The sequence below is a fragment of the Nocardioides sp. URHA0032 genome, assembly GCF_000620645.1.
Taxonomy (GTDB): Bacteria; Actinomycetota; Actinomycetes; order Propionibacteriales; family Nocardioidaceae; genus Nocardioides.
Genome location: NZ_KK211159.1, coordinates 56,049 through 111,502 on the forward strand (window position 1 = coordinate 56,049; position 55,454 = coordinate 111,502).

56 protein-coding genes (2 of these 56 cut by a window edge) are annotated in these 55,454 nt (G+C 72.1%); 21 read left to right on the forward strand and 35 right to left on the reverse strand.

Annotation, left to right across the window (positions count from 1 at the left end; genetic code table 11):
* A protein-coding gene (locus N538_RS0113955; protein ID WP_028637796.1) for a DUF2332 domain-containing protein crosses the window boundary here: on the reverse strand, positions 1–750 show its 5' portion. It extends 213 nt beyond the left edge of the window; the window shows 750 of its 963 coding nt (coding positions 1–750); the start codon lies at positions 748–750; the stop codon falls past the left edge of the window.
* A gap of 56 nt (positions 751–806) precedes the next feature.
* On the opposite strand from N538_RS0113955, the gene N538_RS0113960 reads away from it, so the two are divergent.
* Positions 807–1,799, forward strand: coding sequence for a hypothetical protein (locus N538_RS0113960; RefSeq protein ID WP_155992106.1), 993 nt, complete (start codon positions 807–809; stop codon positions 1,797–1,799).
* Here the strand turns inward: N538_RS0113960 and N538_RS0113965 are convergent.
* On the reverse strand, positions 1,775–3,232 hold the full coding sequence (locus N538_RS0113965; RefSeq protein ID WP_028637798.1) for an NAD-dependent succinate-semialdehyde dehydrogenase: 1,458 nt from the start codon (positions 3,230–3,232) through the stop codon (positions 1,775–1,777). The two genes, N538_RS0113960 and N538_RS0113965, sit on opposite strands and share 25 nt — an antisense overlap.
* Before the next feature lie 305 nt (positions 3,233–3,537).
* Between N538_RS0113965 and N538_RS0113970 the strand changes: the two genes are divergently transcribed.
* A complete protein-coding gene (locus N538_RS0113970) occupies positions 3,538–5,649 on the forward strand; it encodes an elongation factor G-like protein EF-G2 (protein ID WP_028637799.1) in 2,112 nt (703 codons plus the stop codon).
* Here the strand turns inward: N538_RS0113970 and N538_RS0113975 are convergent.
* The 4 genes from N538_RS0113975 to N538_RS0113990 are packed head-to-tail and all read right to left on the reverse strand — an operon-like array spanning position 5,646 to position 11,446.
* Positions 5,646–7,520, reverse strand: coding sequence for a penicillin-binding transpeptidase domain-containing protein (locus N538_RS0113975; RefSeq protein ID WP_028637800.1), 1,875 nt, complete (start codon positions 7,518–7,520; stop codon positions 5,646–5,648). The two genes, N538_RS0113970 and N538_RS0113975, sit on opposite strands and share 4 nt — an antisense overlap.
* A 47-nt stretch (positions 7,521–7,567) precedes the next feature.
* Complete coding sequence (locus N538_RS0113980; RefSeq protein ID WP_028637801.1) at positions 7,568–9,283, reverse strand: DEAD/DEAH box helicase; 1,716 nt, start codon at positions 9,281–9,283, stop codon at positions 7,568–7,570.
* A gap of 58 nt (positions 9,284–9,341) precedes the next feature.
* Entirely contained in the window at positions 9,342–11,162 is a 1,821-nt protein-coding gene (gene glmS, locus N538_RS0113985; RefSeq protein ID WP_028637802.1) for a glutamine--fructose-6-phosphate transaminase (isomerizing), read from the reverse strand.
* A 14-nt stretch (positions 11,163–11,176) separates the two neighbouring features.
* Positions 11,177–11,446: a hypothetical protein gene (locus tag N538_RS0113990; RefSeq protein WP_036570620.1), complete on the reverse strand. Its 270-nt coding sequence runs from the start codon at positions 11,444–11,446 to the stop codon at positions 11,177–11,179.
* Between the two features lie 255 nt (positions 11,447–11,701).
* On the opposite strand from N538_RS0113990, the gene N538_RS29525 reads away from it, so the two are divergent.
* The 5 genes from N538_RS29525 (at position 11,702) to N538_RS0114015 (ending at position 14,809) form a co-directional block, all read left to right on the forward strand.
* Entirely contained in the window at positions 11,702–11,827 is a 126-nt protein-coding gene (locus N538_RS29525) for a hypothetical protein (protein ID WP_269320357.1), read from the forward strand.
* Positions 11,828–11,976: 149 nt separating this feature from the next.
* Entirely contained in the window at positions 11,977–12,567 is a 591-nt protein-coding gene (locus N538_RS0114000; RefSeq protein ID WP_028637804.1) for a YceI family protein, read from the forward strand.
* 81 nt (positions 12,568–12,648) lie between these two features.
* Positions 12,649–13,548, forward strand: coding sequence for a GNAT family N-acetyltransferase (locus N538_RS0114005; RefSeq protein ID WP_036570912.1), 900 nt, complete (start codon positions 12,649–12,651; stop codon positions 13,546–13,548).
* Entirely contained in the window at positions 13,545–14,369 is an 825-nt protein-coding gene (locus tag N538_RS25465) for a hypothetical protein (protein ID WP_051549290.1), read from the forward strand. The genes N538_RS0114005 and N538_RS25465 overlap by 4 nt, the downstream gene beginning before the upstream one ends.
* 80 nt (positions 14,370–14,449) lie before the next feature.
* Positions 14,450–14,809 carry a DUF6582 domain-containing protein gene (locus N538_RS0114015; protein WP_197025347.1) on the forward strand — a complete coding sequence of 120 codons (360 nt, stop codon included), beginning with the start codon at positions 14,450–14,452 and terminating at the stop codon, positions 14,807–14,809.
* A gap of 116 nt (positions 14,810–14,925) precedes the next feature.
* Here the strand turns inward: N538_RS0114015 and N538_RS0114020 are convergent, their stop codons facing one another.
* A complete protein-coding gene (locus N538_RS0114020; RefSeq protein WP_028637807.1) occupies positions 14,926–16,137 on the reverse strand; it encodes an acyl-CoA dehydrogenase family protein in 1,212 nt (403 codons plus the stop codon).
* 47 nt (positions 16,138–16,184) lie between these two features.
* On the opposite strand from N538_RS0114020, the gene N538_RS0114025 reads away from it, so the two are divergent.
* On the forward strand, positions 16,185–17,540 hold the full coding sequence (locus N538_RS0114025) for a cytochrome P450 (protein ID WP_028637808.1): 1,356 nt from the start codon (positions 16,185–16,187) through the stop codon (positions 17,538–17,540).
* A gap of 28 nt (positions 17,541–17,568) precedes the next feature.
* Here N538_RS0114025 and N538_RS0114030 read toward each other — a convergent pair whose 3' ends face one another.
* Genes N538_RS0114030 through N538_RS0114045 form a run of 4 tightly spaced genes read right to left on the reverse strand, consistent with a single transcriptional unit; the run spans position 17,569 to position 20,674 of the window.
* The gene (locus N538_RS0114030) at positions 17,569–18,069 is read right to left on the reverse strand and encodes a hemerythrin domain-containing protein (RefSeq protein ID WP_028637809.1); all 501 of its coding nucleotides are present in this window, start codon (positions 18,067–18,069) and stop codon (positions 17,569–17,571) included.
* On the reverse strand, positions 17,987–18,751 hold the full coding sequence (locus tag N538_RS25470; protein WP_051549291.1) for a hypothetical protein: 765 nt from the start codon (positions 18,749–18,751) through the stop codon (positions 17,987–17,989). The genes N538_RS0114030 and N538_RS25470 overlap by 83 nt, the downstream gene beginning before the upstream one ends.
* A gap of 28 nt (positions 18,752–18,779) precedes the next feature.
* Positions 18,780–20,426, reverse strand: a complete 1,647-nt coding sequence (gene mctP, locus N538_RS0114040; protein ID WP_028637810.1) for a monocarboxylate uptake permease MctP — start codon at positions 20,424–20,426, stop codon at positions 18,780–18,782.
* Complete coding sequence (locus tag N538_RS0114045) at positions 20,423–20,674, reverse strand: DUF3311 domain-containing protein (RefSeq protein WP_231496223.1); 252 nt, start codon at positions 20,672–20,674, stop codon at positions 20,423–20,425. Before N538_RS0114045 ends, mctP begins: the two co-directional genes overlap by 4 nt.
* A gap of 85 nt (positions 20,675–20,759) precedes the next feature.
* Here N538_RS0114045 and N538_RS0114050 point away from each other — a divergent pair, with 85 nt between their 5' ends.
* Complete coding sequence (locus N538_RS0114050) at positions 20,760–21,566, forward strand: hypothetical protein (RefSeq protein ID WP_028637812.1); 807 nt, start codon at positions 20,760–20,762, stop codon at positions 21,564–21,566.
* A 230-nt stretch (positions 21,567–21,796) separates the two neighbouring features.
* On the opposite strand, the gene N538_RS0114055 is transcribed toward N538_RS0114050, so the two are convergent.
* The 6 genes from N538_RS0114055 to N538_RS0114080 all read right to left on the reverse strand — a co-directional run bounded on the left by N538_RS0114055 (position 21,797) and on the right by N538_RS0114080 (position 27,820).
* Positions 21,797–22,912 carry a hypothetical protein gene (locus N538_RS0114055; RefSeq protein ID WP_028637813.1) on the reverse strand — a complete coding sequence of 372 codons (1,116 nt, stop codon included), beginning with the start codon at positions 22,910–22,912 and terminating at the stop codon, positions 21,797–21,799.
* 150 nt (positions 22,913–23,062) lie between these two features.
* Positions 23,063–23,467 (reverse strand): DUF1707 SHOCT-like domain-containing protein, encoded by a 405-nt coding sequence (locus tag N538_RS25475; RefSeq protein ID WP_051549292.1) that lies wholly within the window; start codon positions 23,465–23,467, stop codon positions 23,063–23,065.
* On the reverse strand, positions 23,467–24,153 hold the full coding sequence (locus N538_RS25480) for a PadR family transcriptional regulator (RefSeq protein ID WP_081790489.1): 687 nt from the start codon (positions 24,151–24,153) through the stop codon (positions 23,467–23,469). Before N538_RS25480 ends, N538_RS25475 begins: the two co-directional genes overlap by 1 nt.
* 201 nt (positions 24,154–24,354) lie before the next feature.
* Positions 24,355–26,262: a M3 family metallopeptidase gene (locus tag N538_RS0114070; RefSeq protein ID WP_028637814.1), complete on the reverse strand. Its 1,908-nt coding sequence runs from the start codon at positions 26,260–26,262 to the stop codon at positions 24,355–24,357.
* Complete coding sequence (locus N538_RS25485) at positions 26,259–27,470, reverse strand: RNA polymerase sigma factor (RefSeq protein ID WP_036570628.1); 1,212 nt, start codon at positions 27,468–27,470, stop codon at positions 26,259–26,261. The genes N538_RS0114070 and N538_RS25485 overlap by 4 nt, the downstream gene beginning before the upstream one ends.
* Complete coding sequence (locus N538_RS0114080) at positions 27,467–27,820, reverse strand: YciI family protein (RefSeq protein ID WP_028637815.1); 354 nt, start codon at positions 27,818–27,820, stop codon at positions 27,467–27,469. The genes N538_RS25485 and N538_RS0114080 overlap by 4 nt, the downstream gene beginning before the upstream one ends.
* A gap of 102 nt (positions 27,821–27,922) precedes the next feature.
* Between N538_RS0114080 and N538_RS0114085 the strand changes: the two genes are divergently transcribed.
* The 4 genes from N538_RS0114085 to N538_RS0114100 are packed head-to-tail and all read left to right on the forward strand — an operon-like array spanning position 27,923 to position 30,303.
* On the forward strand, positions 27,923–28,303 hold the full coding sequence (locus N538_RS0114085) for a VOC family protein (protein WP_028637816.1): 381 nt from the start codon (positions 27,923–27,925) through the stop codon (positions 28,301–28,303).
* Between the two features lie 18 nt (positions 28,304–28,321).
* Positions 28,322–28,915, forward strand: a complete 594-nt coding sequence (locus tag N538_RS0114090) for a maleylpyruvate isomerase N-terminal domain-containing protein (RefSeq protein ID WP_028637817.1) — start codon at positions 28,322–28,324, stop codon at positions 28,913–28,915.
* 4 nt (positions 28,916–28,919) lie between these two features.
* A complete protein-coding gene (locus N538_RS25490) occupies positions 28,920–29,939 on the forward strand; it encodes a glycoside hydrolase family 6 protein (RefSeq protein WP_155992107.1) in 1,020 nt (339 codons plus the stop codon).
* 7 nt (positions 29,940–29,946) lie between these two features.
* Positions 29,947–30,303, forward strand: a complete 357-nt coding sequence (locus N538_RS0114100) for a hypothetical protein (protein ID WP_028637818.1) — start codon at positions 29,947–29,949, stop codon at positions 30,301–30,303.
* A 6-nt stretch (positions 30,304–30,309) separates the two neighbouring features.
* Here the strand turns inward: N538_RS0114100 and N538_RS0114105 are convergent, their stop codons facing one another.
* Positions 30,310–30,663 carry a DUF1905 domain-containing protein gene (locus N538_RS0114105; RefSeq protein ID WP_231496224.1) on the reverse strand — a complete coding sequence of 118 codons (354 nt, stop codon included), beginning with the start codon at positions 30,661–30,663 and terminating at the stop codon, positions 30,310–30,312.
* 55 nt (positions 30,664–30,718) lie between these two features.
* Between N538_RS0114105 and N538_RS0114110 the strand changes: the two genes are divergently transcribed.
* Positions 30,719–32,005 (forward strand): MFS transporter, encoded by a 1,287-nt coding sequence (locus tag N538_RS0114110; RefSeq protein WP_028637820.1) that lies wholly within the window; start codon positions 30,719–30,721, stop codon positions 32,003–32,005.
* Here N538_RS0114110 and N538_RS0114115 read toward each other — a convergent pair.
* A complete protein-coding gene (locus N538_RS0114115; protein ID WP_028637821.1) occupies positions 31,991–32,494 on the reverse strand; it encodes a mycothiol transferase in 504 nt (167 codons plus the stop codon). The two genes, N538_RS0114110 and N538_RS0114115, sit on opposite strands and share 15 nt — an antisense overlap.
* Positions 32,495–32,536: 42 nt before the next feature.
* Between N538_RS0114115 and N538_RS0114120 the strand changes: the two genes are divergently transcribed.
* The 4 genes from N538_RS0114120 to N538_RS0114135 are packed head-to-tail and all read left to right on the forward strand — an operon-like array spanning position 32,537 to position 35,058.
* Positions 32,537–33,523, forward strand: coding sequence for an LLM class F420-dependent oxidoreductase (locus N538_RS0114120; protein WP_028637822.1), 987 nt, complete (start codon positions 32,537–32,539; stop codon positions 33,521–33,523).
* 28 nt (positions 33,524–33,551) lie between these two features.
* The gene (locus N538_RS0114125) at positions 33,552–33,941 is read left to right on the forward strand and encodes a hypothetical protein (protein ID WP_028637823.1); all 390 of its coding nucleotides are present in this window, start codon (positions 33,552–33,554) and stop codon (positions 33,939–33,941) included.
* Positions 33,942–33,960: 19 nt separating this feature from the next.
* Positions 33,961–34,674 carry an arsenate reductase/protein-tyrosine-phosphatase family protein gene (locus N538_RS29530; protein WP_028637824.1) on the forward strand — a complete coding sequence of 238 codons (714 nt, stop codon included), beginning with the start codon at positions 33,961–33,963 and terminating at the stop codon, positions 34,672–34,674.
* Between the two features lie 9 nt (positions 34,675–34,683).
* Positions 34,684–35,058, forward strand: a complete 375-nt coding sequence (locus N538_RS0114135; protein WP_028637825.1) for a VOC family protein — start codon at positions 34,684–34,686, stop codon at positions 35,056–35,058.
* Between the two features lie 315 nt (positions 35,059–35,373).
* Here N538_RS0114135 and N538_RS0114140 read toward each other — a convergent pair whose 3' ends face one another.
* The 5 genes from N538_RS0114140 to N538_RS0114160 all read right to left on the reverse strand — a co-directional run bounded on the left by N538_RS0114140 (position 35,374) and on the right by N538_RS0114160 (position 40,596).
* Positions 35,374–36,219, reverse strand: coding sequence for a maleylpyruvate isomerase family mycothiol-dependent enzyme (locus N538_RS0114140; RefSeq protein WP_197025348.1), 846 nt, complete (start codon positions 36,217–36,219; stop codon positions 35,374–35,376).
* Entirely contained in the window at positions 36,164–36,757 is a 594-nt protein-coding gene (locus tag N538_RS25495; RefSeq protein ID WP_051549295.1) for a TetR/AcrR family transcriptional regulator, read from the reverse strand. Before N538_RS25495 ends, N538_RS0114140 begins: the two co-directional genes overlap by 56 nt.
* Before the next feature lie 215 nt (positions 36,758–36,972).
* Complete coding sequence (locus tag N538_RS0114150; RefSeq protein ID WP_028637827.1) at positions 36,973–37,452, reverse strand: MarR family winged helix-turn-helix transcriptional regulator; 480 nt, start codon at positions 37,450–37,452, stop codon at positions 36,973–36,975.
* Complete coding sequence (locus N538_RS0114155; RefSeq protein ID WP_051549296.1) at positions 37,445–38,407, reverse strand: LLM class flavin-dependent oxidoreductase; 963 nt, start codon at positions 38,405–38,407, stop codon at positions 37,445–37,447. The genes N538_RS0114150 and N538_RS0114155 overlap by 8 nt, the downstream gene beginning before the upstream one ends.
* Positions 38,404–40,596, reverse strand: coding sequence for an LLM class flavin-dependent oxidoreductase (locus N538_RS0114160; protein ID WP_028637829.1), 2,193 nt, complete (start codon positions 40,594–40,596; stop codon positions 38,404–38,406). The genes N538_RS0114155 and N538_RS0114160 overlap by 4 nt, the downstream gene beginning before the upstream one ends.
* 256 nt (positions 40,597–40,852) lie before the next feature.
* Here N538_RS0114160 and N538_RS25500 point away from each other — a divergent pair, with 256 nt between their 5' ends.
* Complete coding sequence (locus tag N538_RS25500; RefSeq protein ID WP_036570633.1) at positions 40,853–41,458, forward strand: TetR/AcrR family transcriptional regulator; 606 nt, start codon at positions 40,853–40,855, stop codon at positions 41,456–41,458.
* Here the strand turns inward: N538_RS25500 and N538_RS0114170 are convergent.
* The 10 genes from N538_RS0114170 to N538_RS0114220 form a co-directional block, all read right to left on the reverse strand.
* Complete coding sequence (locus N538_RS0114170) at positions 41,430–41,879, reverse strand: DUF222 domain-containing protein (RefSeq protein ID WP_028637830.1); 450 nt, start codon at positions 41,877–41,879, stop codon at positions 41,430–41,432. The two genes, N538_RS25500 and N538_RS0114170, sit on opposite strands and share 29 nt — an antisense overlap.
* 170 nt (positions 41,880–42,049) lie before the next feature.
* Entirely contained in the window at positions 42,050–43,693 is a 1,644-nt protein-coding gene (locus N538_RS0114175; RefSeq protein ID WP_028637831.1) for a DUF429 domain-containing protein, read from the reverse strand.
* Positions 43,694–43,722: 29 nt separating this feature from the next.
* Complete coding sequence (locus tag N538_RS0114180; protein WP_028637832.1) at positions 43,723–44,205, reverse strand: TetR/AcrR family transcriptional regulator; 483 nt, start codon at positions 44,203–44,205, stop codon at positions 43,723–43,725.
* Positions 44,202–45,383: a cytochrome P450 gene (locus tag N538_RS0114185; protein WP_036570943.1), complete on the reverse strand. Its 1,182-nt coding sequence runs from the start codon at positions 45,381–45,383 to the stop codon at positions 44,202–44,204. The genes N538_RS0114180 and N538_RS0114185 overlap by 4 nt, the downstream gene beginning before the upstream one ends.
* Positions 45,384–45,608: 225 nt before the next feature.
* The gene (locus N538_RS0114195) at positions 45,609–46,526 is read right to left on the reverse strand and encodes a pseudouridine-5'-phosphate glycosidase (RefSeq protein ID WP_028637834.1); all 918 of its coding nucleotides are present in this window, start codon (positions 46,524–46,526) and stop codon (positions 45,609–45,611) included.
* Positions 46,523–47,617 (reverse strand): carbohydrate kinase, encoded by a 1,095-nt coding sequence (locus tag N538_RS0114200; RefSeq protein ID WP_028637835.1) that lies wholly within the window; start codon positions 47,615–47,617, stop codon positions 46,523–46,525. Before N538_RS0114200 ends, N538_RS0114195 begins: the two co-directional genes overlap by 4 nt.
* A gap of 89 nt (positions 47,618–47,706) precedes the next feature.
* Positions 47,707–48,546, reverse strand: a complete 840-nt coding sequence (locus N538_RS0114205; protein WP_028637836.1) for an ABC transporter permease — start codon at positions 48,544–48,546, stop codon at positions 47,707–47,709.
* On the reverse strand, positions 48,489–49,493 hold the full coding sequence (locus tag N538_RS25505) for an ABC transporter ATP-binding protein (protein WP_197025349.1): 1,005 nt from the start codon (positions 49,491–49,493) through the stop codon (positions 48,489–48,491). The genes N538_RS0114205 and N538_RS25505 overlap by 58 nt, the downstream gene beginning before the upstream one ends.
* Before the next feature lie 61 nt (positions 49,494–49,554).
* Positions 49,555–50,367, reverse strand: coding sequence for a GNAT family N-acetyltransferase (locus N538_RS25510; protein ID WP_051549298.1), 813 nt, complete (start codon positions 50,365–50,367; stop codon positions 49,555–49,557).
* Positions 50,360–51,631: an alpha-hydroxy-acid oxidizing protein gene (locus N538_RS0114220; protein WP_028637837.1), complete on the reverse strand. Its 1,272-nt coding sequence runs from the start codon at positions 51,629–51,631 to the stop codon at positions 50,360–50,362. The genes N538_RS25510 and N538_RS0114220 overlap by 8 nt, the downstream gene beginning before the upstream one ends.
* Before the next feature lie 49 nt (positions 51,632–51,680).
* Between N538_RS0114220 and N538_RS0114225 the strand changes: the two genes are divergently transcribed.
* Positions 51,681–52,322 (forward strand): LysE family translocator, encoded by a 642-nt coding sequence (locus N538_RS0114225; RefSeq protein ID WP_028637838.1) that lies wholly within the window; start codon positions 51,681–51,683, stop codon positions 52,320–52,322.
* A gap of 98 nt (positions 52,323–52,420) precedes the next feature.
* Here N538_RS0114225 and N538_RS0114230 read toward each other — a convergent pair whose 3' ends face one another.
* Positions 52,421–53,956, reverse strand: a complete 1,536-nt coding sequence (locus N538_RS0114230; RefSeq protein WP_028637839.1) for a PucR family transcriptional regulator — start codon at positions 53,954–53,956, stop codon at positions 52,421–52,423.
* Positions 53,957–54,037: 81 nt separating this feature from the next.
* Between N538_RS0114230 and N538_RS0114235 the strand changes: the two genes are divergently transcribed.
* On the forward strand, positions 54,038–55,454 hold the 5' portion of the coding sequence (locus N538_RS0114235; RefSeq protein WP_028637840.1) for a CoA-acylating methylmalonate-semialdehyde dehydrogenase. It continues 77 nt past the right edge of the window; only the first 1,417 of its 1,494 coding nucleotides appear in the window; it begins with the start codon at positions 54,038–54,040; the stop codon falls past the right edge of the window.

A 55,454-nucleotide genomic window follows, 5' to 3' on the forward strand; every position in this document is an offset into this window, starting at 1 on the left:
GAGGTACACCGCGACCGCGCTGTGGAACACGACGACCGGACCGTGCGCGGCCGCGGTCGCCACGAGCGCGGGGAGCTCGTCGAGCAGGTTGCCCCGCACGAGCACGGGCGGCGCGGAGCGGGCGATCGCGACCGCCGTCGCCAACCGGGCGCGCCGCTCCTCGTGCTCGGGCCAGACCAGGAACGACAACCACCGCATGGCGTCGTCGTCGGTCACGTCGAGCGGATTCAGGTCGACGCCGGCGCGCCAGGCGACGGACGGCACCGCCGCCGGCAGGGGCGGGTCGCCGGAGACGGATGCGGTCAGCAAGGGCCCCGAGCCGATCGTCCGCCCGCCCCAGGCGTAGGAGTAGCGGTCCGGGAAGAGGTTCAGCCCCGCGCTGGCGCCGACCTCGATCAGCGCCACCGGCCTGTCGGCGACGAGGGCGAACGCCGGCACCAGGGTGGCCAGCCGGCCGACCTCGTTCGTCTGCGTCGAGCGCGCCCGGATCGTCGCGACGATGGTGCCGTCGTCCGCCAGCAGTGCGGACCGGAAGGCGTCGTACGGCCCCGGCGCCGGTACGCCGTGCCAGCGCGCCGCGGCGAGCACGAGGTTCGGCTGGCGCTTGGGCAGCGGCAGCCGGTCCAGCCAGGCGAGCACCTCGGCGTCGTCGGCGACCCGCGTGCACCAGTCGTCGTAGCAGGGCGAGTAGTCGCGGGCATCGAGCGCGAAGTCCCGGTACTGCTCGGCGGTGTCCGCTGCGAGGTCCACGACGCCATTGTCGATTCCCGCCCGCCGGCCGGGCCCGATGGGTCACCATTCTCGGCATGAGGACCTTCGGGGGGCGAAGGGCGGTGGCGCATGCCTCCGTCCTGGTGGCGCTCGCGCTGCCCGTCGCCGTCCTCACCTCGTGCTCCGGCGCTCTCGACCAGGCGCACAGCGTGCAGACCCGGCTCAACCGGATCGACGAGGTCACCGACGCGCAGGTCAGTACGCCGTCGGCGCAGACCGGGGCCGCGATCGAGGTCACCTACGACGACGCCGGTACCGAGCGGACGCTCGCGCGACTGATCAAGGAGATCAGCGCCGTCGCGGCTGACGAGGACTACCCGTCGTACCGCCTCGACCTGGTGCCCGCCGGCAACGACCGCGACCGGCTGACGGTGGACGACTCGTTCAGCGGCAGCGAGGACGAGTCCTCGGTGCTCGGGAACTGGTTCGCGACCACCTCGGCGCTGCTCGGCGACGTCGGCTACCGCTTCGAGCCGGGCGCGGAGGAGATCGACGTCGACTCGGGCGCCGGCATCGCGCACGACGTCGGCGAGGCGAGCCGGATCCACTACGGCTTCGCCGGCACGGTCTGGACGTTCCGCGACGGGGACAGCTCCTTCGTCGCGGCGGGCCGGGTGTCACCGACCGACGTCCTGCTCTTCCAGGGGGCCCAGCGCTCGGTCACGTCCGAGGTGCTGCCGGCCCCAGCCTCCCGCTGGCTGCTCGAGCGCCGGGACGGGCACGTGCTGCTCGACCTCGACGTCGGGTTCCCTGGCGGGTCCGTGCCGCCGGAGCGCCTCACGCTCCAGAGGTACGGCGCGGACGTCGCGCGCCTCGCGAGCGCGGCGATGGCCGCGGTGCGGGTCGAGTCGCTGCCCGTGACGATGCGACTCCGCAACGTCACCCCGGAGGGGGACGACGTGTTCGGGTACTGGGTCTCCGACCAGCGGCCGGTGCGCGGCCGCGACCAGCTGGTGCGCGGGTGGGACCTGTGGTTGACCCACCTCGCTCAGCAGCTGGGCGATCAGCCCGCCGGCAGCGCGACGTAGGTCGTCTCGAGGTACTCCTCGATCCCCTCGAAGCCGCCCTCGCGACCGAAGCCGCTCGACTTCACGCCGCCGAACGGCGCCGCCGGGTTGGAGATCAGGCCGCTGTTGATCCCGACCATGCCGAACTCGAGCGACTCAGCCATCCGGATGGTCCGGGCCAGGTCCCGGGTGTAGACGTACGACGCAAGGCCGTACTCGGTGTCGTTGGCGAGGCGGACGGCGTCCTCCTCGGACTCGAACGTCGTGATCGGCGCGACCGGCCCGAAGATCTCCTGGACGTTGATCTCCGAGTCCGCCGGCACGTCGAGCAGCACCGTCGGCGGGAAGAAGTAGCCCGGGCCGCCGGGGGCCTCGCCTCCCACCACCACCCGGGCGCCGTCGTGGATCGCGTCGGTGACGAGCCGGCCGACGCTCTCCACCGCCTTCTCGTCGATGAGCGGGCCGACGTCCACGCCGTCGGTCTGGCCGCGCCCGACGGTCAGCGAGCCCATCCGCTTGCCGAGCTTGTCGGCGAACTCCCCTGCCACCGAGCTGTGCACGAGGAACCGGTTCGCCGCGGTGCAGGCCTCGCCCATGTTCCTCATCTTCGCGATCATCGCGCCGTCCACGGCCGCGTCGACGTCGGCGTCCTCGAACACGAGGAACGGCGCGTTGCCGCCGAGCTCCATGCTGAGCCGCTGCAGCTGGTCGGCCGACTGCCGGACCAGCACCTTGCCGACGCCGGTGGAGCCGGTGAAGCTGACCTTGCGCAGCCGGTCGTCGCCCTGGAGCGCCTGGCTGAACTCGCCGGTGTGGCTGGTGGTCACCACGTTGAGGACGCCGGCGGGCAGGCCCGCCTCCTCGAGCAGGGCCGCGAGCGCGAGCATCGTCAGCGGCGTCTGGCTGGCGGGCTTGACCACCATCGTGCAGCCCGCCGCGATCGCCGGGCCGATCTTGCGGGTGCCCATCGCGAGCGGGAAGTTCCAGGGCGTGATGAACAGGCACGGGCCGACCGGCTTCTTGATGGTCAGCAGCCGGCTGCCGCCGGCGGGCGCCTGCATCCAGCGGCCGTGGATGCGGACCGCCTCCTCGGAGTACCAGCGGAAGAACTCCGCGCCGTACCCCACCTCGCCCCGGGCCTCGGCGACGGTCTTGCCCATCTCGAGGCTCATCAGGTGCGCGAACTCGTCGGCGCGCTCGGTGATCAGGCCGAACGCCGTACGCAGGATCTCGCCGCGCTCGCGGGGGGCGGTCCGCGCCCACGATGCCTGCGCCTCGACGGCGGCGTCGAGGGCCTCGACGGCGTCGCCGATCGAGGCGTCGGCGACGTCGGTCAGCACCGAGCCGTCGGCGGGGTCGATGACGTCGAGGCGCCGACCGCCCTCCGCCTCGCGCCACGCGCCGCCGATGTAGAGGCCCCGCTGCTGGGGGCCGAGGAGATCGAGTCCGTTCATGGAGCCATCTTGCACCCGCCGTGGTGGCAAACCGCTGACAGGCCCTTGCCGACGTGCGACCCTTGGATTGTCGACTTCGGAGGGAGCACCTTGTCGTCGGCAAGAACCCCTTGCTGACCCCATGCAGCGAGGGGTTCACCCTTGATGGGCCTGCCCCGGTGCACCCCTCGCACCCGGAGCTGACGAGGTGCCCGTGAAGGGGCGAGGGCCCCGGCACGTCCGGGGCCTTCGCGCTCCCGCCGAGCGAAATCAGACCCTTGCGCGTCGCCGCGATGAGGGGTTCGCTCGGAGCAGGAGGTACGACCATGGGCGACAAGGGCAGCACCCGGAGAGCAGCCGGCCACGATCTGGTGGCGAGCAGCCCGGACCGGATCCGCAACGTGGTGCTGGTGGGCCCGGCAGGGTCCGGGAAGACCACGTTGGCCGAGACCCTGCTCGCCGCCTCGGGCGCGATCCCCCGCGCCGGCTCGGTCCGCGACGGCACGACCGTGACGGACTTCGAGGAGTCCGAGCACGTCCACGGCCGGAGCATCTCGCTCGCGGTCGCCGCACTCGTCCACCGGGACACCAAGGTCAACCTGATCGACACCCCCGGGTACGCCGACTTCGTCGGTGAGCTGCGCGCCGGGCTGCGCGCCGCCGACTGCGCGCTGTTCGTGGTCGCCGCGAACGAGGGCGTCGACGACAGCACCCGCGCCCTCTGGCGCGAGTGCGCCGCGGTCGGCATGCCGCGGGCCGTGGTGATCACCAAGCTCGACCAGGCGCGCGCCGACTACGAGGGCGTCCTGCGCCAGGCCCAGGAGTCGTTCGGCGGTCCGGCCGGCAGCAAGGTGGTGCCGCTCTACGTGCCGGTCCGCTCCGGATCGGAGGTCACCGGTCTGACCGGTCTGCTCCGCCCGACCCCCGAGGCCGAGGAGAGCGGCCTGCGCGGCGAGCTGATCGAGGCCGTCATCGAGGAGTCCGAGGACGAGACCCTCATGGACCGGTACGTCGGCGGCGAGGAGATCGCCGAGGAGGTGCTGGTCGACGACCTCGAGCGCGCCGTCGCGCGCGGTTCGTTCCACCCGGTGATGCCCGTGTGCTCGGTGACCGGCGTGGGCTGCGCCGAGCTGCTCGACCTCGCCGTCCGGGGCTTCCCATCGCCCGCCGAGCACCCGTCACCCGAGGTGTTCAAGCCGAGCGGCGCCGCCGCCGACCCGATTACCTGCGACAAGGGGGGCGCCCTCGTGGCCGAGGTCGTGAAGACGACCAGTGATCCGTACGTCGGGCGGCTCAGCCTCGTCCGCGTGTTCTCCGGGACGCTGCGGGCGGACCAGGCGGTGCACGTGTCCGGGCACTTCTCGTCGTTCTTCGGCGAGGTGGCGGGCCACGAGGACCACGACGAGGACGAGAAGGTCGGAACGCTGTCCTACCCGTTCGGCAAGCAGCAGACGCCCGCCGACCAGGTGGTCGCCGGCGACCTCTGCGCGATCGGCCGGCTGACGCGGGCCGAGACCGGCGACACGCTCTCCGGGGTCGACGACCCGCGAGTGCTCAAGCCGTGGTCGATGCCCGAGCCGCTGCTGCCGGTCGCGATCGTCGCGCAGACCAAGTCCGACGACGACAAGCTCTCCCAGGCGCTGTCCCGGCTCGCGGCGGAGGACCCGTCGCTGCGCATCGAGAACAACGCCGAGACCCACCAGCTGGTCCTCTGGACGATGGGCGAGTCGCATGCCGACGTCACGCTCGAGCGGCTGACCGAGCGGTACGGCGTGCACGTCGACCAGGAGCCCTTCGTCGTGTCGATGCGTGAGACGTTCGCCGGCAGCGCCACGGGCCAGGGCCGGCACGTGAAGCAGTCCGGCGGCCACGGGCAGTACGCCGTCTGCCACATCGAGGTCGAGCCGCTGCCGGAGGGCGCGGGGTTCGAGTTCGTCGACAAGGTCGTCGGGGGCTCCGTGCCGCGCCAGTTCATCCCGAGCGTCGAGAAGGGGGTGCGTGCCCAGATGGAGCGCGGCTGCCGCCTCGGCCACCCGATGGTCGACCTGCGGGTGACGCTCGTCGACGGCAAGGCGCACAGCGTCGACTCCTCGGACATGGCGTTCCAGACCGCCGGCGCCCTCGCCCTGCGCGAGGCCGCGGCGGCGGCGACCGTACGGATGCTGGAGCCCTTCGACACCGTGCGCATCGTCGTACCGGACGAGATGGTGGGGTCGGTGATGAGCGACCTCTCCGCCCGGCGGGCGCGGCTGCTCGGCACCGACAAGGTCGGCGACGACCGCACCCAGGTGCTGGCCGAGGTGCCGCAGACCGAGCTGGTCCGGTACGCCGTCGACCTGCGGTCGGCCACGCACGGCGCCGGTGTCTTCACCCGGGAGTTCGCGCACTTCGAGGCGATGCCCGAGGAGGTCGCCAAGGGCATCCCGGCTCGCGGCTAGCTCCGGGCCGCCCGCAGGAACCCTTCCAGGATCGGCCCGGCGGTGCCCGAGCCGGACGAGCCGACGTCCACGAAGACCGCGACGGCCAGGTCACCCTGGGCCGCGATCATCCACGCGTGGGTGAGGACCTTGCCGCCCTTGTCGAACTCGGCGGTGCCGGTCTTCGCGATCACCGGCGGGCCGGGGACGTCCGACAGCCCGGTGCCGCTGCCCGAGGTCACGACCGCGCGCAGCAGGTCGCGGAGCTGGGCGGCCTCCTGCTGGGTCAGCGGGTCCGCCTGCTCGGGGACCGACACGTCGACGGAGTCCAGCAGCCGCGGCACCACGGTGTGGCCGGCCTCGATCGAGGCGACCACCGTCGCCATCGCCATCGGCGAGGCGAGCACGGTGCCCTGGCCGATCATGTCGGCGGCCGCCTCGGTCTCCGAGGCGGGCGGCCGGACGCTGCCGAAGTACGCCGGGAAGCCGAGGTCGTGGTCGATCCCGAGCCCGAGCGAGGCCGCTGCGCCGGCGAGGTCGCCGTCGTGCAGCCGCCCGGCCTGGGAGATCACCGCGGTGTTGCACGAGTTGGCGATCGCCGTACGCAACGGGATCCGGCCGAGGGCGCCGCTCGGGTAGTCGTCGTAGTTCTCGAACCGCTTGCCGTCGACCACGATGGACGAGGTGCAGGGCACGATCGACGACGGTGTCAGCCCGGACCGCAGCAGCGCGAGGCTGCTGACGCTCTTGAACGTCGAGCCCGGCGCGAGCCGGCCGTACGTCGCGAGGTTGTAGCCGTCGTTCCCCGGACCGTTGGCGGCCGCCAGGATGTTGCCGGTCGACGGCCGGATCGCGACCAGCGCGCTCCCGGGGCCGACGCCCGCCAGCTGGTTCTCCGCGATCGTCTGCAGCCGCTCGTCCAGGGTGATCCTCAGGTGCGCCCCCGGCTGCGCCTCGACCCGGTAGAGCTCGCGCTCTCCGCCGCCCCCGCCCTCGCGGTTCACGACCACGCCGTCGGTGCCCTGCAGCTGGTCGTCGTACCGCGCCTGCAGCCCGGAGAGCCCGGCGACGTCCCCGGCCTGGTACGTGTCCGGGTCCTTCTTGACCATCTCCGCGGTGACCTCGCCGACGGTGCCGAGGATCGGCGCGGCGAACTCGCGGGTCGGCGCCAGTGGGATGTCGTCCGGGATCGCGCGGACGCCCTCGATGTCGTCGTAGAGCAGCGCCGCCTGCTCCGGCACGTCCTCCTTGCGGAACACGATGGCCTCGACGAACGCCCGGTCGCCGGCAGCCTCGACCTGCTTGACGTACGCCGCCGGGTCGATGCGGACCAGCTGCGCGAGCCGTCGCGCGGAGTCGCCGGCGCGCGCCTCGGACACCAGGGTCTTGTCGATGCCGAAGCGCAGCACCGGGCGGTTCGTCACGAGCTCGAGGCCTCCGGCCCCTACGATCGGGCCGCGGGCGGCGGCGATCGGAGTCAGGTCGAGGACGGACTTCCTGCCGAGGCTGGACTCGACCAGCTCCCGGGACCAGGCGATCTGCCACTGGTCGTCGGTCTCCGTCATCGTGGCCTCGGTCGTGTAGGTCCACTCGTCCCCGCCGACCGGCCACGTCCAGGAGATCGGCGCGGTCGCGGTGCCGTCGCCCTCCTCGACGTCGCCCGCGGTGACCACCGGCTGCAGCTCACCCATCCCCTCGACGACCTCGCCGTACTCCGCCGTGACCTCGTCGGGCGTCGAGTCGGTGAAGGCCACGTCAGCGAAGTCCCCGGACTCCAGGGCGTCCGCGAGCGTGTCCGCGGCCTCCTGCGGGTCGGGACCCGTGACGGTGTCCGAGGGGTTGCACGCGGTCAGGGCGACGACCAGCACGGCAGTGGAGACGAGGGAGCGCACGCCTCGGTTCTACCAGCGCACGCCCCGCCCCCGTCAGAACCCCCGACTCAACGGTTCTTGTGGCGGGGCTTCCGGTCGCGGGCGGGCGAGCCGCCGCCGGAGTCGAGCTGGAGCTCGATGAGCTTGCCCGAGATCCGGGTCTGGCGCAGGGCGTCCCAGACGGTGCTGGGGAGCTCGGCGGGCAGCTCGACGAGCGAGAAGTCGGGGCGGATCTGGATGTGCCCGAAGTCGTTGCGGCGCAGGCCGCCCTCGTTGGCGATCGCGCCGACGATCTGGCGCGGCTCCACCTTGTGCCGCTTGCCCACGTTGATCCGGTACGTCGCCATCGGCACGTCGCTCGAGCCACGACGCTCGCGGCTCGCGGACCGCTCCGGGCGGTCGCGCTCCTCGCGGGGTGCCCGGATGGGCTTCTCCGCGGCGGGGTCGATGAGCAGCGGGGTCTCGCCCTGGGCGACGACCGCGAGCGCCGCGGCGACGTCGACCTCCGGCACGTCGTGCTCGCGCACGTAGTGGCTGATGATGTCGCGGAACCGCTCGATCCGCGAGGACTGCTCGAGCGCCTCGGTGATCGCGTCGTCGAAGCGCGAGAGCCGGGTCGCGTTGACGTCCTCGGCGGTCGGGAGCTGCATCTGGGTGAGCGGCGAGCGGGTCGCCTTCTCGATGTGCTTGAGCAGGTAGCGCTCGCGCGGCGTCACGAACGAGATCGCGTCGCCGCTGCGCCCGGCCCGGCCGGTGCGGCCGATGCGGTGCACGTAGGACTCGGTGTCCGTGGGGATGTCGTAGTTGACGACGTGGCTGATCCGCTCGACGTCGAGGCCGCGCGCGGCGACGTCGGTGGCGACCAGGATGTCCAGCTTGCCCGACTTGAGCTGGTTGACCGTCCGCTCGCGCTGGGCCTGCGCCACGTCGCCGTTGATCGCAGCGGCGGAGAGGCCGCGGGCGCGCAGCTTCTCGGCGAGCGTCTCGGTCTCGTTCTTGGTGCGGACGAAGACGATCATCCCCTCGAAGTTCTCGACCTCGAGGATCCGGGTGAGGGCGTCGACCTTCTGGGGGTAGGAGACCATGAGGTAGCGCTGGGTGATGTTCGGCGCGGTCGCGGTCTTGTTCTTGACCGTGATCTCTTCGGGGTTGTTGAGGTACTGCTTCGAGATCCGGCGGATCTGCGCGGGCATGGTCGCGGAGAAGAGCGCGACGTTCTTGTCGTCGGGGGTGTCGGCGAGGATCGTCTCGACGTCCTCGGCGAAGCCCATGTTGAGCATCTCGTCGGCCTCGTCGAGCACGAGGAACCGCAGCTCGGTGAGGTCGAGCGTGCCCTTGTCGAGGTGGTCCATGATCCGGCCGGGGGTCCCGACCACGACGTGGACCCCGCGGCGCAGCGCGCTGAGCTGTACGCCGTACGCCTGGCCGCCGTACACGGGCAGCACGTGCACGCCCTTGATGTGCGCGGCGTAGCGCTCGAACGCCTCGCACACCTGGAGCGCCAGCTCCCGGGTGGGTGCCAGGACGAGTGCCTGCGGAGTCTTCTGGGAGAGGTCGAGGCGGCTCAGGATCGGCAGTGCGAACGCCGCCGTCTTGCCGGTGCCCGTCTGCGCGAGGCCGACGACGTCGCGGCCCGCCAGCAGCGGCGGGATCGTGGCGGCCTGGATCGCCGACGGCGTCTCGTAGCCGACGTCGGCCAGCGCCTTCAGCACCTTCGGGTCGAGGCCGAGGTCGGCGAACGTCACCTCGGGCGTGGTGGGGTCGTCAAGGTCCTCGTTGCTCACCCGACAACGGTAGTGGTTGCACGCGGGGGCGCCACCTTCGTCAACGCGGTGGGCTGGCTCACTCCACCGTCACCGACTTGGCCAGGTTGCGCGGCTTGTCGATGTCGTGGCCCAGCCGGAGGGCCGCGTGGTAGGCCAGCAGCTGCAGCGGGATCGTCATCAGGATCGGGTCCAGCTCGCGCTCGTTGCGGGGTACGACGACCCGCTCGGCCTCGACGTCCCCGAGGTCGACGCCCTCGTGCGTGACCACGACGAGCGGCCCGCGCCGGGCGGCGATCTCGTGCAGCGCCCCGACGTTCCTGTCGGTGAGCTCGTCCTCGGGCACGATCGCGACCGTCGGCACGTCCGGCGAGATGAGGGCGAGCGGCCCGTGCTTGAGCTCCGAGGTCTGGTACGCCTCGGCGTGCCGGTACGAGATCTCCTTGAACTTCTGCGCCCCCTCGCGCGCGACCGGGAACCCGCGCACGCGGCCGACGAAGAAGAGGCTCTCCGCCTCGGCCAGCCGGCCGGCCAGCGCGGCGAGCGCCTCCTCCTGGGCCAGCACCTCCTCGATCTGCTCGGGCAGCCTCTGCAGCCCGGCGATCAGCCGCCGGCCGTCCGCGATCGAGAGGTCACGCACCCGCCCCAGCTGCAGGGCCAGCAGGGCGAAGCCCAGGAACATGTTCGTCAGCGCCTTCGTGGACGCGACCGCCACCTCCGGGCCCGCGTGCAGGTAGATGCCGCCGTCGCACTCGCGGGCGATCGCGCTGCCGACGACGTTCACGAGGCCGATCACGCGGCCGCCCTTGCGCCGGATCTCCTGCACCGCCAGCAACGTGTCGATGGTCTCGCCCGACTGCGAGACCGCCACGTACAGCGTGTCGGGCTCGATGATCGGGTTGCGGTAGCGGAACTCGCTGGCCGCCTCGGCGTCCGCCGGGATGCGCGCGAGCTCCTCCACGAGCGAGGCGCCCATCTGCCCGACGTAGTACGCCGACCCGCAGCCCAGGATCTTGACGCGCCTGATCGCCCGGGTCTCGCGGGCGTCCATGTCCAGGCCCCCGAGGTGGGCGGTGCCGAACCGCTCGTCCAGCCGACCGCGCAGCACCCGGACCGCCGCAGCCGGCTGCTCGAGCATCTCCTTGTGCATGAACGACTCGTGGTCGCCCGCCTCGTACGCCGCCGGGTCGATGTCCAGCGTGGTCGCGTCCCGCGCGGTCCGCGAGAGGTCGAGGCGGTACGTCGTGAAGCCGGTCGCTGTCAGCGTCGCGATCTCGCCGTCGTCCAAGTGGGCGACCGTGGTCGTGTGCCGGACGATCGCGGCCAGGTCGGACGCGACGTACATCTCCCGGTCGCCGACGCCGACGAGCAGCGGGCTGCCGTTGCGGGCGACGACCAGCCGGTCCGGGAAGTCGGCGTGCAGGACGGCCAGGCCGTAGGTCCCCTCGACCGCGGAGAGCGCGTCGCTGACCTTGCCCTCGAGCGTGTCCGCTCCCGAGCGGCCGACCAGGTGCGCCAGCACCTCGCTGTCGGTGTCGCTGACCAGGTCGGCGCCCTCGTCGGCCAGCCGCTGCCGCAGCGCGGCCGCGTTGTCGATGATCCCGTTGTGCACGATCGCGACCAGCCCCTTGGCATCCGTGTGGGGGTGGGCGTTCACGTCGTTCGCCGGACCGTGCGTCGCCCAGCGGGTGTGGCCGATGCCGACCTTGCCGGCGAACCGCTTGGGGAGCCCGTCGGCCAGGTCCCGCACCCGGCCGGCCCGCTTCGCGACCTTGACGCCCGTGCTCCCGAGCACGGCGAGGCCGGCCGAGTCGTAGCCGCGGTGCTCGAGCCGGGTCAGGCCCTCGACCAGGATCGGGCTGGCCTGCTGGGTGCCGACGTAGCCGACGATTCCGCACATGTGATGGCTCCTCTTCAGCCGTAGACGATGCGCCGCAGCTGGCGCTCGGTGAGGTCGGGAGCGGCGACCACGCGGCCGGCCAGCTCCTCGGTGATCCGGGCGAAGATCTCGTGGTTCCTCGCGCCGTAGGTCTTCAGGTGCGCGTGCCGGCGCCGTACGTAGTCCTCGACCGGCTCCGCGTGGAACGCGATGACGTCCTCCACCACCCGCGCCGCCTCGGTCGGCTCGAGACCGGTGCTGGCGACGATCCGGTCGACGATCTCGGGGTCGGGAGGCGCGGGCACGACGACGATCTTCCGGGTGCGGCGCGCGAATGTGCAACTTCCTGCCCGATTTCGGGCAGGAAGCGGGCAGTTGTTCCAAAGCGCCACAGCCGTTCCGCGCCCCGATCAGGTGGGGCGCGACCGGCGACCGGACCCGCTCCGGGTCCCTCCAGTGGAGGACCGCGCGGGATCTCGCGGGTTTCTTGGCCGTAACGGTGGAGGCGCGGTACCTTTGGTGAACAGAACGTGAACAACAGACGTCCGAGGAGCGACACGATGACCGACAACCTGGCCATGACCTGGGTGACGGTCACGGACGCGACCGGGCAGACCCGTCTGGAGGCTCGGTGGACGCTGGCCCAGCAGAGCGGTGCACCCACGCAGGCCACCCACGCCGCCTGACCCAGCTTCTTCGTCGGCCCGCCAGTCACGCACTGGCGGGCCGATGCACATTCTCGGGTCGGTTCGGGATACCGGGAATGAATCGGACCGCAGTCCGGTTCAAGTCATCAAAGCTTCAACAACCCCGATCCCGAACCAGGAGCCAACTGATGTCGTTCTTCAACCGCCAGGCCGCCGAGCAGTTCGACGCCCCCACCGCCGCCGTCGAGGACATCTCCGGCGACTACACGATCGACCCGGCGCACAGCCGGATCGGCTTCAGCACCCGCCACGCGATGGTCACCACCGTCCGCGGCCACTTCTCCGAGTTCGCCGGCACCGCGCACGTGGACTCCAAGAACCCCGCCAGCTCCCGCGTCGAGCTGACCATCCAGACCGGCAGCATCGACACCGGTGTCGCCGACCGCGACGCGCACCTGAAGTCGGCCGACTTCTTCAACGCCGACGAGAACAAGGAGATCGCCTTCTCCTCCACCGCGGTCGAGCGCGACGGCGAGGACTGGGTCATCACCGGCGACCTGACCCTCAACGGCGTGACCAAGCCGGTCACGGTGACCTTCGAGCCCACCGGCTCGGCTCGCGACCCGTACGGCAACATCCGCATCGGCTTCGAGGGTGGCACCACGATCAACCGCAAGGACTGGGGCGTCTCCTGGAACGCCGCGCTCGAGACCGGCGGCGTGCTGGTCTCCGAGAAGGTCAAGCTCGAGTTCGACATCTCGGCGATCCGCAACGCCTGATCGCCTGACTCCCTGGACGGGGCCGCCGGATATCCGGCGGCCCCGTCCGGCATTTGCTGGTTCGATGTGCCGGTGCACGACATGATCGAGCTCCCCGCGGGCCTCACCAGCCGCCCGCTCGCGATGTCCGACGCTCGCGCCGTCTTCGAGGTGATGGCCGCCCAGGAGCAGCGGGACATCGGCAAGGTCGCCATCGAGGAGGCCGACATCCTGGCCGACTGGCAGCGGCCGTCGTACGACGTCGGCGCGGGCACCGTCGGCATCCTCGACGGTGACCGGCTCGTGGCGTACGCCGAGCACATGGGCGCCGACAAGGGCGACGCGGCCGTGCACCCCGCGTACCGAGGCCGCGGCATCGGGACGGCACTCGCGCACTGGATGCAGCAGCGCGCCAGGGCCTCCGGCGCGACGGTGGTCGGGATGCCGGTGCCGCAGGGCTCGGACGGCGACCGGCTGCTCGCCGCGCTCGGCTACCACGTCCGGTGGGAGACGTGGGAGCTCTACCTCCCCGAGGGCGCGGAGATCCCGGCCCGGCCGCTGCCCTCCGGCTACGCCCTGCGCGAGGCCACGCCCGCCGACCACCGCGCGTGCTGGACGGTGCTCGAGGACGCGTTCCTCGAGTGGGCCGCCCGGGACCGGCAACCGTACGACGACTTCCTCGCCTCGGTCGTCGGCCGGCAGGGATTCGAGCCGTGGCACCTGCGCGTGGTCACCGATCCTTCCGGGGAGGTCGTCGGCGTCTGCAACGTGCTGCTGTTCGGCGGCGACGAGGGGTACGTCAGCAAGGTGGCGACCCGCGCAGACCAGCGCGGCCGCGGGCTCGGTCAGGCGCTGCTCGTCGACGCGTTCGCGGCGGCCCGGGCGCACGGCGCGACGCACTCGGGGCTCGCCACGGACTCGCGGACCGGGGCGCTCTCCCTCTACGAGAAGGTCGGCATGCGGGTCACGTCCACCTGGCTGAACCGCGCCATCGACCTGTGACCGGTCCCGGCGAGCGGGTCCTCGCGGCGTTCGGGCTGACCGGGCGACCGGTGCCGCTGCCCGGCGGTCAGGGCCGCACGTGGGCGGTGGCCGACGCGGTGCTGCAGCCGAGCCGGGGAGCCGTGGCCGACCGGTGGACCGCCGAGACCACCGCCGGCCTCGTCGAGGACGGCTTCCGGGTGGCGCGGCCGCTCCGGCCGGGCGACGGCTGGACGGTCGACGGCTGGACGGCGTGGACGCGGGTCGCCGGCGAGCACCGGACCTGGGACGCGGACTGGCCCGTCGCCCTCGAGGTCGCCGTCCGACTCCACCGCGCGCTGCGTGGCGCGGCCCGCCCGCCGCACCTCGACGACCGCACCGACGTCTTCGCCCGCGCCGACCGGTGCGCGTGGGGCGAGGCCGAGATCGATGCCGGTGGTGCGGTGGGCGCCGGGCTCACGCACCTGCGCCGGTGGCGGACCCCGCTCGACCTGCCCGCCCAGGTCGTGCACGGCGACGTGGCCGGCAACCTGCTCTGGGCCGACGAGGCGCCGCCCGCCGTCATCGACCTGTCGCCGTCCTGGCGACCCGGGGGCCTGGGCGCCGCGCAGGTCGTGGTCGATGCGGTGCTCTGGTACGGCGCCGACGTCTCGCTCGCCGAGCTGTTCCTCGAGCACGAGCCGGCCGCGGGTCGGCAGCTCGTGCTGCGCGCGCTCATGTTCCGCCTCGCGATCGACGCCCTGCTCGCCGACGGCGCCGACGGCGACGTCCGCTGGTCCCCCGACCAGGTCCTGTGGGACCTGGAGCGCGCGGACCCGCTCGTGCGCTGGCTGGGCCGATGAACCCGCGGCAAGCCGCCACCCACCGCGGAGGTAGAACAGCGGCGACGGGGTACTGGCTCGGCCATGGAGGTGAGGCTCACATGGCCACGACCAAGCAGAAGGAAGCGGCGAAACGCAACCTGAAGAAGGCCCGGGCGGCACAGAGCGACCGCGCGCACGGCGAGGACGTGCCCCGACGGGCCGAGGGCATGAGCACGGCAGAGGAGAACCGTCTGTCGGACAAGGATTTCGCATTCCCCGAGCAGCGCAAGGAACCGTTGAGCGACGCCAAGCACGTGCGCAACGCGATCGCACGCTTCGATCAGGTGGAGGGTGTCAGCGACGCCGACCGCGATCGTGCCTGGAAGAGGATTCTGTCCGCCGCGAAGAAGTACGACATCGACGTGGACGCTGACGATTGGCGCGAGTTGTTCAAGGGCGGCCGGGCCAAGAAGAAGTGACCGTCGGCCGCGAGCTGATCACCCTGACCGGCCCGATCCGACGCGCGCGAAACGCATCGGTCTGCCTCGGCGAGGCCTCGCACGGGACGCACGAGTACCACCAGTGGCGGGCGCACCTAGCGGATCGGCTCGCCCGAGACCGACCGGGCGATGACCAGCCGCTGGATCTCCGAGGTGCCCTCGAAGATCGTGTAGATCTTGGCGTCGCGGGCCATCCGCTCGACCGGGTACTCGCGCGTGAAGCCGTTGCCGCCGAGGATCTGCATGGCCTCGCCGGTCACCTTGACCGCGGTCTCGCCCGCGAACAGCTTGGACATCGAGCCCTCGGCGTTCTCGAACTTCCTGCCCTGCCGCGCCATCCAGGCCGCGCGCCACACGAGCAGCCGGGACGCCTCGATCGAGGTCGCCATGTCCGCGAGCTTGAAGGCGATGCCCTGGTTCTCGATGATCGCCTTGCCGAACTGCTCGCGGGTCTTCGCGTAGTCCAGGGCCACCTCGTACGCCGCGCGCGCGATGCCGATCGCCTGCGCGCCGACGGCCGGGCGGGTGCGCTCGAAGGTCGCCATCGACGCGTTGCCCCGGGCGCCGCCACCCTCGCGGGCGCGGGCCAGGCGGGCGTCGAGCTTCTGCTTGCCGCCGAGCAGGCACCGGCCGGGCACCCGGACGTGGTCGAGCACCACCTCGGCCGTGTGCGAGGCGCGGATGCCGTGCTTGTGGAACTTCTGCCCCTGGCTGAGCCCCTGGGTCCCCGGCGGTACGACGAAGGACGCCTGACCGCGCGTGCGCAGCTCCGGGTCGACGACCGCGGTCACCACGTGCACGTCGGCGATGCCACCGTTCGTGGCCCAGGTCTTGGTGCCGTTGAGCACCCACTCGTCGGTCGCCTCGTCGTACGTCGCGCGGGTGCGCATCGCGCCCACGTCGGAGCCGGCGTCCGGCTCGGAGGAGCAGAACGCGCCGAGCTTGAGGTCACCCGGCGTGCCGTACATGGCGGGGACCCACTCCGCCACCTGCTCGTCGGTGCCGTTCGCGCGGACACCGGCGGCGGCGAGCGACGTCCCGACGATCGAGAGCCCGATGCCGGCATCGCCCCAGAACAGCTCCTCCATGGTGATCGGGAAGCCGAGGCCGGTCTCGTCGAGGGCCTGCGCCACGATGAAGTCGACGGAGTAGATGCCCGCCTTCGCGGCCTCCTCGACGACGGGCCAGGGGAACTCCTCCTTCTCGTCCCACTCGGCCGCGGCCGGACGGATGACGTCCGCCGCGAAGCCGTGCAGCCAGTCCCGGAGGTCGAGGTGGTCCTGGTCCAGGTCGAAGGAGGGGGTCATGCCGCCGAGGCTACCGACGGACCGGAACACGTTCTACTGTGACGGCTGTGGCCACCACCACTCCGCAGCCGCAGGTCCGCGAGCTGCCGCACGCGCCCCGAGGTCTGCCGCTCATCGGCCGCAGCCTCGAGTACGCCCGCGACCCGATGGCGCTGTTCCGCAAGCAGTGGGAGGCGTACGGCGCGGTCTCGCCGATGAGCCTGGTCGGCAGGGACCGGTGGGTGATGCTGCTCGGGCCGGACGCGTGCGAGGTCGCGCTGCGCAACCCGGACAAGGCCTTCGCCAACGGGCCGGCGTGGACCTACCTGGTCGGCCCGTTCTTCGGGCGCGGCCTGATGTTCCTGGACTTCGAGGAGCACCACCTGCACCGCCGGATCATGCAGCAGGCGTTCACCCGCGACCGGCTCGCCAACTACACCGCGGCCATGCACCCCGCCATCACCGCGGGGCTCGCCTCGTGGACGCCGACGCCGGGATTCCAGGCGTACTGGGCCCTCAAGGACCTGACCCTCGACATCGCCACCAACACCTTCATGGGCGGCGCCGAGCACAGCTCGCCCGAGGAGATGGAACGGGTCAACCGGTCGTTCATCTCTTGCGTCCAGGCGGCCGCCTCGATCATCCGGCACGACGTGCCGTTCACCCGCTGGCGCCGTGGCCTGCGGGGCCGCCGGCACCTCGAGGACTTCCTCACCACCTACCTGTCCGAGCGGCGGGCGACCGCGACCGACGACCTCTTCTCCGTGCTCTGCCACATCGAGTCCGAGGACGGCGAGCGCTTCAGCGACGAGGACGTCGTCAACCACATGATCTTCCTGATGATGGCGGCGCACGACACCTCCACCATCACGCTGTCCACGATGATGCAGCTCCTCGGGCAGCACCCCGACTGGCAGCAGCGCTGCCGCGCGGAGGCCGAGGAGCTCGCCGCCCGGGTCGGTACGACGCCGGGCCTGGCCGACCTCGACGGCCTGGCGTCCGTCGACCTGGTGATGAGGGAGTCACTGCGGCTGCGCGCTCCGGTGCCCGTCGTGCTCCGCAGGACCGTCAAGGACACCGTCGTCCTCGGCACCCGCATCCCTGCCGGGACCTACGCGACCGTAGGCCTCCAGTTCAGCCACCTGATGGCGGAGTACTGGACGGACCCCGAGACGTTCGACCCGGAGCGGTTCGGCCCCGGCCGGCGCGAGGACAAGGCGCACCGCTACGCGTGGGCACCGTTCGGCGGTGGCGTCCACAAGTGCCTCGGCATGTACTTCGCGGGAGCCGAGGTCACCGCGCTGATGTTCCACCTGCTGCTCGACTTCGAGTGGACCGTCGACCCGGCGTACGTGGCGCCGATGAACAACCACTCGCTGCCGTTCCCGAAGGACGGGCAGCCGGTCGACCTCAGGCGTCGTTGACCGGGTGGTCGACGCACCCCGCCGGCCGCTAGGAGATGACCGCGTCGACGGTCTTCTTCAGCGCGCTGGGCTGGGACGGCCGGCGCGGCGCCTTCTCGCGGGCCTCGGCCATCTCAGCACCGATCTCCTGGAGGGTCTTGCGTCCGAGCGCCTCGCGCACCTGCGGGAACCACTCGTCCTCCTCCTCCTCGATGTGGTGCCGCACGCTCTCGATCAGCACCGTCGTCTTGGCCGTGAACCGCTCGTCGTCCGGCTTCATCGCGGCCAGCTCCATCACCAGCACGTCGGCGACGTGGTGCTCCTCGTAGGACTCCAGGACGTCGTCCTCGAGGTCCGGGACGAGGTCACGCACCCGCGGGTACATGACCTCGTTCTCGATGTAGGTGTGCACGGTCAGCAGCTCGATGATCCGGTCGACCAGCTTGCCCTTGGTCTCGATCGCGTCGTCACCGGCGTTCTCGAACTCGCGGAACGCGCGGAGGATCTCCTTGTGGTCGTTCTTGAGCATCACGATGGCGTCTTTGGACATGGGTGTTCTCCTGAGTGGTCGTGGCGGTGGTGGGAGAGACGTCGTCGCCACGCGAGTGGCGCGCGCGGCGGTAGGCGGGTCCGCGCAGCCGGCGTACGGACGGGTACTGCTCGAGCCCGGTGATCTGGTGGACGACCGGGTCGAAGGACAGGTGCTGCTCACGCCGGCCGGTCGACAGGCGGAGCACGGCGAAGGCGTGCCACGGGCCGTCGGGGCGGGCCCACGACAGCTCGTAGACCTCCGCCCCGATCGCCTCGGCGGCGAGGACGACCGCACCGGTGTCCGTCCGGTAGGGCAGCAGCGTCGTCATCGGCCGGGTCTGCGGCCGGCGGCTGGGGGTCAGCAGGAACCGGGTGAGCCTCCCGACGCCGGTGGTGGCGAACAGGACGTCGCCCACCCCGTCGGGGGCGTGCACCCGGAGGGCGAGGCCGTGGATGTCGGGGAGCGCGCCGGGGAGCCCGACGGCCCGGGAGAGGCGGACGTCGGCGTCGTCCTCGCCCGGCTCGTCGAGCCAGCCGACGCCGGTGGGTTCGGCCGAGCCGCTGCGGAAGACCCGTGCGGCCAGGATCTCGCCGTCCGGGTGGAGCGGCTTGCGCGCGGGCCGGAGGACCGCCAGCACGCCGGTGGCGGCGGCCAGCACACCACCCCCGGCGGAGGAGGCGGTGCGGGCCAGGCTGGGCATGGTCCGCCTGTACCCCGGTGGCCGGATCTCAGGCGTGCACCGGAGTGCCCGAGCCGAGCTCCTCGTCGACGCCGGCGTCGCCGATGTCGGCGTGGTAGTCCTGCGGCGTCGTCTGGTCCCGTCCCGCCGCGACGCCGGTGGCACGCAGCAGCGGCGTGAGGACGACCGCCACGAGCAGGTTCAGGCCGAACGCGAGGAGGGCGATGTAGACCTTCGTGGTGGTCCCGGGGAAGTTCACCAGCGGACCTCCGAAGTGGTCCTGGGTCGGCGAGGCGACGCCGTAGGCGAGCCAGGTCCCGTAGGCCATGCCGACCGCCCAGCCCGCGAAGAGCGCCCACCGGTGCAGCCAGCGCGTGTAGAGCCCGACCACGATGGTGGGCAGCGTCTGCAGGATCCAGACCCCGCCGAGGAGCTGGAGGTTGATCGCGAAGTCCTTCGACAGTGCGAGCACGAACACCAGTGCACCGAACTTCACGAGCAACGACACGACCTTGCTCTGGGTCGCCTCCTGCTGGTGGGTGGCAGTGCGGTTGATGAACGCCTTGTAGACGTTGCGGGTCCACAGGTTCGCAGCGGCGATCGACATGATCGCCGCGGGCACGAGCGCGCCGATCACGATCGCCGCGAACGCGACGCCGGCGAACCAGGGGCTGAACTGGTCCTCGAAGAGCTGCGGCACCGACTGCTGCGGGTTCTCCACCTTCACCCCGGCCGCGATCGCGACGAACCCCAGCAGGGCGAGCAGGCCCAGCAGGAAGGAGTACGCCGGGAGGAGCGCCGCGTTGCGGCGGATCACCGACCGGCTGCGCGTCGAGAGCACGCCGGTCACCGAGTGCGGGTACATGAACAGCGCCAGCGCGGAGCCCAGCGCCAGCGAGGAGTAGGCCCACTGGCTGATGCCGGCGGCCGGCATGGTGGCCTTCGGGGCGGCGTCCCCGGCGGCGATCGCGTCCGCGTTGTCCTTGTTGAACGACGCGAACGAGTCGCTCACCGTCGAGAAGATGTGGTCCCACCCGCCGACCCGCGACGGGATGTAGATCACCGCGACGATGATCACGACGTAGATCAGCGTGTCCTTGACGAACGCGATCAGCGCCGGCGCGCGAAGCCCGCTGGAGTACGTGTACGCCGCCAGCACCGCGAACGCGATGAACAGCGGCAGGTCCTTGACGAACCAGCTGTCGCTGCCGGTCCCGATGCCGATGACCTGGAGCACGACCTGCATGCCGACGAGCTGGAGCGCGATGTACGGCATCGTCGCGAGGATGCCGGTCAGCGCGATGACCAGCGCGAGCGGGCGGCTGTCGTAGCGACCCTGCACGAAGTCCGCCGGCGTGACGTAGCCGTGCCGGTGCGACACCGACCAGAGCCGCGGCAGGAACAGGAAGATGAGCGGGTAGACCACGATCGTGTACGGAACCGCGAAGAAGCCCGTCGCGGCCCCGGCGTACAGCGTGGCGGGCACCGCGATGAACGTGTAGGCGGTGTAGATGTCGCCGCCGATCAGGAACCAGGCGATGAAGGTGCCGAAGCCTCGGCCGCCGAGGCCCCACTCGTCCAGGCTGTCGAGGCTCTCCGCGCGGCGCCACCGGGCGGCCGCGAAGCCGAGCACGGTGACGAGCAGGAACAGGAAGACGAAGACGCCGAGCACGACGCCGTTCACGTGGTCGATCACGGCCGCGCCCCCTTGCCGGGCTCACGGGGCTCGGGCGGCTCCGCGGGCAGCCCGTGGCGCTCGCGGTCGGCGCGCTCCGCGCCCTGCGACAGCAGGTACGCCGGCACGGTCAGCCCGACCGAGGCGACGATCAGGGCGAACTGGAACCAGAAGAAGAACGGGAAGCCGAACAGCGTCGGGTCCTCCCGGTTGTAGAGCGACACGCACAGCGGCAGCACGATCGCCGGGGCGAGGAGCAGGCCGATCACGGCCCATCGTCCGCGTGAGGACATCAGGCACCTCCCGACAACGGGGACAACGCGCCCGTACCCCATTTGCCCGAGAATGACGCCCATGGACCCCTGGGAATCCTCCGCGGACCTGACCAGGTACGACGGCTGGCTGGCCCTCCTGCGAGAGCTGGGCGAGACCGACCGCGACGTCCGCGTGGCCTGGGTCGGCGGCAGCGCGGCGACCGGCGGCTGGGACCAGTGGTCCGACCTCGACGTCGACCTGCTGTGCACCCCCGGCGAGGCGTCCGCCGTCCACGACCGGCTGATCCGCCGTGCCCGGGAGCGCCTCGCCGTCGACCACGTGTGGGAGCTGCCGCCGTCGACCTGGCCGGACGGGCGGCAGTGCGTCGTGAGCATGCAGCACCGTCCCGGCTCCCTCACCGAGCCGACGAGGGTCGTGGACCTGCACGTCTCCGACCTCTCCGACCGGCACCGCTTCCTCGACGTCCGCCGGCACGGGACGCCGATCGTCCTGCACGACCCGGACGGCCTGCTGGTGCTGCGTCACGACGACCGGGCGGAGACCGACCGCGCCATCGCCGAGGCGGTCGACCAGGCCCGCCAGCGCCGGGCGACGGCGGAGTGGCTGGTGAACCGCGCGGTGGCACGCGGCCACCTGCCGGAGGCGACCGAGCTGTACCTGCGCTTCGGGCTCGGGGTCGTCGTCCGGCTGCTGCGGATCCGGCACTGCCCGTGGCGGCACGACTTCGGGATGCGCTACCTGCGCACCGACCTGCCCCCCGAGGTGGCGGACCGGGTCTACGCGCTGCTGCCCGGCGCGGCCCCGCTGGCGGACCTGGCCGCGGCGTGCTTCCTGTGGATGGACGAGCTGCTGTCGGGCAGCGGGGCGCCCTCGTCGGCGTGGTAGCTCCGCGAGGAGTCGCGGTGCGCGTCCCGCCGGCACGCCCAGGGCGCGGACACCTCCACCCGGTCGGGACCGTGGTGACCCCGCCGGGCAGGACGCGCACTCCTGTCTGGTGCGTTCCCACCCGGCGGGGAGCCTTCTCCGGGAATGCCTGAGCCCGCCCCGGAAAGCAAGCCCGGGACGGGCTCAGGTGTTCGGCTCACGCGGCTGTCGCGTCGTGGCTCGTCAGTCGGTCACGGAAGCGGGAACGACGTACGGCTGTTGACGCACAAGGTGCCGTAGCGGACCTTCGCGTTGCTCCCGGCGTGGTTCCAGAAGGTGAACGCACGGGTCTTCGGTCGAGGCTCCATGCCCAGGTACCAGTTCTGGTCCCAGTGCGTGTCGAGCCAGAACCACGCCACCATCGCCTTGTAGGCGTGCAGGGCCCCGTTCTGCTGGTCGCAGGTGTACTGCTTCTCCACCGGGTCGCCCAGGACGATGTCGGACTGGTACCAGCTCGCGTAGTCCCAGCTCGGCAGGCCGACCATGCCCAGGGAGTGCTTGGGCGTCGGCCCGTCGACCACCCGGCGCGAGATGCAGCGGCCGTAGACATCGATGTTGACCGACGCCGGGAACGGCGTTCCGTCGGAGATGAAGGACCAGCCCCACGACCGCCCGCTCTGGCGCGGGTAGGTGCCCCGGAGCCGCCAGTTCGTCGAGTGGACGTCGAAGCCCGGAGCCACGAAGTACTCGTCGGAGCGGCACGAGCCCCACGGCTGGATCTGCGGCTCGGAGCCGTACCAACCCCCCTGGTCGTCCATCTGGTAGGCACCGCCGAAGAGATCCCGCACGACGACCTGGTGGCGGTGCGAGTTCGTGTACTCGGTGTAGCCGCGGATGCAGGTCAGGAAGAGCTTGACCTGGGCGTCTCCCCACGCCTTGTTCTCCAGGTTGAACTGCCAGGACCGGAAGTCCGACGGGCCCTCGAAGTGGACCGGGTAGGAGGCCTGCACCCAGACGTCGCGCTCGTCGTCGTAGACGCCGTGGAGGGTCGGCGCGCTCGGGAAGTCGGGGTCCTCGTCGGGATCAGGCTGCGGCGGCTGGTACTGGTCGACGTGCTTGACCGACCACATGCCGTCGAGCACCGAGTCACCGGAGTCGCACTGCAGGATCTGTGAGCCGGAGTCGGCGCTGGAGTCGCTGCCCACCCCGGAGAGACGGATGTTCTTCTCGACCTTGTACATGTACACCTCGTGCTTGTGCTTCGAGGTGCCTGCGTCCGCCGGGGCGGAGGCGGTCGCGACCAGGGCCATCGGGGCGATGAGCGCGCCGACGGCCGCGGTAACGCGGAACCGGGTTTGAATCGCCATGACGACGATCTCCTTGCATTGACAGGAAATAGGGCGTGAGCACGTCTTCCCGAGATCGTTCCTCCGGCCCCCCCGGCCCGGTACCGGTCAGGTTAGGACCGCTGCCGCGCGGGACGAAGGTGGTCTACCGCCCTGGTCTACGCCAATGGTCTAGCGGGCCCACCTGGACCAGTGCCGCCGCCGGCGACGAGCGCCGACGAAGAACAGCACCAGCAGGCCGGCGAGGATCAGCGGCACGTGGGTGAGGACCGTCAGCACGAGGAGCACCGCGAGGACGGCCAGCAGCGGACCCGGGAGGCGCCCCCGAACGGGCAGTCCCGGTGCCCAGTACGCCGGTCGGCGGGCGTCGCGGTCCGGCTGCGGGGCGACCGGCCCGTACCGGCCCGGGAGGTCGCCGAAGATCGGCGCGAGCTCGCCGCGGGTGCGGCTGGACCAGATCCGGTCCAGCCGCTCCGCGTGCTCCTCGACGGTGATCCGGCCCTGCGCGTAGTGCTCGGCGAGCTCGGCCGCGGCCTGCTCGCGCTCGGCGTCGCTGATCCGGAGCTGGTCGTCCATCACGCGTCCTCGGGCTGCTCGGGGTCGCCGTCGGCGAGCACGCCGTACAGCTTGCGCCGGGTGTCGACCAGGATGTCGACCGCCGCGCGGCGCTGCTGCTCGCTACCAGTGGTGACGATCTGCCAGACCGCACCCATCACCTGCCCGATCTCGGGCCGGAGGTCGGCGAAGCTGCTGTCCTCCTCGCGGTCAGGCTCCTCGAACGGCGCCCACACCGCGGCGAGCTCGTCGGCGTGCGCCTCGGCGTACTCGGTGCCGGCGTCGGTCAGCCGCAGGCTGCGCCGGCCGTTCGCGTCGGTCGTGACGACCAGGCCCTCGTCCTCGAGCTGCTGGACGGTCGGGTAGACCGAGCCGGGGCTCGGCCGCCACGCTCCGTTGCTGCGCTCGGCGATCTGCTGGATGACCTGGTAGCCGTTGATGTCCTCGCCGTTCGACTGCGCGGTGCGGACGACGTCCAGGATCGCGGAGCGGACGTCGCCGCGCCGGACCCGCGGTCCGCGCTGCCGCTCGCCCTGGGCCAGGCCGAACAGGCCGGCCACCCACGGCGGCGGGCCCGGGTGTCCCGGACGGCCGAAGCCGCCGGGGCCGGCCCAGGGCGGGCCGCCCCAGCCGCCGCGTCGCCCGTGCTGCTGCCACTGCTGGTCGGGGTGGCTTCCCCACTGTCGGTTGAATCCTCGGTGTCCCATGACAGGACTCCTCTCTGCTGTGTCGGTGGTACCGCACCGCGTGACTGTCGCCGACGGGTCGCGATATATCGCGACCGTACGCCGACTGCTCGGGCGAGACAAGGGCGTGATCCCCGGTGAGCCGGGTATCCCAGCGCTTGTCGGGTGCTGCAGTGCCCGTGAAGCGACGGGATCCCCGGTGGACCGGGGATCCCGCCGCCCCTACCGCGCCAGCCAGGCGGCGTACGCGTCGAAGGTGTAGGGCCGGCCGAGGAAGTCGGCGACCAGGTCGGCGGCGTCGCGGGAGCCACCGGGGGCGAGGACGCGGTCGCGGTACCGGCCGGCGACGGCCGCGTCGAAGAGGTCGCCGGGGTCGAAGGCCGAGAACAGGTCCTTCGCGATCACCAGCGACCACATGTAGGTGTAGTACGCCGAGGAGTAGCCGGACAGGTGGCCGAAGCTGGCGAACATGTGGGTGCCGTCGATGTAGGCGAACGGCGAGTACCGGGCCTGCAGCTCGCGCATCGCGGCGGTCAGGTCGGAGGGCCGGTCGGTGTGGAACCGGTAGGACATCGCCGCGTAGAACATCTGGGTCCGGGCCTGGTAGCCCTTCCCGAAGTCGTCGGCAGCCCGCATCCGCGCGACCAGGTCCGCCGGGATCGGGTCGCCGGACGGCGAGAGTGCGAACGTCCGCAGCACGTCGGCGTCCCACGCCCACTCCTCGAGCATCTGGCTCGGCGCCTCGACGAAGTCCCACTCGGTCGCGACACCGGAGAACCGCGTCCACTCCCCCGACCCCGCGAGCACGTGGTGGACCAGGTGGCCGAACTCGTGGAACAGCGTCACCACGTGGTCGTGCTCCATCAGGCCGCGGCTGAAGTTGCAGACCAGCGCACCCTCGGCGAGCTGCCGCCCGGCCAGCCCGTCGACGAGCGAGAACTGCGCGGCGTGCTTGTACTTCCCCTCGCGCGGGTGCAGGTCGAGGTAGATCCGGCCGATCCGCGCGCCGTCCCGCACCACGTCGTGGGCCGTGACGTCCTCGTGCCAGACCTGCGCGTCCGGCACCGCGACGTACGAGATGCCGAACAGCCGGGCCGTCACGTCGAGCAGTCCCTGCCGCACCCGGCCGAAGTCGAAGTAGGTCCGCACCTGCTGGGCGTCGACGTCGTGCCGCTCCTGCCGCACCAGCTCCTCGTAGTAGGAGGCGTCGGCCGAGTCGATCCACCCGGCGTCGGGCACGTCGCGGCGGTACCGCTCCAGCAGCAGCCCGAGGTCACGCCGCATCGGCTCGGCGGCCGCATCGGTGATCCGGTCGATGAACTCGGGGATCGCCGGCCCCGTGCCGATCATCTTCACGTCCGCGTCGTACGACGCCCAGTCGGCGTACCCGACCAGCCTGGCCAGCTCCTCACGCAGCGCGAACAGCTCGTGCAGGAGCGGCTCGTTCTCGGGCCAGCCGCGCTCGAGGAAGGCCACGGTGACGTCGCGGCGCACGGCCGCGTCGTGGACGAACATCCGGGCCGGCACCGAGTCCGGGTAGTCGGTGGTGACCGTGACCAGGCCGTCCTCGTCGGCCGGGTGCGCGTCGAGCCAGTCCTGGGGGAGGCCGTCGAGCCGGGCGGCCGGCACGCGGACGGTCCGCACGTCGTCGCGGATGTTGCGGCCGAACTCCTGCCCCACCTCGGTCAGCCGTTCGTTGATCTGCGCCAGCCGGGTGCGCGCCTCGTCGTCGAGGTCGACGCCCGCGCGCCGGAAGTCGTCGAGGGTCTTGGTCAGCAGGCGGGCCGCGACCGGGTCGAGCCCGTCGGCGGATGCAGCCGCGAACACCTCGAAGAGCCGCCGGTCCTGGCGCAGCTCGGTGACGTACCGGTCGACCTCCAGCTCCGCCTGCTCGCAGGTCGTGCGGACCCCCTCGAGCGGGTGCACGTTGGCGAGCAGCGACGCGGTCGCCGCGACGTTCGACAGGTGCCGCGACACCTCGTCCCACTGCCGCAGCAGTGCGAGGGGGTCGGCCGGCGGGTCCGACCGGAGCCCCTCGACGAGCTCCCGCGCCGCCGCGAGTCCGTCCCTGGTCCGGCCCTCCACCCACTCCTGCGCGTCGTCGGCCGTGGGAAGGGCGAGGGGCGTCATGGCGCCAGACTGCCACGCCGCCTGGAGAGGTACGCCCGCTCCGCCGGGTTCTCGGTCGCGGCGATCGCGGCGTCGTACGCCGCCCGCGCCTCGGCGCTCCGGCCGAGCCGGCGGAGCAGGTCGGCCCGGGTCGCGTGAAAGGCGTGGTACGACGTGAGCCCGAGCCCGTCGACCTGCGCGAGGGCGACCTCGGGACCGTCCAGCTCGGCGAGCGCGACGGCCCGGTTCAGTGCGACGACGGGGGTCGGCGCGACGGCGTAGAGCTGGTCGTACAGCGCCGCGATCTGTCCCCAGTCGGTGGCCGACATGTCGGGTGCGTCGGTGTGCACGGCGTTGATCGCCGCCATCAGCTGGTACTGCCCCGGACGGCCGATCTGCAGGCACTCGCGCACGAGCGCGTGGCCCTCCGCGATCAGCTCCCGGTCCCAGCCGCCGCGGTCCTGGTCGCGCAGCGGCACCAGCTCGCCGGCGGCGTCGACCCGGGTCGGCCGGCGGGCCTCGATGAGCAGCATCAGCGCCAGCAGCCCGGCCACCTCCGGCTGCCCGGGCAGCAGCTCGCGCAGGATGCGGCCGAGGCGGATCGCCTCGCCGGTGAGGTCCTCGCGGATCGAGTGCTGACCGGAGCTCGCGAGGTAGCCCTCGTTGAAGACCAGGTAGACGACCGCGAGCACACCCCCGAGCCGCGCCGTCAGGTCGTCGGCGTCCGGGACCCGGTACGGGATGTTCGCCGTGCTGATCTTCTTCTTCGCGCGCGTGATCCGCTGCGCCATCGTCGTCTCCGGCACCAGGAACGCCTGCGCGATCTCGCCGACGGTCAGCCCGCCCAGGAGGCGCAGGGTCAGGGCCACGCGAGCCTCCGGCGCGAGCGCCGGGTGGCAGCAGGTGAAGATGAGCCGCAGCCGGTCGTCCTCGACCAGCCCGGTCGGTTCGTGCGGGGTGTCGTCGTGGATCATCAGGGCCGCCTGGTGCTTCGCGTCTCGGTGGGACTCGCGGCGGATCCGGTCGATGGCGCGGTTGCCGGCGGTCGTGGTCAGCCAGCCGCCCGGGTTGGGAGGTACGCCGTCGACCGGCCACCTCTCGACCGCGACCAGCAGCGCCTCGCCGGCCGCCTCCTCGGCGATGTCGATGTCGCCGAACCGTCGTACCAGCGAGGCGACCACCCGGCCGTACTCCTCGCGGTAGATCCGCTCGATCGCCGCCTGCGTCACGCAGGCTCGTCCTGGAACGGCCGGACCTCGACCTTGCCGCCGCAGGCGGCCGACGCCTCGACGGCCCAGCGGATCGCGGTGTCGCGGTCGGGGAGGTCGAAGACCCAGAAGCCGCCGAGCCACTCCTTGGTCTCGAGGTACGGCCCGTCGACGAGGATCGGGTCACTGCCGGTGCCGTCGACGGTCGTGGCGGTGTCGCCGGGCTTCAGGCCGCCGGCGAACACCCAGATGCCGGCGTCGCGTGCCTTCTCGTTGAAGCGCTCGACGGCCTCGAAGGCCGGCATCATCTCCTCGAGCGGGCGGGCGTAGTCGTCCGGGCCGCTGTGCACGCTGAGCAGGTACTGGGTCATGGCTTCCTCCTGGGGTCGGGGTCCTTCACTGTCTCCACGAACGACGCGACCCCGGTACGACACCCTTCCCGAAAAGAATCCTGTCTGCCTACTGTGAGGCCCATGTCGGCTCCCGAGTTCCGCCTGTCGTCGACCGTGCTCGGCACCGCCGACCCCCGCGGCCTGGCCGCCTTCTACCGGGACCTGCTCGGCTGGGAGGTCCGGACGGACCGGCCGGAGTGGGTGGTGCTGGAGCCGCCGGCCGGTACGGCGGGCCTCGCGTTCCAGCTCGAGGACGGGCACGTGCCACCCAGCTGGCCGTCCGGCCCGGGCGAGCAGCAGATGCAGTCGCACCTCGACATCGCCGTCGACGACCTCGACCAGGGTGTCGCCCGCGCGAAGGCGCTGGGCGCCGGGCTGGCGCCGTACCAGCCGCAGGACGACGTCCGAGTGCTGCTCGATCCGGCCGGCCACCCCTTCTGCCTCTTCGCACCGGTGCACTGAGCGGTCTACCGTCTGGCCATGACCGACTGGGGTGTGCTGTACCGGCACAACGTCGCCGCCGTCTCCGCGCTCGCCGGCGACCTCACCGACGAGCAGCTCGGGACGACGGTCCCGGGCACGCCCGCATGGCGGGTGCACGACGTGCTTGCCCACCTGGCAGGGGGCGCGTCCGACGCGGTCACCGGACGGATGGACGGGGCGCCGACCCCCGAGTGGACCTCGCGGCACGTCAGCGAGCGGCAGCAGCTCCCGGTCAGCGACCTGCTCGCGGAGCTGGACACCCACCAGGACGCGATCGTCGAGACGACCGTCGACAACCCGCGCCCGGCGATCGTCTGGGACATCTCGGTCCACCATGCCGACCTCCACGAGGCGCTCGGTCTCGGGATGCTGCCCGAGGGCCTGTGGGCCCCGGTGCTGGCCGGCGTCGCCCCGATGAAGTTCGGCACCGCCGGGGTACCCGAGGACGTGGACCGCTACGAGCTGTTCCGTGCGATCTTCTCGCGGCGCTCGCGCACCCAGATGCAGGCCTGGGGACTGCCGCTGTCTCCCGAGCAGCTCGACGAGCTGTGCATCTTCGGTCCCCGCGAGGACGATCAGCCCCTACCCTGATCGGGTGCTCCCTCGGTCCGTGTCGACGCGCGCGGTCGCGCTGCTGGGCGCCCTCGCGCTGGGAGTGGTCGGCCTGGTCGCCCCGAGCGCCGCAGACCCGGTCGGGCACCACGTCGTCGCCAAGACCGACCCGCGCAAGAAACTCGGGCTGTTCGTCGACCCGAAGATGCCGGCGTACCAGCAGGGCGGCGCCTACCGCCAGGAGATCGGCAGTCGTGCGCAGGCGTTCTGGGTGATCCCGGAGGCCTACGACACCAGCCACGTGAAGGACAAGATCCTCGAGTACACCGGCGACGCCGCCGCCGCTCGGAAGACCCCGGTGCTGACGATCTACGGGATCCCCGGACGCGACTGCGGCCAGTACTCCTCCGGCAACCCCTTCACGACCGCCGCGCAGTACCGCGGTTGGATCAAGCAGATCGCCGCCGGGCTGCGCGGCACCCGTCCGCTGGTGATCCTCGAGCCGGACGCGCTGCCGCTCTTCAGCAGCTCTGTGCAGTCCTGCCCGACCAAGCCCGACGGCTGGCAGGCCATGCTGCGGTACGCCTCCCGGAAGCTCAGCAGCGCCGGCGCATGGGTCTACCTGGACGCCGGGCACTCGAACTGGACGCCGTACGACACCAGGCCCAAATACCTCAAGGCGGCCGGCGTCGCCTTCGACCGGGGCTTCAGCACCAACGTCTCGAACTTCCGCCCCCTCGCCGACGAGAAGGCGTACGCCGCGAAGATGCTCCGCGGCCTGCGCAAGCTCGGGATCACGGGCAAGCACTACGTCGTCGACACCTCCCGCAACGGGGCGGCGCCCCCGGACGGCAGCGGGTACGACGTCATCAACCCGACCTGGGCGCGGCTGGGCAGGGCGCCGCGGCTGCTCTTCGACGGCGCCTTCGACGGGACCCTGTGGGTCAAGCACCCCGGCGAGTCCGACGGCCAGGTCAACGGCGGCGGGCCGTCCGGCCGGTGGTGCGACATGCTCGCCGACCGGCTGATCGACGGCACCTCGGACCAGGGCTCCTGCCCGTAGGCGCGCGATGGCGACGTACGAAGTCAACCCCGATGCCGTCGCCCACGCGCGCGCCCTGATCGACAAGCGGCAGTACGTCCTGGACAGCGACTGGGGCGAGGTGCAGCCGCGGGCCGACGACGAGAACGCCTACCTCGAGGGGCACTCCTGGGCCGAGTACGCCGCCTGGCACCTCGGCCTCACCGAGGGCGCGAAGGACGAGACCAAGGCCCGCTACGCGTTCGCGTACGGCGACCTGCGCCGGGTGCACCGCAGCGGCCTGATCGCCTGCGTGTACCGCGCGGCGGAGTGGCGGCACAAGAAGATCGAGCGGACGGCGTACGACCTGCTGCAGCACCTCGACCTCGTCGCCGGCATCGAGTAGCGGCCCTCAGGAGATCCTCTCCTCCAGGTGCACGGTCACGCTGTCACCCGCCTGCTTGCCCGACTCCACGCGCAGCGCCGACTTCACCGGCAGCTTGTGGTTGCCGTCGCCGAGCGCCATGAAGCTGCTCTCGAACGGGACCCCGTCCACGGTGCCGCGGACCTTCACCAGACCGTGGGTGCCGAAGAAGTCGGCGGACCTCGGCCACACCACGTAGGTCCAGCCGCCCTTCGCGTCGCTCTTCCGGAGCACCGCCTCGAACGTCACGTCGATGTCCGTCATGACACTTCGACCGTCCTCGCCGGCCGAAGTCATCGCTCCCCCGGAGAACGGGTCCCACACCGACTCGACCCCGGTCATCGAGCCGGCGGTACCCGCCGGGGAACAACGTCCGCGCCGGTAGAGTTCGGTGATCGTGCGCAGGTTCCGGGCTCTGGTGGCCGACACCCGACCCCTCCGGAACGAGCACTTCCGCCGCCTCTGGCTCGCGAACATCGTCACGGTCGTCGGCGCCCAGCTCACGGTGGTCGCGGTGCCGGCCCAGATCTACCAGATCAGCGGGTCGTCGGCGTACGTCGGCCTGACCGGCCTGTTCGGCCTGGTGCCGCTGATCGTGTTCGGCCTCTGGGGCGGCGCGCTCGCGGACGTCTTCGACCGGCGCACGATGCTGATCTGCACGACCGCCGGGCTGATCGTCACGAGCGGGCTGTTCTGGCTGCAGGCGGCGCTCGGCAACACCGACGTGTGGCTGCTGCTCGGCCTGTTCTCGGTCCAGCAGGCGTTCTTCGCCGTGAACCAGCCGACCCGCAGCGCGGTGCTGCCGAAGCTGCTGCCCGCCGAGCTGCTGCCCGCGGCGAACTCGCTCAACATGACGATCTTCCAGGCAGGCGCGATCGGCGGTCCGCTGGTGGCCGGCGTGCTGATCCCGGTCTTCGGGTTCGAGTGGCTGTACCTCATCGACACGTTCACGCTGTTCGCGACGCTGAGCGCCGTCGTACGCCTCCCGCGGCTGCCGGTCGAGGACGCCGCGAAGGGGACGCCGGGCCTGCGCTCGGTGATCGAGGGCTTCACCTACCTCAAGGGTCACCCGGTGCTGCTGATGTCGTTCGTGGTCGACCTGATCGCGATGGTCTTCGGCATGCCGCGGGCGCTGTTCCCGGAGATCGCGCACCTCTCGTTCGGCGGTCCGGACGAGGGCGGCCTCGTCTTCGCGCTGCTGTTCGCGGCGATCCCGGCCGGCGCGGTCATCGGCGGCGTGTTCTCCGGCTGGGTGTCGCGCGTCGATCGGCAGGGGTACGCCGTGATCGTCTGCATCCTCGTCTGGGGCCTGGCGATGACCGGCTTCGGGCTCGCGGTCGGGCTCGCCGACCACTGGCAGCAGGCGATGCTGGTCGTCGCGCTGCTGATGCTGGTGATCGGAGGCGCGGCCGACATGGCGTCGGCGGCCTTCCGGACCTCGATGCTGCAGAGCGCCGCCAACGACTCTGTCCGCGGCCGTCTCCAGGGCGTCTTCATCGTCGTGGTCGCGGGCGGGCCCCGGATCGCCGACGTCGTGCACGGCACCAGCGCGGCGCTGGTGGGCACGGCCGCCGCTGCCGCCGGCGGGGGACTGCTGGTCGTGGTCGGGACCGTGGCGGCGGCCGTCGTCGTCCCGTCCTTCGTCCGCTACCGGGTCACCCGGTCGGCCTCACCGGTCGAGTAGCCCGCGCAGGTACGCCGCCTGCCCGACGTGCTGGGCGTCGTCGTCCGCGACGCTGACCAGCCGGACGCCGAGGCTGACCGGCGGGTCCCATCGCTCGTCGACGATCCGGTCCAGGTCGGCCTCGCTCAAGGTCTTCAGGTACGCGACGGTCGCGTCGTGGCAGGCGCGGAGGTAGTCGGCCAGCAGCTCACCGCCGGCCCGGACCTTCCCGACCTGCTCGCTGGTGTGGCCGTACCCGTGGTCGTTCGGGTCGAGGTCCAGGCCGAACCGGTCCACCCAGCCCTGGGTGAACCAGACCTGCTCGGTGCCGGCCACGTCGGCGATCTGGGCGTCCTGGACGCGAGCCGCGTGCCACACCAGCCAGGCGATGGAGTTGGCGTCGGGCGTCGGGCGGTGCGCGAGGGTGTCCTCGTCGAGGCCGCCGACGACGGCGACGCCGTTCTCGAGGACACGCTCGAAGAAGTCGATGTACACGTCCGCTGGGGTCATGGCCCCGACGTTACGCCCGCGCCGAATGGGTACTCCGGCCCCATGACCAACTTCGGCTACACCCTGATGACCGAGCAGAGCGGGCCTCGCGAGCTGGTCCGGTACGCCGTCGCCGCGGAGGAGGTCGGCTTCGACTTCGAGGTGTCGAGCGACCACTACTCGCCCTGGTTGACCGAGCAGGGCCACGCGCCGTACGCCTGGACCGTGCTCGGCGCCGTCGCCCAGGCGACCTCGCGGGTCGGCCTGATGACCTACGTGACCTGCCCGACGATGCGTTACCACCCTGCGGTCGTCGCCCAGAAGTCCGCGACCCTGCAGATCCTCGCCGAGGGACGGTTCACGCTCGGGCTCGGCAGCGGCGAGAACCTGAACGAGCACGTGGTCGGCGAGGGCTGGCCCGCGATCCAGGACCGCCAGGACATGCTCCGGGAGGCCGTCGAGATCATCCGCGCGCTGCACACCGGCGAGCTGGTCGACCACCGCGGGGAGTACTACCAGGTCGACTCGGCCCGCGTGTGGGACGTGCCCGAGGAGGGCGTCGACATCGGCCTGGCCGTGGCCGGGGAGCGCGCGATCGAGACGCTCGCGCCGCTCGGCGACCACCTGATCGGCGTCGAGCCGGAGGAGTCCCTGGTGAGGGACTGGAACGCCGTCGACGGTGCACCGGAGATCGGCCGCGGCGCGCGCGCGATCGGGCAGATCCCGATCTGCTGGGATCCCGACGAGGACACCGCGGTCAAGCGTGCCCACGAGCAGTTCCGCTGGTTCGGCGGTGGTTGGCAGGTCAACGCCGACCTGCCGACGCCGGCCGGCTTCTCCGGCGCGACCCAGTTCGTGCGGCCAGAGGACGTCGCCGGGGCGATCCCGTGCGGCCCGGATCTCGACAAGGCGGTCGAGGCGATCTCGGCGTACTGGAAGGCCGGCTTCACCGACATCGCGGTCGTGCAGATCGGGGACGAGGGGCAGGACCGGTTCCTGGCCGAGGCCGCCGGCCCGCTGCTGGAGAAGCTGCGCGCCGCCGCGCCGTAGCCGCGCGGCTGGCTACCCTCGACGCGGCATGAGGCAGCTTCTCGGAGTCCTTCTCGGCGGCGTCGGCACCGCCGCGCTCTACGTCGCCTGCCTGGGGTGGAACACGCCGAAGGACCCGGGAACGTGCACCGGCCCGTACGACGCCGCCCAGGTCGTCCTCCTCGCCCTCGGCATGGTCCTGCTCGTCGTCGTCGCCTCGTTCCTCCGCGCCGAGGTCGCGGCGGCGGCAGCGGCGACCGTCGAGGTGACGGTGCTGTTCGCCGTGGACGCGATCACCATCGACGACCCGTGCGCCGAGGGGACCATCTGGCCGGTCGGCGCGCTGCTCCTGCTCGTCGGCGCGGGCCTCGGGCTCGGGGTCGTCGCGCTGCTGGCCGGCCTGGTGCGCCGTCGCGTGCGACCTATTGCATCAAACTGATTTGATGTAATTTGGACGGATGGTCGAGCCGTTCGTCCACCTCGCGAGCCACCCGCTCCGTTGGCAGCTGGCGACGGCGCTGGGCCGCAGCGACCTGCGGGTGCGCGAGCTGGTGCAGCTGGTCGGCGAGCCGCAGAGCCTGGTGTCCTACCACCTCCGGGTGCTGCGCGACGACGGTCTGGTCACCGCTCGCCGGAGCAGCCTCGACGCGCGCGACACCTACTACCACCTGGATCTCGACCGGTGTGCCGACGCCCTGGCCCGGGCCGGCGCCGCACTGCACCCCGGGCTGCGGATGGTGCCGGCGCCACCCGAGCCCCGCCGGCTGCCGCCCGCCTCGGTCCTGTTCGTCTGCACCGGCAACGGGACCCGCTCACCGATCGCGGAGGCGCTGCTGCGCCACCACGGCGGCGGCCGCGTCCGCGCCGCCAGCGCGGGCACCTCGCCGCGCGACCGCACCGCGCCGCACGCCGTCCGGGTGCTCCGCGAGCGGTACGGCATCGACGTCGCCGGCCGCCGGCCGCGCGGCATCGAGGACCTGGGGGACCAGCGGTTCGACCGCGTCGTCACGCTCTGTGACCGCGCCCGCGAGGTTCTTCCCGACGGCACCGAGCCCGCGCGCACCCACTGGAGCATCCCGGAGCCCGACGGCTACCGGGACACCGTGGCGGCCGCGATCGAGATCGACGCCCGAGTCCGGCACCTGCTCCCGACCCTGACCCACGACTCCTGAGGAGGAGACATGACCGAGACGATGGCCAGCGTCCGCTACGTGGTCGACGACGTCCAGGCGGCGCTCGACTTCTACACCACGCACCTGGGGTTCACCGCCGGCCGGCTCGCGGTGCCGGCGTTCGCCGAGGTCGTCTCCGGCCCGCTGCGCCTGCTGATCTCGGGGCCGGCCAGCTCCGGCTACCGCTCGACCCCCGACGACGCCGCCGTACCCGGCCGCAACCGCGTGCTCGTGCTCGTCGACGACCTCGAGGCCGAGGTCGCCCGCCTGCGCGGTGCGGACGTCCCGTTCCGCAGCGACGTCACCGCAGGGCCCGGCGGCCGGCAGATCCTGGTCGCGGACCCGGCCGGGAACCTGGTCGAGCTGTTCGAGCCTGCGGGCTGACGGGGCAGCGCGCTGTGCCTCCGCGTTGGATACGCATTCGGATACGAGACATCTCGGCGCCTGTCGGCGCCAGCGGAACAGCCGGACATGCCGATGGGTGACGGTTCGTAGCGACCAGTGGGGATGCGACCTGGGCGGAGCTCGGTCAAGTCCGCAGGGCGCTCGAGAGACCCGCAGGGTGGGCGAGCTTCACGTCTGCGAAGTCGCTTGGCCGGAACGAGCGAGGCTCGTTGCGCCCGCGAGGGCGGCGTTGGCAGGTTCGTTCCCACCGCGTCACGAGGGAGGCGTTGATGTGGACCTGTGGGCCTGATCCGTTCAGAACGGCACGAACGTCGCCATCAGCCCCGCGCCGGAGCCGCGTCCGGACAGAATCCGGCAGAACTGTTCGGCGTCGAGGCTGATCGCCTCACCGGACGCGCCGGACGCGCCGGACGTCCAACGGCCACCGGCGGGTCCGGTCAGGATGAGGTCGAAGGGCTGCCCGTGCCGGAGGGCCCACTCGGCAACCACGTCAGCGACCACGACGCCGTCGTGCTCGCGGGTCAGCTTCATGGGTCGTCCCAACGCCTGGGCGATGTCGCTGCGGTGCATCCAAGGGTCACGGGTCAGGATCGTGTCGGTCAGGAAACCGACCTTCCAGCGCTCCGGGCTCGCTCCGTCCGGCCCCTGGTCGATGATGGTCATCGCCCGCATCAGCGCCGGCCGACGGCGGCGCCCGGCGACCGCCTTGGGCCCGATGCGCTGGACCGCACCGACCAGATCCGCGACTCTGAGCTGCTCGTGCTTGCGAACCTGAAGGTCGGTGAGCTCGTCGACCTGTGGCTTTCCCGACCGCTTCGCGGCGCGGGAGGCGCGGATCAGCTGACGCGCCATCTCAGGAAGCGACCCTGCGAGCTCGGCCATCCCGAGCGTGTGCCCGGCCATGTCGCGGATCGTCCAGCCGGTACAGCTGGTGGGCATCTGCCAGTCCTCCTCGGCCAGGCCGACGAGGGTGTCGGCGAATCGGGTGTACTCCTCGGCCGCCAGAGCCATGGCGGTCTGGTGGTCGAACCGGGAGTCATGGACAGTGGCGTGGTCTGCAACCTGCGTGGGCATGGCAGTCTCCTCAGAATCCAAAGTGGTCGGCGAGCATGCCGATAGCCCGTTCGAGCTGCCGCGCATAGCGCTCTCCGCCGGGGTCATTGGCCAGCTGGGCGTCGACGAGGCCCCCGACGACCGCTGAGTAGAGGTCGAGGTCCGCCTCTGCGGTCACCCCGATCATGGCGAGATGGGTCCGGCTCAGCTCCCAAACAGCGAGCGAGGGCGCGTACGCCTCTGGGCTGGGCTGGAAATCGGCGCTGATCCGGGCGTTCATCAGCTGGTTGCGGGCCTCGTCGGCGACCGCGTACTCGAAGTAGGCGCGGCCCATCACGGTCATCGCCACTCGCGGGTCGTCAGGAAGCCCGCGGTCCGCGGCGGCGCGCAGTGCGTCCAGGCAGCCTTGCCAGGCCTGGCCGAACATGGCGTCGTAGATGGCGTTCTTGGATGCGAAGTGCGAGTAGAGCGATGGCGGGCGCATCCCGACCCGGTCGGCAACGTCCTTGAGAGTGACGGCGGCGATGCCCTTCTGGTGGGCGACTTCCCAGGCGGCGTCGATGATCTCTCGGCGGGCCGCCTTACGACGTTCGGCAACCCTATCGTGCGTAGGTGAACCTAACATGATTAGGAGAATCCCGCCGCCAAACGCTCCTTGTCAAGAGGCACGGAACCCGGCGCCGCCGGAAGAAGCCGTCCGCATCTTCCGCGAGACCCGCGTTCGAGCGCGTCTATCGGCCTGTCGGATGCGCGGATCTGCCGATGAGCCGCGTGTTGAAGCACAGCAGGTCGCGCTGGTCCTGCCGCGGCAGGACCAGCGCCACTCGGTCGCCGGTCCAGTCAGTTCCGAGGAGTCGTTTCATCTGCGGCATGTCGCGCGATATTTGCCAGCACCGTGTCCGCGGCTTCGCGCACGGCGAGTACCTGGGCGGGCGTCAGGCTTGAGAAGAAGAGCTCGCGGACCCGTGCGACGTGGGTGGGGGCTGCGGCCCGGATGACTTCGAGACCCGTCTTGGTGAGGCAGACGAGCGGGGCACGTAGGTCATCGGTGCAGGCGTCCCGGCGGACGTACCCTCGTTGCTCCATGCGTCGGATGTGGTGCGCCAAGCGGCTCTTCTCCCACTGCAGCTCGGATCGCAGGTCGCGTGCGCGCAGGACTCCGTCGGGTGCCTCGGAGAGGATGGCCAGTACCTCGTAGTCCGAGATGGACATGTCGGAGTCGGTCTTGAGCGCCTGGGCCAAGGCGGCGGTCAGCTGGGCGTGCATCCGCAGGACGCTGCGCCAGGTTCGCTGTTCGTCTTCGTCCAGCCAGTCACTCATGGCGGCCTGTTCCGCGAGCGTCGGCCACGAGCTCCCTGACTGCGGGGGCAACCTCGGCGGCGAAGGTCTGCGTCAGGGCCGTGTCGTCGGACGCGAGGATGAAGCCGCTCGTTCCATAGGTGAGGGCCACCTCGGCGAGCTCCTCGGCCCATTGGCTCGGCGGACCCTGGAGAAAGCCGCGGCCCTGGGCAGCGAACTGGCCGCCGATGTTGAGGAACCGGCGGATGTCGCGCGGTTCGCGGCCCGCGGCGTGGGCGGATTCGTCAATGTGACTGTTCATCTCGGCCAGCTCCGGCAGCCCCTTCTGCAGGTATTGGATCGAGGGGAGCCAGCCGTCCGCGGCGCGACCGACCAGGCGCAGGATGCGGGGCTTGTACGCGCCGACCCAGATACCTACCGGGTGCGCGGGTGCCGGCCCGCGCTTGGCGCCGCGGACGTCGTAGTGCTGGCCGCGCACGGACAGGGCGCCGGACTCGCCGGTGTTCCAGACGCCGCGGATGATCGCGATCGCCTCTTCCAGCGCCTCGATCGACTCTCCGGGCCCTCGCCGCGGCCCGCCCATGCCGGCGACGCCGTCCCAGAACGCTCCCGCGCCGATGCCCAGCTCGATCCGGCCGCCGCTGAGCAGGTCGAGGGTGGCGATCGCCCGGGCGAGCACGGCCGGCGGGCGGAGCGGGAGGTTGGTGACGTTCGCCGACAGGTGGATTCGCTCGGTGCGGGCGGCGGCGTAGGCCAGCAGGGTCGAGGTGTCGTGGAACCTCGCCACGTACGGGTGGTCCTGGAACGTGACCAGGTCCAGCCCGGCGCGGTCGGCGACGACGGCCTGCTCGACGGCCTGGTGGACGGGGTGGTTCGTGGGGGTCACGAAGGTGCCGAAGAGCAGGTCGTGGCCGTAGTCGATGGTCACGTCGGTGCTCGCTCCGGTGTTCGTGCCGCTGTTCGTGCCGGTGTTCATGTGGCACTCCTGGTGTGGTCGTGGGCGGGGAGGATGTTGAAGTTGTCCTGGAACAGGTTGTGGGGGTCGAGCTTCGCCTTGAGTCGCCGCAACCGGTCCAGGGTGGCTGGCGGGAACGCGTCGGCGATCCGGTCTGGGTGGCGGTCGCTCTCGAAGCTGAGGTAGAGGCCGGAGGCGTGCCGGCGGACTGGCTCGAACCAGCGGTCCAGGCGCTGTGCGTTGCTGCCCATCACGGCGAGGGCGAAGTTGGCGTCACGGTGCGTGTATGCGGTGGCGTCCGGAGCGATGTCCGCCACGGCACCGCCGACGGTGCGGATCTGGTACCAGTGGGATGCGCCGCTGCGGATCAGGTCGGCCGACGCGGAGGCGAATCCGGGGGTGATCTCGCGGGTGAAGGCTGAACGTGAGACCGGTTCGCCGCGCCCGTTGTGCGCGGTCTCGGGGAACATGTTCATGACCGCCGCGTACGGGGCGATCACGACCTGCTGCTGTACCAGGGGTGCGATCTCGGCGAACGGCTGGAGCTGACTGACGATCACCCCGGGGTCGGAGGAGTCGACCATCGCCATCAGCTGCGCGACCCCCTGTCCGAGGATCAGGAACGGTGTGGTCTCGCGCGGGGTGTCGGCGACCACCCGACCGAACGCCTCGAGGTACGCCGCCGGATCGGGGGCCTGGAACGCGAGCTGGGCCCAGCCCACCTCGTCGACCTCATCGACGACGAACTCGAAGGCGACCGCGACACCGAAGTTCGCGCCGGCGCCCCGGGCTGCCCAGAACAGCTCGGTGTTCTCGGTCGCGCTGGCCCGCACGACGGTGCCGTCGGCGAGCACCATGTCGACCGCGCGGAGGTGATCGATCGTCAGACCATGCTTGCGGGAGAGGAATCCGATGCCGCCCGCGGTGGCGAGCCCGCCGACGCCCACCCCGCCATAGTCGCCGGAGCTGAGGGCCCATCCGTGGGGCTGTAGCGCCCGGGCGACGTCGCGCCAGCGGGCGCCCGCCCCGATGCGGACCAGCCGCGCGGCCTCATCAAGCACGGTGATGTCATCGAGCCCGCCGACGTCGATCACCAGGCCACCGTCGTTGGTCGAGCGGCCACTGATGCCGTGGCCGCCGCTGCGGATGCCGAGAGGCAGATGCATGTGCTCGCGAGCGAAGCCCACGGCACTCGCCACCTCCGCCACGGTGCGCGGCCGCAGCACCAGGCCGGGGTCGCCGCCCCGCAGGTACGTCGAGCGCACCTTGCCGAACGCTGCATCTCCGGGCTCGACGGCGGTTCCCGCCAACTCTTCGGGAACCTCGTTGTAGGCGATGCCAGGTCGGCGACGCGCTCGGGCGTCGGCCCGACGCACCGGGCGCGACGAGAGCGCACCTTGTGGGAGCGCGCGCTCGGCACCTTCGCGGATCGCGGGTGCGACATCGTCCAGGAACGTTCGCAGCGTGGTCACGTCGTCGGTCCCGACACGGAGCACCAAGGAGCTCACGCCGTGGTCGACCACCAGTGCGACCAAAGCGCTGATGTCGGCCGCATCGCCGCGGGCCAGGGTCACCGACCGCCGTACCTCACGCGCATCGCGCCCCGCATCGGTCGCGGCGTGGTCCAGGACCTCGTTCAGGGTCGCGAGTCCCTCGAGGCCGACCTCCTCGAGATCGACCATCCATCCATCGGCGAGCCGGCCGGCCAGCGCAGCGACGGCGGTGTCCGAGCCCTGCAGCCACAGCGGGACGTCCCGCTCCAAGGCGGGACCTGGCTCGGCGTCGGCCAGACGGTGGTGAGTTCCGGCCGAACTGACCTGGTCTCGGGTGGTGTCCTGCAACGCGCGGATCACCATGGCGGCCTCCTCGACGGCGTCGAGGTCCGCAGCCGCCGACCCTGCTCCGAGGACCAGCATCGCCCGACCATCTGACAGCAGCTGGAGACTCCCAGCTCCCCGGGCGAGCACCGAAGCGGGTCGCTCGGTGGCGTCGAGCCGCGACGGAGCGATCTGCACGGTCCTCGTCCGCCCAGCCGTCCACGCCGTCAGGCTCAACGCATCGGCGCCGCCCAGGCCAACACCATCAGGGAAAGTCACCAAGTCGTAACCGAGCTCCTCGGCAAGCACCGCCAGCGCGACCGAGCCAGCGGGCGCGTCGGCACCACCGACAACCTCGACACCGAACCGGATGGCGTGGCCGTAGTTCGTCACAGCGACACTCCAAGGAGATAGGTGGTTGACATGTCAACCAATATACGCCGCTTAGGTTGATGTATCAACCGGCCCTCAGCGGGTCGCCGGAGTCCAGCGCAGCCCGCACGCCACGCACCCGCCCACGACGCGTCGGGGCCGGGTGCGAGCCGGGCGACCGACCGACGGGGTCACATCGACCGCGCTCCTCGTTGACGAGCCGAACGGCTACCGTGGAGGCGAGGAGCTCAAGCTCGGATCGACGGAGGGAGGACCGATGTCGGTACCTCCCACCAGGTCGACGCTCGCAAGCCGTCCACCTCGTTCGGACGCGCAGCGCAACAGGGACCGCATCATCGACGTCGCACTGCTCCAACTGGAAGCGGACCCCGACGTAGCACTCCGCACGATTGCGAAGAAGGCCGGCGTCGGGCAGGGCACCCTCTACCGCCACTTTCCCGACCGTGACGCGCTGTTGTGGGCGGCCTACGACCGCGAGGTGCAGCGCCTCGTGGACGCCGCGGCCGAGCTGCTTGACCGTCTGGCGCCCTTGCCCGCCCTTCGGGAGTGGATGCGCCGACTGGGAGCGTTCGCGGTCGCGAACACGAACCTCGGGCTCGCGATGCACCGGTCCATCGCTACCGGCGACGACCCGGCCCCCCTTGGCTACACACGGTGCGCCGATGCCGTGTCCACCCTCCTCGGGGCCAACCAGCGGGCAGGCACGATCCGACCCGACCTCACCCGCGACGACCTCCTGCTCGCTCTAGCCGGCATCTGGCAGTTGAACGACCCCGAGCCAGCGGCCCGCGAAGCGCGTGCCGAGCGACTCTTCGACATCGTGATGGCCGGCGTCACCACCGAAAAGCACGACGGCGTCTGAAAGAGCTGCCCGAACCGCGACTCCTGTGCGCGTCCAGGATGTCGGGGAGCTGGTCGATCCACCGGATCACCACCCGCACCTGCTCGGCCAACACCCGGCCGGCAGCCAGCGCGTCCCGGGCGGCCCGATGGGCGTCGAGGTCACGACCCAACTGCACCGCGGCGTACGCCGCCGACCGGGTCGCCTTCGTCTGGTCGGCGAGCCAGTTCGCCGCGGACGAGGCACCGACCTCCTGGCCGACGTGCGGGTCCTCGGCGTACGCCGCGACCCGGGCCTTGAGCTCGACCAGCCGCGCCTCGGCACGCTGCAGCGCGACCGGGTCCATCGACCACACCGACGCATCGGCCACGGCGTCGACCTCGGCGTGCACGTGCTCGGTCGCGACACCGACCCGGTGCCGGGGAGTCGCGATCGCCGTCATGGATCCAGCACAGCACTCGGCACCGACACTCGAGCGCCGAGAATCCCCTTGTCCACAAGGGTTCTGGTCACGATCAGGTCACGATCACCGACCGATCTCCACAGGCACCGGGATGGTGGTTCCGAGGCTCGGCGCCGGCGCTCCTCTCACCTCAACAACCGCGCCCGCTGCTAGCCCGTCATCCGCTCCAGCCGCGTGCGCAGCAGCCCCCGCCGGTGGGCGTTGCCGGGCAGGTCGACGTACTGGTCGCCGAACGCCGCCAGCAGCGCGTCGTCGAGCCGGCGGACTGCTCCGGGCGGGTAGCGGTAGTCCATCTTCGCGACCAGCGCGCCGCCGTCGACGCGCCCCAGGACGTCGCCGAGCTCGGCGAGCGTGGTGACGCCGAGCTCGGGCAGCAGGCCCGCGATCCAGGCGTAGTGGTCGGGGCGCGACCACTCGGCGTCGGCGTACTGCCCCGCGAGGTACGCCGCCAGCTCGCGCGGGGAGATGCCGTCCGTGGCCGGCTCGTCGACGGAGGCGCCGCGGAGACGCTCGCGGATCGTCGTGAACTCCTGGTCCGCGAGCTCGAGCAGCCCGGCCGCGAGCGTGAAGCGGCGGTCGAAGTCCCGGGCGTGCTCGGCCGGGACGTTGCCCTTGTAGCGGATGTCGTGCTCGAACTCGGCCCACGCGTGCTGGAGCACGGTCCGGACCTGGACCTGCGCGACGGTGCCGTCCTCGCGGGAGACCAGCAGGTGCCGGCTGGCGTAGCCGAACCGTCCCTCGCTCGCGGTCTCCTGGCCGAGGTCGCGGTCGTCGAGCACGCTCAGCTGTGCTCCCAGGACGTCGGCGACCGCGGTGACGTCGCTGCGCACGTAGGTGATCACGCGGACGCCGACCTGGTCGGTGATCTCGCGCAGCGGGTCGGCGTACGCCGGCACGCCGTCGTCCGTGCGCGCCGCCTTGGTCGCGAACGACTCGACGCTCTTGGCCCGCCCGGTGACGCTCAGGTAGTTGATGCCGGCCTCGTCCAGGACCGACGTCACCAGCGCGACGTACTCGTCGGCCACCACGGCGAGGCGGGGCTGGCGTCGCGCGTACTCCTCGATCGCCTTCCGGATCGCGGCGTGGGCGTCGTCCAGCGTGGGCGTGACGATGTAGCCGCGCTCGAAGTCGCCGTACGTCGTGACCCGCTCCGGCCAGCGCTCGGCGAACAACGCGACGTACGCGCAGACGACCGCGTCGACCTGGTCCTCGGCACGGCCGAGCTCGCTCTTCCGGGTCGCGGCCTCGACGTCGGCGCGCAGCGCCTGCCAGGTGCGGCCGGTGGGCACGATCCGCTCGAGGTGGTCCATGAGCTGCAGCAGCTCGCCGCGCATGGAGTCGATCGTCCGGCCGCGCTTGTCCTTGTACTTGAAGGTCTTCCGCAGCCCGAACAGCACCACGGTCGCGGGGTGCGGGTAGACCTCGATCGCGCGCCGCTCGCGGCCCGACCGCGGGTCCATGTCGAGGCGGAGCAGCCGGCAGATGCGCGCGCCGCGGGTGCCGTTCGCGAACTCGGGCTTGCCGGTGTTCGACGGGTGCGTGCCGGCCTCGAAGCTCCGGAAGTCGCGGTTGAGCTCCTGCTCGGCGATCCGGGAGCCGGTGGGGTTCGTGACGACCAGGGGTGCGTCGATGCCGACCCGGCACGGGCCGTCGACATACGGCGCCAGCGCGTCGCGGATCTCCTCGTCGGTGTGCACGCTGGAGAGGTGCACCAGCCGGCCGTCGGCGTCGAGGACGGCGAGGCCGGTCCGCTGCCGCTCGCCCCAGGCGAGGTCGATCCCGACGAAGTGCACGGGGTCAGACTGCCCTATCGGGGCCGGCGCTACCGGCGCCGGCCGATCGCCGGCGCCACGAACCGCTCGACCATCCGGCGCTCCTCGGCCCCGTCGCGGCCGGGCACGATCAGCAGCGAGACGATCACCCGCACCAGCCAGCGCGCCGCGTCGGGATCGCCGGCGGCGCCGAGACCGAGGGCCCCGACCACCTCGCTGGACTGCGCGAGCTCAGCCGTCGTGCCGGCGTCGGCCGCGCCGAACCACGCCAGCAGCTCCGGTCGAGCGCGGACGTGGCCGACCGCGGCCAGCACCGCATCCGCGAGGTCCGTCTCACCGGCGAGCAACGCGCCGATCCGGCGGGCCTCCCGGTGCACGAACGCAAGGTGCAGCTCGTGCCGGTCGGAGAAGTAGCGGTAGAGCGTCGCGCGCGAGCAGCCGGCGGCGCGGGCGACCTCGCCCATGCTGACGGCGTTCACGCCGTGCTGGGCGAACAGGCCCGCGGCAGTATCGAGGATCCGCTCCGGGCTCATGCCGCCACCCGGAACGGCACGGTCGTGGGCCGCCGCACGTACGGACCGGGTGCCCACCCGACGCCGTCGAGGTCGACGGTGAAGTCCGGGCATCGGGCCAGGAGCTCCTCGAGCGCGACCCGCGCCTGCAGCCGGGCGGCGGCGGCGCCGAGGCAGTGGTGGCTGCCCTGGCTGAACGTCAGGATCTGGCCGGGCCGGCGACGGACGTCGAGGTCGTCGGCGTCGGGTCCGTAGCGACGTGGGTCGCGGTTCGCGGCGGCGTACAGCAGCAGGACGCGGCGACCCGCGCGGATGGTGCGGCCGTGCAGCTCGACGTCGCGGGTCGTCGTCCGCGCCAGGCCCTGGACGGGCGAGGTCAGCCGGAGCAGCTCCTCGACGGCGTCCTTGACCAGGGCGGGCTCCTGGAGGAGTACCCGGCGCTGGTCGCGGTCCTGCTCCAGCAGCTGGACCGCACCGCCCAGCATGCCGGTCGTCGTGTCGTTGCCGCCGGTCACGACCGTGAAGACGTAGGCGAGGATCGAGAGCACGCCGCGGTCGTCGTCGCCGACGCCGGCCGCGACGAGGTGCGAGACCGTGTCGTCGCCGGGCTGGGCCCGGCGCCGCTCGATGAGCTCGGCGAAGTAGCCCGTCATCTCGGTGAGCGCCTCGGTGGCGCCGGTGATCGCTCCGGCCGAGCTCGCCGAGACGATCGCGTGCGTCCAGTCGTCGAAGCGCTCGCGGCCGTCGTCGGGCACGCCGAGGTAGTGGGCGACCACCATGCTCGGCAGCGGCTTGAAGAGCGTCTCCACGATGTCGCCGCCGCCCTCGTCGCGCAGCCGCTCGAGCCGCTCGACGACGAACGCGCGCACCAGCGGCTCCAAGGTGCTGACCTGGCGGGGCGTGAAGCCGCGCGCCACCAGCTTGCGGAACGCGGTGTGGTCCGGCGGGTCCAGCATCACCAGGGGCCGGTTGTCGGCGAGGCCGATCGTCTCGAGCTCGTCGTACTCGACGGTGAGGCCCTCGGCGGAGGAGTACGTCGCGGTGTCGACCGCCGCCGCGACCACGTCCTCGTGCCGGGACAGCACCCAGTAGTCACGGCCGCCGGGTCGCTCGACGTGGTGGGCGGGGTCGCGGTCGCGCAGGCCGGCGTACATCGGCCACGGGTTCGCCCAGGTCCCTTGCGTGGCGGGTCGGTACATGCCGGCCACCATGAGACAGATCGCCGGATTTGTCCAGTGGCCGCGAGGTGTCAGGCGCCGGCGCGCTGGAGGGCGGCGCGCGCGCTGAGGGCGGCCGCGATGGCGCGGTCCGGCCGGCCGTCGGAGCGGTGGGGGCGGGGCTGGTTCGTGGTTCGGTTCTGCACGCTGCTCAGGAGCTCGGGCCCGTGCTGCTGATACGCCGGTCTGGACCGCGCCCGCCGCTCGTCAGGCGAGCGACGCCCACTCCCGCGCGACCGCCGCACCGAGACGGGCGTTGTGGCGGACCAGGGCGATGTTGGCGGTGAGCGAGGCGCCGCCGGTGATCTCGACGATCCGGCCGAGGAGGTACGGCGTGGCGTCCTTGCCGTGGATGCCGAGCCGGTCCAGGTCGGCGAGCGCCTGATCGATGATGACACCGATCTCGTCGGCCGGGATCTCGTCCTCGGCGGGGATCGGGTTGGCGACGACGAGGCCGCCCTCGAGCCCGAGCCGCCACTTCGCGGCCATCACCGCGGCGATCTCGGCGGCGGTGTCGACCCTGTTCGGCGCGGCGTACCCGCTCGATCGGGAGTAGAACGACGGGAACTCGTCGCTGCCGACCGCGAGCACCGGGACGCCGAGCGTCTCCAGGGTCTCCAGGGTGAGGCCGATGTCGAGGATCGACTTCACCCCCGCAGACACGACCGCGACCGAGGTCCGCCCCAGCTCGGTGAGGTCGGCCGAGACGTCGAAGGTCTGCTGGGCGCCCCGGTGCACGCCGCCGAGGCCTCCGGTCACGAACACCCGGATGCCGGCCAGCGCCGCGAGCCGCATAGTCGCGGCGACGGTCGTGGCGCCGTGGGCGCGCCGCGCCATCACCAGCGGCAGGTCGCGCACGCTGACCTTGGTGACGTCGCCGTGGCTGGCGAGCAGCTCGAGGTCCTCGGCCGACAGCCCGATCCGCGGCACGCCGTCCAGCACCGCGATCGTCGCCGGCACGGCCCCGTGCTCGCGGATGATGCCCTCGACCTCGGTCGCCATCGCGACGTTCTGCGGGTGCGGCATGCCGTGGCTGATGATCGTGCTCTCCAGCGCGACGACCGGCGTACCGTCCCCCAGCGCGTCGGCCACCTCCTCGGTGACGGTCAGCATCGGATGGGTCACAGCAGGCTCCTGACGAGTCGGTCGGTGAGGTCGGGGCGGACGGTGTGCGGGCTCGCGACGGTGAGGGCGGCCGCGGCGTGGCCGTACGCCGCCGCCTCGGCCGGCTCGCTCCCGGAGAGCAGCGCGTGGCAGAACGCCGCGAGCATCGCGTCGCCGGCGCCGGTGACGTCGGCGACCTCGGCGGGTACGGCGGCCAGCGCGGTCGCGCCGTCGCGCGTGCTCAGCAGGGAGCCGGCCGCGCCCAGCCGCACCCAGACCAGCTCCACTCCGCGGTCGTGCAGCGCGGCGGCGGCCTTCGCCACCTGGCGGGCGGTGCGGGTCGGCAACCCGGTGAGGGCGGCGAGCTCGTCGCGGTTGGGGGTGATCGCGTACACCGGGTGCTCGGTGCACACCAACGGGGCCAGCGCGGTCGCCTTGGGGACGCTGACCGGCTCGAGCACGACCCGGGTGCCGTGTCCGGCAGCGAGGTCGAGCGCGAACCTCAGCGTCTCCGTGGCGAGGTTGCCGTCGAGCACCACCAGGCCGGCCGCGGCGACCAGGTCGCGCGCCGCGTTCACCTGGTCGGCCGCCAGCTCGTCGGTCGCGGCCATGTCCGACACCGCGACGACCAGCTCGCCGTCCGCGTCGAGGACCGCGGTGTAGGTGCCGGTGGACCACGCGGACCGGCGCACGTGCTCCACGTGCACGCCCGCGCCGGAGGTCGCGGCGAGCACCTGGTCGCCGAGGCGGTCCACGCCGATCGCCGCGACCAGGTGGGTGCGGGTGCCCAGCCGGGCGAGGTTCTCCGCGATGTTGCGGCCGACTCCACCGGCGGCCATCGACCCGGTGCCCGGGTTGCTCGTGGCCGGGACGGCGGCGCGGGTGCTGCGCGCCTTGACGTCCACGTTCGCGCCGCCGATCACCACGACCGACGGCTCCTCGCTGAGCACGTACCCGCGGCCGCGGATCACGCCCTTCTTGCCGAGGTTCGAGAGGTGCACGTTGACCGCGGCCCGCGTGGTGCCGAGCGCGGCCGCGATGGCGGCGGACCCGATCAGCGGGTCGCGGCGCAGCAGGGCCACGACCTCGCGCTCGCGGTCGGTCAGCGTCATGCTTGTCAGCATAAGGTCCCTTCATCACGACAAGGCCCCGCGCTACGGACCGACGCCGGTCGGCGACGGGGCCGGCGACGCGACGTGGCTCAGACGAGGACGTCCCGGCGCTGGAACCACCAGGCGCTCACCGCCAGCGGCGGCACGGCGAACAGGGTCGAGACGAGGAGCGCGTGCCACAGCGCGCCCGTGTCGACGGTGGTGCCCAGCACGCCCTCCCACGCCGTGAACTGGTCGGTGAGCAACCACCTCGTGATGGACTCGGGGACGTTCGGCAGGAACGCGATGATCTGGTTGGCGAAGCTGAACACCAGCATCCCGACGATGGCGGCCGCGCTGTTGCGCGACAACGTCGAGAACAGGAAGCCCCACGCGCTCACCGCGAGCAGCGGAGCGGCGTAGGCACCGAGGCAGATCGCCAGCCGGCCGAGCATCGAGCCCGCGCCGATCTCGTGGGCTCCGAGCGTGAAGCCGGTGGCACCCAGGGGCACCCCTCCCAGGGGGACCGGTTCCGCGCCGTTCGCGAGGACCCCGATCACCGTGCCGCTCAGCCCGAAGCAGACCAGCAGCACCAGGACGTACGTCGCGGTGGCCAGCATCTTGGCCCGAAGCAGCTGCCACCGGCTGGTCGAGCGCGCCAGCACCGTCTTGAGCGTCTGGTTGGAGTCCTCGGCCGCCACGATGTCACCGGCGACGAGCGCGCACAGCAGCGGTACCAGGACCAGCGAGGAGAAGAACAGCGCGATGAGCGGAAGGACCAGGCCGGAGCTGTTGTAGGCCAGCGAGATGTAGACGTCCGGGTCGACCGGCCCGCCCGGCTCCGGCGGCTTCGGAGGGTTGATCGCGAGGCCGATCGCGAACGCGGCCGGGATCAGCGTCGCCGCCACCCAGCCCAGGTAGGTGCGGCGCTGGGCGAGGAGCTTGCGCATCTGCCAGGCGTAGGTCCTCTCCGCTCGACCCCCTCTGTGAGGTCGAAGAACAGCTCCTCGAGCGACGGCGCGGCCGGCAGCATCGCGAGCAACCCGATCCCCGCCCGCCCCAGCGCCACCGTGAGCCGGGCGGCGTCGCCGGGACCGTCGACGGTCACCAGGATCTCGGCGGCTCCCGCCGTCGGCTCGGCCCGGACGCCCGGCACCTCCCCAGCGACTGCCAGGGCCCCGACCACGTCGGTCACCCGCAGCAGGTGGTCGGGGCCGTGCTGGCGCGCACGCAGCTCCTCGAGCGTGCCGGAGAAGCGGATCCGTCCCCGGGCCACGATCGCCAGTCGGGAGCACAGTTGCTCGACCTCGTTCATCAGGTGGCTCGACAGCAGGACGGTCAGGCCCTCGTCGGCGAGCGTGGCCACCAGGCGGCGCATGTCGCGCATGCCGCCGGGGTCGAGCCCGTTCGTGGGCTCGTCGAGCAGCATCAGCCGCGGCTCGCGCAGCAACGCCGCCGCCAGGCCGAGCCGCTGCCGCATCCCCTGCGAGTAGGTGCCGACCTTGTCGTCACCGCGCCCGTCGAGCTCGACGATCTCGAGCACCGGCTCCACGCGGTCGTGGTGCCGGCCGCCGTCCATGTCGGCCAGCAGGTGCAGGTTCCGACGACCCGACAGGTAGGCGTAGAACGCGGGGTTCTCGACGAACCCCGCCACACCGTCGAGGGCCGCGACGCCGACGGCAGCCGGGTCCTGACCGAACAGCTCGACGCTGCCGGAGGTCGGACGGACCAGGCCCAGGAGCATCCGCAACGAGGTGGTCTTGCCCGCTCCGTTGGGGCCGAGGTAGCCGAACACTCCCCCCGCCGGGACCTCGAGGTCGATCCCGTCGACGGCGGCGATCCGCCCGAACTCCTTGCGCAGCCCCAGCATCCGGACGGCGGGGGCAGAGGACGGCACCGATCCATCCTGCCTCCCGCAACCTGACGACGACCTGATCGCGGGTCCGGGTGCTCGGCGCTCAGGCCCAGCGGCCGCGCACGCCGTACCGCTCGAAGCCGAGCGACGCGTAGAGGTCGCCGGCCGGGTTGTCGAGGTTGACGCTCAGCCAGGCCTCGCCGTCCAGCCCCGCGAGCGCGCGCACCACGAGGTGCGCGCCCAGGCCGCGGCCGCGCCAGGCGGGGACGACCCCGACCTGGTCGACCCAGGTGCCGAGCACGTTCACGAACCCGACCGGCTCGCCGTGCTCGCCGAGCGCCACCGCGGAGACGTCGCGGCGCCACTCGGGGTCCCCGTCGAGCTCCTCGAGCCACTCCTCCTCGGTCGGGTCGGGGAAGCCGGGGCGATCGCTGAAGGCCCCGGCGTAGGCCGCGAACAGGTCCGCGCGGCTCGCGTCCGCGACCGGCACCAGCGTCACGCCCTCCGGCGCGGCCACGTCGGGCACCGACCCGAGCGGGTGCCGCATCACCTGCTCCGCGAAGAACCGCTCCAGGCCGAAGCGCGCGTAGAGCCGCTCGGCTGCGGGGTTCACGTTCTCGCAGGTCACCGTCAGGGGTGCGCTGCCCGCCTGGTCCCGCGCCCAGGCCAGCAGGTTGCGGCCGTGGCCGACGCCGCGGTGCCCGGGGTGGACGAGGCCGCTGGTCATGGCGGCGCCGTCGCGCACGGCGACGCTGCCGGTCGCGACCAGCACGTCATCGGCGTCGCGGATGTCGAGGGTGGTCCCCGCCCGCAGCCGCGCGCGCAGCAGCCCGTCGTCGGTCAGCCGCGGCAGTCCGCCGTCGGCGTCCAGGCAGGCCTGCGCCAGCGCGCGCAGCTCGTCGAGGTCCTCAGTCACCGGCCGAGACCAGCAGGTCCCGGGTGATCTCGTCAATCGACTTCACGCCCGCCAGGCCCATGGTGAGGTCCAGCTCGGCCTGCAGGTGCTGCATCACCGCGCGGACGCCGTCCGCGCCGGCGAGCGCGAGTCCGTAGACCCACGGCCGGCCCACGAGCACGGCCTGTGCGCCGAGCGCGATCGCGACGAAGACGTCCGCGCCGCTGCGCACCCCGCTGTCGAACAGCACCGGCACCCGACCGGCGACGGCGTCGACGACGCCGGGCAGCGCGTCCAGGGAGGCGATCGCGTTGTCGACCTGGCGGCCGCCGTGGTTGGAGACCACGATGCCGTCGACGCCGTGCTCGATCGCCAGCCGCGCGTCGTCGGGGTGCTGGATGCCCTTGAGGTAGATCGGCATGGAGGTCCGCTCGCGCAGGTAGGCGAGGTTCTCCCACGTCAGCGTGGACCGGGAGAACACGTCGAGGAACGTCTCGACCGCGGCCCGCGGCACCGGCGAGCGCAGGTTGTCCAGCATCTTCCCCGGGTAGTGCCGGGCGATGCTGAGCAGCGACCTCACCGCGGCGACCGTCGGCCGGGGCGTCGGCTCGCCGGACGGGTTCAGCGCGCGAGCCTCGGCGAGGGCGCGGAACGCCGGGTCGCTGGTGTACTGCGCGATGCCCTCGGCGCGCGCGAACGGCAGGTACCCGAGGTCGAGGTCGCGGGTCCGCCAGCCGAGCAGATGCGTGTCGAGCGTGACGACCAGGGCGTCGCTGCCGATCGCCTCCGCCCGGCGTACGAAGGAGTCCACGACCGTGTCGTCGTTGCTCCAGTAGAGCTGGTAGAGCCGCGGGCTGTCGCCGAGGGCGCGGGCGGTCTCCTCCATCGGCACCGAGCCCTGGGTGGAGATCACCATCGGCAGGCCGAGGTCGCGGGCGGCCGCCGCGACGGCGTGCTCGGCCTCCGGGTGCGCCATCTCGAGCACGCCGATCGGCGCGAGCATCAGGGGCGCCGGCAGGGTGCGGCCCAGCAGCTCGACGGACAGGTCACGCTCCCCGACGTCGAGGAGCATGCGCGGCACGATGCGGTGCCGCGCGAACGCGTCGGTGTTGGCCTGCACCGTGCGGTGCTGGCCGGCCCCGCCGGCGACGTACGCCCACGCCTCCGGGCTCATCCGGCGCTCGGCGGCGGCCGCGAGGGCCACCGGCTCGACCGGCACGACCGGCTTGTGACCGAGGACGCCGGCCCGGTAGATGCCGCCCTGGATCTCTCGCCCGATGCTCACCACGGGAAACAGTGTGCCGTCGAGGCCCGGTTGCCCGCAGAATGGCCGGGTGCCGACGACCAGCCAGTGGCTCGCCTTCGTGGTGGCGAGCGCCCTCTTCATCCAGGTTCCCGGGCCGAGCCTGCTCTTCACGATCGGCCGCGCCCTCACGGTCGGCCGCCGCGACGCGCTCCTCTCCGTGGTGGGCAACGCGATCGGCGTCACGACGCAGGTCATGCTGGTGGCGGTCGGCCTGGGTGCCGTCGTCGCGGCCAGCACCGAGGCGTACGTCGTGCTGAAGGTCTGCGGCGCGGCGTACGTGATCTGGCTCGGGATCCAGGCGATCCGGCACCGCGCGGACGCCCGGGCCGCACTGGACGCCGTCGACACGTCCGTGGTCGTGCGGGCCGCCGCGCTGCGCTCGCTCCGGGTGGGCTTCACCGTCGGCCTGACGAACCCGAAGACGATCGTGTTCTTCGTGGCGTTCCTGCCGCAGTTCGTCAACGAGCCGGCCGGCCACACCGGTCTCCAGCTCGCGCTCCTCGGCGTGATCTTCGGCCTGATGGCGGCGTGCTCCGACTCGGCCTGGGCGCTGGCGGCCTCGCGGGCCCGGGACTGGTTCGCCCGCCGTCCGGCGCGCCTCGACAAGCTCGGCGTCGCCGGCGGCGTGATGATGATCGGCCTCGGCGCCACCCTCGCTGCCACGGAGTAGCGACGCGCCGGCGGGTTTCTCCGGTCAGCCGGAGAAACCCGACGGACACGCCGAGGCGGCCCGGCGTGTCCGTCGGGTTTCCGCGGACAAGTTCCTCGTCAGCGCAGCTCGCGGGCCTGGTCGTACGCCAGCAGCGCCACCCCCAGCGACAGCCGGGAGGCCGGGTCGTCCAGCGGGTGTCCGACCAGCTCCTCGAGCCGGCGCAGTGCGGGGTAGAGCGAGGTGCGGTTGCGGTGCGCGACCCGCGCGAGCTCGGTCTTGTTGCCGCCGACGGCGAGGAACTGGCGCAGCAGGTCGACCAGCCCGCCGCCGTGCCGGGCCTCGTGCTCGAGCAGCGCACCGAGCTCGGCCTCGGCGAACTCCTGCAGCCGGGCGTCCTCGCGGAGCGACATCAGCAGGCCGGGCAGCCGGATGTCGGCCTGCCGCACGCACCCGGACACGCCCGGCAGGGTCGCCGCGACGTCGGCCACCGCCCGCGCCGAGCGCAGCGAGGCCGCCGCCGCGAGCACCCCGGACACCGGGTGACCGGCGGCCAGCACCGCGTCGGGCTCGAGTGCGGTGAGCCCGCGGGCGATGCCGTCGAGGTCCGCACCGGCCGGGACCAGCAGCCCCACGTGCACCGCGTCGAGCACGCCCACCAGGCCCGGTATCCCGCCCAGGGCGGACACCAGCCGGTCCACCGGTCCCTCGGAGCGCAGCCGCGCCACCGCGCCGACGTACGTCCCCGACCCGGGTACGCCGAGGCCTCGCAGCCGGGCCGCGGCCACGGCCTCGGTGCCGAGCCGGTCGTCGAGGAGGTCGAGCAGGAAGCCCCCGTGCACCCGCAGCTGCAGCGAGGTCTCGTCGCGCTCGATCATCCGCCCGAGCTCGAGCGCCTGCGCCGCCCGCTCGGCGACCAGACGGGCCCGCGCCTCGTCGCGCGGCGCGGTCACGACGAGCCGTCCCCACGCCCCGCCCTGGATCCCGACGGGCGTGGTCAGCCACCGCTCGGGCCCGCCCACGCCCGTCGTCCGAAGGTACGGCGTCAGCCGGGACCGCCGCTCCCAGTCGGTGAGCAGCCGGTCCACCGGCTCGGCCCGCGCGGACGGCACCAGCACCCGCCGCGAGAGATCCTCCAGCACCACCGAGCTCCCGGCGAGGTCCGCGGCCGCCTCGACCAGCCGCGCCATCGGCGCGCGGGCCAGGCCGAGCTCGGTGAACGTCGCGTGCACGTCACCGGCGAACCGCACCTCCTCGAACTGCTCGGCCACGATCGCCCGGTGCACCGCCTCGGTCACGTCCACGAACCGCACCGGCCGGTTGAGCACCACCACCGGGAACCCGGCCGCCCGGGCCCGTCGCAGCGCCGGCTCCGGCACCGAGGGGTACGCCGCGCCGAGCTCGACCACCAGTCCGGCGGCGCCGACCCCGACGAGCTGCCGGACGACGTCGTCGGCCGCGTCCGCCGACGCAGCCATCCCGAGACCGGTCGTCAGGACGAGCTCGTCGCCGGACAGCAGGCCGCCGATGTCGTGCAGCTCGGACACGTGCACCCAGCGCAGTGCCGCGTCCAGCCCCGCCTCACCGCTGAGCACGACCGGGTCGCCGGCCGACAGCGCGGGGAGGGCGAGCGCCTCGCGGACGGTGACCGGCATGCGACACAGTGTCGCATCCGTCGTACGACGAAGGACAGATCGTCCCTCGCCCGTCCGGCGGTGGGTCGCCAGCATGGGGGCATGAGGACCATCCCGCACTGGATCGACGGCCAGGCCCACCCCGGCACCAGCACCCGCGCCGGCGACGTCACCGACCCGGCGACCGGCGAGGTGACCGGCCGCGTCGCCTTCGCCGGGGCGGAGGACGTCGAGGCCGCGGTCGCCTCGGCCAGGAAGGCCGCGGTCGACTGGGCGGCCACGTCGGTCAGCGCCCGCACCCAGGTGGTGTTCCGGTTCCGCGAGTTGCTCAACGAGCGCAAGGAGGAGCTGGCCCGGATCATCACCAGCGAGCACGGCAAGGTGCACTCCGACGCCCTCGGCGAGGTGGCGCGCGGCCAGGAGGTCGTGGAGTTCGCGTGCGGGATCCCGCACCTGCTCAAGGGCGGCAACTCCCCGCAGGTCTCGACCGGCGTCGACGTGCACAGCGTCCGCCAGCCGCTCGGCGTGGTCGGCATCATCAGCCCGTTCAACTTCCCCGCGATGGTCCCGATGTGGTTCTTCCCGATCGCGATCGCCGCCGGCAACGCGGTCGTGCTGAAGCCCAGCGAGAAGGACCCGTCCGCCTCGATCTGGCTCGCCGAGCTGTGGGCCGAGGCCGGCCTCCCTGCCGGTGTGTTCACGGTCCTCCAGGGCGACAAGGTCGCCGTCGACGGGCTCCTCGACCACCCCGACGTCGCCTCGATCAGCTTCGTCGGCTCCACCCCGATCGCCGAGTACGTCTACGAGCGCGCCAGCCGCGCCGGCAAGCGGGTGCAGGCCCTCGGCGGCGCGAAGAACCACATGGTCGTCCTCCCCGACGCCGACCTCGACCTGGCCGCGGACGCGGCCGTCAGCGCGGGCTACGGCTCGGCCGGCGAGCGCTGCATGGCCATCAGCGTCGTGGTCGCGGTCGGTGACACCGGTGACGCGCTCGTCGAGAAGATCGCCGAGCGCACCGGCACCCTCAGGGTCGGCGACGGCGAGCGGGGCACCGACATGGGCCCGCTGGTCACGCTGGCCCACCGCGACAAGGTGGCGTCGTACGTCGACGCCGGCGAGTCCGAGGGCGCGAGCCTCATCGTGGACGGTCGGCAGGTCGACGCCGACGGCGCGAGCGACGGCTTCTGGCTCGGCCCAACGCTGTTCGACCACGTCACGCCGGAGATGAGCGTCTACACCGACGAGATCTTCGGGCCGGTGCTCAGCGTCGTCCGCGCGGACACCTACCAGGAGGCGCTGGACCTGGTGAACGCCAACAGGTACGGCAACGGCGTCGCGATCTTCACCAGCAACGGCGGCGCGGCCCGCGCCTTCGAGACCGACGTGCAGGTCGGCATGATCGGCGTCAACGTGCCGATCCCGGTGCCGATGGCGTACTACTCCTTCGGCGGCTGGAAGGCCTCGCTGTTCGGCGACACCCACGCGCACGGCACCGAGGGCGTGCACTTCTTCACCCGTG

Bases quoted from the DNA above. Each gene is read 5' to 3' on its own strand.
- N538_RS0114125 (WP_028637823.1), top strand. From the start codon at position 33,552: ATGAGGCAGCTTCTCGGAGTCCTTCTCGGCGGCGTCGGCACCGCCGCG.
- N538_RS0113960 (WP_155992106.1), top strand. From the start codon at position 807: ATGAGGACCTTCGGGGGGCGAAGGGCGGTGGCGCATGCCTCCGTCCTG.
- N538_RS0114100 (WP_028637818.1), top strand. From the start codon at position 29,947: ATGGCGACGTACGAAGTCAACCCCGATGCCGTCGCCCACGCGCGCGCC.
- N538_RS0114005 (WP_036570912.1), top strand. From the start codon at position 12,649: ATGATCGAGCTCCCCGCGGGCCTCACCAGCCGCCCGCTCGCGATGTCC.
- N538_RS0114055 (WP_028637813.1), bottom strand. From the start codon at position 22,912: ATGGCGATTCAAACCCGGTTCCGCGTTACCGCGGCCGTCGGCGCGCTC.
- N538_RS0114205 (WP_028637836.1), bottom strand. From the start codon at position 48,546: ATGCGCAAGCTCCTCGCCCAGCGCCGCACCTACCTGGGCTGGGTGGCG.
- N538_RS0114080 (WP_028637815.1), bottom strand. From the start codon at position 27,820: ATGACCCAGTACCTGCTCAGCGTGCACAGCGGCCCGGACGACTACGCC.
- N538_RS0114020 (WP_028637807.1), bottom strand. From the start codon at position 16,137: ATGACCCCCTCCTTCGACCTGGACCAGGACCACCTCGACCTCCGGGAC.
- N538_RS0113970 (WP_028637799.1), top strand. From the start codon at position 3,538: ATGGGCGACAAGGGCAGCACCCGGAGAGCAGCCGGCCACGATCTGGTG.
- N538_RS0113965 (WP_028637798.1), bottom strand. From the start codon at position 3,232: ATGAACGGACTCGATCTCCTCGGCCCCCAGCAGCGGGGCCTCTACATC.
- N538_RS25475 (WP_051549292.1), bottom strand. From the start codon at position 23,467: ATGGACGACCAGCTCCGGATCAGCGACGCCGAGCGCGAGCAGGCCGCG.
- N538_RS25470 (WP_051549291.1), bottom strand. From the start codon at position 18,751: ATGCCCAGCCTGGCCCGCACCGCCTCCTCCGCCGGGGGTGGTGTGCTG.
- N538_RS0114085 (WP_028637816.1), top strand. From the start codon at position 27,923: ATGTCGGCTCCCGAGTTCCGCCTGTCGTCGACCGTGCTCGGCACCGCC.
- N538_RS0114000 (WP_028637804.1), top strand. From the start codon at position 11,977: ATGTCGTTCTTCAACCGCCAGGCCGCCGAGCAGTTCGACGCCCCCACC.
- N538_RS0114170 (WP_028637830.1), bottom strand. From the start codon at position 41,879: ATGACGGCGATCGCGACTCCCCGGCACCGGGTCGGTGTCGCGACCGAG.
- N538_RS25500 (WP_036570633.1), top strand. From the start codon at position 40,853: ATGTCGGTACCTCCCACCAGGTCGACGCTCGCAAGCCGTCCACCTCGT.
- N538_RS25495 (WP_051549295.1), bottom strand. From the start codon at position 36,757: ATGTTAGGTTCACCTACGCACGATAGGGTTGCCGAACGTCGTAAGGCG.
- N538_RS0114155 (WP_051549296.1), bottom strand. From the start codon at position 38,407: ATGAACACCGGCACGAACAGCGGCACGAACACCGGAGCGAGCACCGAC.
- N538_RS29530 (WP_028637824.1), top strand. From the start codon at position 33,961: ATGGTCGAGCCGTTCGTCCACCTCGCGAGCCACCCGCTCCGTTGGCAG.
- N538_RS0114090 (WP_028637817.1), top strand. From the start codon at position 28,322: ATGACCGACTGGGGTGTGCTGTACCGGCACAACGTCGCCGCCGTCTCC.
- N538_RS0114105 (WP_231496224.1), bottom strand. From the start codon at position 30,663: ATGACCGGGGTCGAGTCGGTGTGGGACCCGTTCTCCGGGGGAGCGATG.
- N538_RS0114185 (WP_036570943.1), bottom strand. From the start codon at position 45,383: ATGTACCGACCCGCCACGCAAGGGACCTGGGCGAACCCGTGGCCGATG.
- N538_RS0114070 (WP_028637814.1), bottom strand. From the start codon at position 26,262: ATGACGCCCCTCGCCCTTCCCACGGCCGACGACGCGCAGGAGTGGGTG.
- N538_RS0114115 (WP_028637821.1), bottom strand. From the start codon at position 32,494: ATGACCCCAGCGGACGTGTACATCGACTTCTTCGAGCGTGTCCTCGAG.
- N538_RS0114120 (WP_028637822.1), top strand. From the start codon at position 32,537: ATGACCAACTTCGGCTACACCCTGATGACCGAGCAGAGCGGGCCTCGC.
- N538_RS0114150 (WP_028637827.1), bottom strand. From the start codon at position 37,452: ATGAGTGACTGGCTGGACGAAGACGAACAGCGAACCTGGCGCAGCGTC.
- N538_RS0114200 (WP_028637835.1), bottom strand. From the start codon at position 47,617: ATGACGCTGACCGACCGCGAGCGCGAGGTCGTGGCCCTGCTGCGCCGC.
- N538_RS0114015 (WP_197025347.1), top strand. From the start codon at position 14,450: ATGGCCACGACCAAGCAGAAGGAAGCGGCGAAACGCAACCTGAAGAAG.
- N538_RS0114135 (WP_028637825.1), top strand. From the start codon at position 34,684: ATGACCGAGACGATGGCCAGCGTCCGCTACGTGGTCGACGACGTCCAG.
- N538_RS0114230 (WP_028637839.1), bottom strand. From the start codon at position 53,956: ATGCCGGTCACCGTCCGCGAGGCGCTCGCCCTCCCCGCGCTGTCGGCC.
- glmS (WP_028637802.1), bottom strand. From the start codon at position 11,162: ATGTGCGGAATCGTCGGCTACGTCGGCACCCAGCAGGCCAGCCCGATC.
- N538_RS0114050 (WP_028637812.1), top strand. From the start codon at position 20,760: ATGGACCCCTGGGAATCCTCCGCGGACCTGACCAGGTACGACGGCTGG.
- N538_RS0114030 (WP_028637809.1), bottom strand. From the start codon at position 18,069: ATGTCCAAAGACGCCATCGTGATGCTCAAGAACGACCACAAGGAGATC.
- N538_RS25480 (WP_081790489.1), bottom strand. From the start codon at position 24,153: ATGGGACACCGAGGATTCAACCGACAGTGGGGAAGCCACCCCGACCAG.
- N538_RS0114140 (WP_197025348.1), bottom strand. From the start codon at position 36,219: ATGCGCGGCAGCTCGAACGGGCTATCGGCATGCTCGCCGACCACTTTG.
- N538_RS29525 (WP_269320357.1), top strand. From the start codon at position 11,702: ATGACCGACAACCTGGCCATGACCTGGGTGACGGTCACGGACGCGACC.
- N538_RS0114180 (WP_028637832.1), bottom strand. From the start codon at position 44,205: ATGAGCCCGGAGCGGATCCTCGATACTGCCGCGGGCCTGTTCGCCCAG.